This window comes from Alteromonas sp. ABH4_452, from assembly GCF_056311825.1.
On record NZ_CM149973.1, the window covers coordinates 173,015 to 230,685 of the forward strand.

Genomic DNA, 57,671 nt, shown 5'->3' on the forward strand with positions numbered 1-57,671 from the left:
AGACTGATGGCAAGCTTGATTTGTCCGTTGAGCTAAATCGCGGCAATAAAATAGTCAGGCCTTTCGCTGAACTTATTGATCAAGTGAAATCTCTCATCGAGCTTGCTTCTAACTTGACTGATGAAGTGGTAAAAGGGGCTTCAAATATGGAGTTAGCGGCTAATAACATGTTTGAAATTAGCAGAAATACTGACCAAGAACTTGCCATGGTGTCGGCATCGTCAGAAGAAATCGCACAAACCATGCAGCTTTCAACAGAGCAAACTACCCTTGCTAGTGATAAAGCGTCAGCAGCGCAAAGTGCCTCCCAGTCTACCCGCGACTCTATTTCTCAATCCAGTAAAACAATAGACTCGTTGCGCAACACGCTAAATGCTGCGGCGCAGACTAACTCGGCTCTTAACGAACAATGTTCCCACATTTCTGATGCCATGCGCTCGATTACTGCGGTAGCTGAACAAACTAATTTGCTTGCACTGAATGCAGCTATAGAATCGGCCCGCGCTGGCGAACACGGCCGCGGTTTCGCCGTGGTAGCCGACGAAGTGCGCACCCTGGCGATTCGCTCAAAAGAAAGTGCAGACCAAATTACTAGCATTACTGAACAGCTAGTAGCACAAACCGCCAGTTCGGTTGATCAAATGCAAACCTGTATACAACTGGTCGATGAAGCTGTTGTTTCAAGTGATAGTGCCACATCGGCCATGTCAGAAATCATGCAGCAAATCCGCGAAGCCAGCGAAAGTATGACTGAAATTGCCACCTCTGCTGTGGAACAAGAAACCGCGTCAGCTTCCATTGCGCAAAGCACCGCGCGATTGAGTGAACTTACTTCTGAAGAGCTTGCTACCGCTGAATCACTTGCAGGTGAAGTTGAAGTGTTGTCACAAATTTCTCAGCGTATGCGCAGCGCAATTGAACGCTTTAAGCTTTAAACACAAATCTTAAAGCACAGTCGAAAGCGTTTTATCTCATGCATAAAAAGGCGAGTTGGCTGCTACTTATATTATGGGCGATAGGGCTGCTTTGCGCCCTATTGGTATATGGCCAGCGTCAGCTATCAGACTTCGACCCTAACGGCGAATTGCTGCACCGCACGACTGCGCCAGACTTTGACGCCACCCTCGTTGCAATATTAGAAAAACAGGATATCCAACCAGGTTCTATCATTCATGTGGGAACTCAGTCCCGCTGCTATTGCGACACGCTAACAAAACCACACCAGTCTCAGTTGCTAGCAAAGCTCGGGGATGACTATCACCAAGTCAGGTTAAACGTGGAAGATGTACCTGAGCTAACAGCTATGCTAGAGGCCCTTCCGGCCCTTATCGTGCTAGATAAACACAAGCAACTTCGCTATCTTGGCCCTTACGCCACAGGCTATGGATGCTTTACCGGTAAAAACCTCGTCGAACAGGTGGTAAGCTACACCACGCTGCATCCCTATGCAGGTGCCGTTATTAACACTGATGCTACAGGTTGTTTCTGCTGAAACACTGGCATAAATTATGTACCCCTCTTTGTATCTCGTAATATCAATTTAGATAGCGGAAAAAATGGGCAAATATTGCACGCTCATAGCTATCTAGTGAAAGCTTTACAAGGAGTCCACTATGTCTAAGCACGCCACCCTCTATCGCATGGTCACTCCTGAGCATATTTGCCCTTTTGGACTCAAATCAAAAGACCTGCTCGAAAGAAAAGGCTATAAGGTCGATGATCACCATTTGTCTAATCGAAGTGAAACAGACGCTTTTAAAGAAAAGTACGGTGTTAAAACGACCCCGCAGACGTTCATAGACGATAAACGTATTGGCGGTTATGACGACTTGAGAGATTACTTCAATTTAAAACAAGAAAGTGAATTTGGATCGCGCTACACACCTATTATCGTAATTTTTTCCTTAGCGGCACTCATGGTGTTTGCCCTTATGCTAAAGGGTGGCCTACCAGCAGGATTAGAGCCTTTTATATTGAATTTTATTGGAGTGGCTATGGTCATACTTGCCCTCCAAAAGCTGCAAGACTTAGTGGCTTTCTCAAACCAGTTTATCACCTATGATTTATTGGCAATGAAGCACGTTAGATACGCGTATATTTATCCTTTCGCAGAGGCATTTGCAGGGCTTGGCATGTTAGCAGGGCTGCCAGCTTTATTGGTTTCACCGGTTTCCATTTTTATCGGCGCTATCGGTGCCGTTTCAGTTATCAAGGCAGTCTATATCGATAAGCGAGAGCTTAAATGTGCCTGTGTTGGCGGAAATTCAGATCTACCCCTTGGCTTTATTTCACTGACAGAAAACCTTGCTATGCTAGGTGCGGGTCTTTATATGCTTGCAAGATGGCTAGCCTAGTCTAAAAGATTGTTAAGGCTAGATAACCCGTCGTCCTATTGAGTGTCTTCGATAGGACGACTCATGCCTTTTAGGTGAGACACTACGCTGCGTCCCAAGGCACTTAGGTCATAGCCGCCTTCTAGCATACTTACGATACGACCTTCGCAACATGTATCGGCAACGGCGCGAAGCTGTTGGCTTACCCAGAAATAGTCATCTTCCACTAGGCGTAGATGAGCCATTGGGTCTTCAGCATGAGCATCAAAGCCTGCAGAGATAAAAATCAGTTCAGGCTGAAAGTTACGTAATGCATCGAACCAATACTGCACTTTTTCCCTAAAAACGCCTCCCGTAGCACCAGCCTCAAGCGGTACCGAGAGAATATTACTTGCTGAAACCGGCGAGCCACTGTGTGGGTAGAAGGGATGCTGAAAACTACTGCACAACATTATGCGCTGGTCGCCGGCGACAATTTGCTCGGTACCATTTCCGTGGTGCACATCAAAGTCGACAATGGCAACCCGTTTTAGCTCATAGTTTTGAAGCGCGTAGCGAGCAGCTATAACAATGTTATTAAAAATGCAAAACCCCATAGCACTATCGTATGTCGCGTGGTGCCCGGGTGGTCTAGTGGCACAGAAGGCTTGGCGGTCATTGCCTTCCATTACCCAATCGACAGCATTACACCCTGCTCCCGCCGACTCTAGCGCAGCATTTAAGCTGTGGCGCATCAAACCTGTGTCTTCATCTAACCAAGCCACATTGTCTTTGTTTTCTGAATACAGCGTTTTTTCGTGGTCGTTAAAGATAGATTGAGCTGCATGCTCGAACACACTCTTCACATAATATGGGTCGTGCGCTAGTTTCAGGTAGGCTTCAGCAATGGGAGTGGCGTCAGCATGCTCACACACCATATCTAATCCTGACGAAAGCAGTTGGTCATCAATAGCAAATAACCGGTCTGGCGATTCGGGATGGTCCTTGCCTAAATCGTGTTTGGTGCCGTGTTTGCCTCGAAATATTTTAATTGTCATGCAGTGATGCCACGTCTAGTACTAACTCTATATCACTGGGGTCGCCAGTAAATTTCCGTTTAAATTTAGCTTGTTCGAAGATAGTGATCATGGGGCTATTATCGCCACGCACATAGGCCATCATTTTCGCAATGCCTCTTATTTTTGCTACCGTGATAAGCTCGTTTAACAATCGGCTCGCCATGCCTTTTCCTTGCTGGGTTTCTCGAGTAACAAAAGCAGCTTCGCAGGTATTGTCGTTTGGGTTGTAGTAAAAACGCCCCACTGCGTGGATAGTAATGCGCGAGCCCTCTTGCCTCACAATACAGAGCGCCGCATCAGAGCTTTGATCTACCGACACCAAGTTACACGACTTTTCACGGGACATTTGTTTCGGGTCGTAGTTGTAGCGCAGCCTTAATGTTTCTTTTGTGTGGGAATAAAAGAATTCTTGCAGCCGTCTTTCGTCTGCCGGATTCAGAGGGCGCATGTAGAACGTCTCGCCTTGAATATTAAGCTTTTTAAGCTGAATAGCTCCCAGCTCCGGGATATCTGTGGGGTACTTTTCTTGATAATGGGGCACCCAATAATGCTGACGCACTTCTTCTAACAATGCTGCACGGAACTTAGGGTGGGCCACGCGAATAAGCTCTAGCGCACGCTCTCGAATACTCTTACCTTTAAGTGACGCTATACCGTACTCAGTCACCACATACTGCACATTACCGCGGGAGGTGACCACGCCTGCGCCTTCGCTTATACGCGGCGTAATGCGGGAGATAGTTTCATTTTTTGCCGTAGAAGGAAGCGCAATAATGGCTTTACCGCCTTTACTAATAGACGCGCCAGTGACGAAATCAACCTGCCCTCCTATGCCACTGTAAAAGTCATAGCCCAGTGAGTCGGCTACTACCTGCCCGGTTAAGTCCACTTCAAGGGCACTGTTTATGGCAACCATATTGTCGTTTTTAGCGATATTAGTCGGCTTGTTGACATAGCTGCTTGGGTAAAATTCAATATGCGGGTTACTGTCGATTAAATCGTATAGCTTGCGTGTACCAATGGCAAAACTGGTAACAATTTTACCGGGGTGGAAAGTTTTCTTTTTGTTCGTAATCGCGCCAGATTCCAATAGCTCGATAATACTATCGGTAAGCATTTCGCTGTGAATACCCAAATCTTTGTGATTACACAGATATTTCAGCGTGGCGCTGGGTATTTTTCCAATACCAAATTGGAGCGTAGCGCCATCATCCACCAGCATAGATACGTACTGGCCTATACGTTCTGCGACTGTATCTATTGGCGGCGGCGTCACTTCTACTAGTGGCTCTTCCGCTTCTATACACGCCGTTATCTCGCTGATATGAATATAAGAGTGCCCTGAGGTTCTTGGCACCTGAGGGTTAATTTGAGCAATGACTTTTTTGCTTTGCCTGATAGCCGACATTGCAATATCAACCGCTGGGCCTAGCGAGCAGTAGCCAAACTCATCGGGTGGACTTACGTTAACCAGCGCAGCATCAAGTGCCAGCGTGCCATCGCTAAACAAGCTTGAAATTTCAGAAAGGAATACGGGGGTATAGTCGGCTCGACCTTCATCAACTGCCTTTCGCATGGCTTCGCCGCCGATAAAGAAGGTATTGGCTTTAAAGAGGTTTTTATACTCGTCTTTTACCCATCGAGTATCGCCTAAGGCCAACATATGCACCAGTTCGATGTCGCTGAACCCTTCGCTGTTATCAATAAGGTGCTGAACCAACGCGTGCGGTACCGCCGCGTTTCCGCCAACAAAGACACGACAACCTGACTTTATCAACGACGACCATTGCGGCCCTTGAGGTAAGTTAAATGCCATTTCCACCTGCCCTGTTTTAAGCAATATCCCATCATGCCATAAATACAGGCAATTTCATGTATTAACCCGATGCAACGCTATAAGCGATTAGTCTTACCCTTACAAACTAATACGCAGATACAAAAAAGCCTACATCATCGATAGTTACCCAGGCGGTTATCGATAAGTAGGCTTCTAACAGCGTTTTTAGCTTTTAATTGCTAGGCGTTATTTTGCGTATTGCTTAGTGTAGTTTGCCGCTTTTGATTATTTAGCGTGGATCACTAACGAAGCACGGTAGCATAGCTTAAGAACACTAAAGCTCAGCAGCCGTTGCCATGATACTTAGCGCCCTAGTAGCGGAATTTCTCCAACCAATTTCTGAAGAAAGGTGAAATAACGGACTTACTGTTCGCAAGTCGATGCCCATCGTTTAGCAGCAACAGCTGCGCCTTTTGGTGGCGGGCATACTTAAGGCTGTTCTCAATTGGCACGATATCATCGTTCCAGCCGTGCACTAGACTAACATAGCCGTCGTACGGAAAACGTTGAACTTTATAGTTGGGTAAATAAAGCGCTGGCGCCATCAAAAATACGCCTCTGGCAGAAATTTGACTTGCGGCAGCAAGTGATACATACCCGCCCATACTCGAACCTACTAACACAACGTCATTACACTTTTCAGCGATAGTTTCCTTTAAGCGCTCTAAGCGGGCTTCGGGACAATCGAGATCTTGATAATCGATACTCTCAACACCAAAGCCCATATCGTTTGCTACATTCGAAAGCGTGGTTATCTTACTGCCCCATGGCCCGCTTTCTTTACCGTGAGAAAAAACAACCGTGGTCATTACCAATATCCCTATGTAAAAAATGAAAAATTTCTTCCCACTCTAGCGTACTTACTCGTTACTTGTCTTCCTTATGGAATAGTTTTTCTACCATAACGTAAAACATGGGAACGAAAAATATGGCTAAGAAGGTCGCAGCAAACATACCGCCCATTACTGCAATACCAATAGCATTTTGGCTTGCCGCTCCTGCACCACTGGCAAGTGCTAGAGGCGTAACCCCTAAAATAAATGCCATAGACGTCATCAATATTGGGCGGAAGCGCTGAGCAGCCGCATTAGATACAGCAGTCATCAGGTCTTCACCTTTTTCGTACTGCTCTTTAGCAAACTCTACGATAAGAATGGCGTTTTTCGCCGCTAAGCCTACCGTCGTTAAAAACGCTACCTGCAGATAAACGTCATTAGGTAAATTAAAGATAAAGGCTGCGGTAACCGAGCCCAATATTCCTAATGGCACCACTAGCATTACTGCAAACGGTACCGACCAGCTTTCGTATAGTGCAGCTAAGCAAAGGAATACGACTAAAATTGAAAGCGCATAAAGCATAGGCGCCTGAGAGCCAGCCTCTTGTTCTTCATAAGATAAGCCTGACCATTCAATGGCAAAACCAGCCGGCAACTGCTCAACCAGCTTTTGCATTTCAGCCATAGCTTCACCTGAAGAAATGCCTGGTGCTGCACTACCTTGTATGTTTACCGACGATATACCGTTAAAGCGTTCTAACTTGGGCGAGCCATATACCCACTCGGTTGTTGAGAAGGTGCTGAAAGCCACCATTTCTCCATCGCTGTTGCGCACGAACCATTTCTCAAGGTCTTCCGGCGTCATACGATGAGGAAGGTCCGCTTGCATGTACACCCGCTTAATTCGCCCTTTATCAATAAAGTCGTTCACATAGCTTGAACCCCAGGCAATTTGTAGCGCACTGTTAATATCACTGAGATTTAAGCCAAGCGCAGACGCCTTTTCACTATCAATATTGATTTTGAATTGGGGCACATCGCTTAAACCGTTAGGACGAACACCCGCCAGTTTCGGGTTTTGTGCCGCCATACCTAACAGCTGATTACGGGCATTCATAAGGGCTTCGTGGCCGTTCCCACCGCGGTCCACCAGCTGCATATCAAAGCCTGTTGCGTTACCTAATTCCATAATAGGTGGTGGCACAATAGGAAATGCTGAAGCATCTTGAATCTGGCCAAATGCGCCAAAAGCTCGGTTCATTACAGCAAAGGCCGAGTTACTCTCGTCACGTACACTCCAGTCGTTGAAGTTTAAGAATGCCATACCGGCATTTTGCGCTTGTCCTGCAAAGCTAAAGCCCACTACCGCAAACATACCGTTAACCGCTTCGCTCTCTTCCTCAAGAATGTAGTCTTCCACTTGCTTAATGGATTCGAGCGTACGACCTGCCGTAGCGCCTGGTGGCGTGCTTACCAACACCATCATTCGACCTTGGTCTTCATCTGGAAGGAAGGCACCAGGAAGCTGACTGAAGATAAACACCATTCCGCCCACAAGTAAGCCGTATACAACGAAGTAACGCTTAAAACGCTTCGCCATGTGGTTGGTTGTTTTCTGATAGCGGTCGCGCCCTTTGTTAAACGTGCGGTTAAACCACCCAAAGAAACCTTTATTTTTATCGTGATCCTCAGAATGCTGCTTCAATAACGTGGCGCATAAAGAAGGCGAGAGCACGATAGCCACCAGTACAGAGAACGCCATCGCTGAAACAATAGTTACTGAAAACTGACGATAAATAGCCCCGGCTGAACCGCTAAAGAACGCCATCGGGATAAATACCGTTGATAATACCGCGGCAATGCCCACAAGAGCGCCAGTGATCTGCGACATAGACTTCTTCGTCGCTTCAGCAGGCGGTAAGCCTTCTTCTTCCATAATACGCTCAACGTTTTCTACAACAACGATAGCGTCATCAACAAGAAGACCGATAGCCAGCACCATGGCAAACATGGTCAATACGTTGATACTAAAACCAAAGGCCAATAGCACCGAGAAAGTCCCGAGTAGTACAACAGGTACGGCAATGGTGGGAATAAGCGTAGCGCGCCAGTTTTGAAGAAATAGCAGCATTACTAAGAATACCAACACAACCGCTTCGATAAGTGTATGTACTACTGACTCTATAGACAGCTCGATGAAAGGCGAACTGTCTACGGGGTAAACCACTTTCACCGTATCAGGTAGATTTGAGCGTAGCTCTTCAACGCGAGCTTTCACTGCTTTGATAGTGTCTAGCGCGTTTGCGCCAGAAGCAAGGCTTATCGCCATACCAGACGCGGGTTTACGGTCATAGCGAACAATAACATCGTAACTTTGCGCACCCAGCTCTACTCGGGCCACATCACGGACACGCACCTGAGAACCGTCTGTGTTCACACGTAGCACGATATTTTCAAAATCTTCAACGGTTTGAAGGCGACTTTGTGCCTGAATAGTGGCGTTAATTTGCTGATTTTCGATAGCAGGTAACCCGCCCAACTGACCTGCTGAGACATCGGTATTTTGTACCTGAACTGCGGCCTGTACGTCATTTGGCGTTAGGTTGAAGCTGTACAGTTTATCTGGGTCTAGCCAAATGCGCATAGAGCGCTGCGCACCGAACACCCTTACGTTACCTACACCGTTTACTCGGGAAATAGGGTCTTGAAAGTTAGAGACGAGCATGTCACTCAGGTCATACTGCGTTATCGAATCGTCTTCAGAATAGAAGCCTACGGCTAATGCAAATGCACTATTTGCCTTGGTAACGGTAACCCCTTGCTGCTGAACCTGCGTTGGCAGTAAAGGTAACGCGCCCTGCACCTTATTCTGAGTCTGGACCTGGGCAATATCAGGGTCGGCACCTGGCTCAAACGTCAGGGTTATTGACATGCTGCTGTTAGAGCTACTTGCCGAAAAATAACGGAGATTATCGATACCCGTTAAGCTTTGCTCAATGACCTGCGTTACCGAGTTTTCAACGGTTTCTGCAGAAGCACCAGGATACGTTGCCGAGATAGTAACCGACGGTGGTGCTACCTTAGGGTATTGTTCAATGGGGAGTGAGGTTATCGCCAACACACCCGCCATCATTGTGATAATTGCCAGCACCCATGCAAACACGGGCCTGTCTATGAAAAAACGAGCCATATTACTTAAATCCCTTGTTTGCTATCGTGAGCCACGTGATGACGGTTGCCATTCAGACGGGTTAACTTTCGCCCCAGGCTTTACCTTCTGGTAGCCAGTTACAATGACTTTTTCGCCTTCGCTCACGCCATTTATTACAACGTACTGGTCGCGGTAGACCTTGCCGATTTCTAAGGTTCGGCCTTCTACCTCATTGTTCTGGTTCACTACGTAAACCGAAAGCGAACCGTCTGGCTGGCGAGTCGTCGCACGTTGAGGAACCAAAAGCGCATTTTCACGACCAGTAATAACATGGCCCTTTACAAATAAGCCGGGAAGCAACACACCATCAGGGTTTGGCATTTCGGCGCGAAGGGTAACTGAGCCCGTAGATTCATCCACGGTCACTTCAGAAAACTTCACACTACCTGTTTGTTCGTAGCGCTTGCCCGTGACTTCATCTACTGTTAGTTCAACATCCATTGAGCCTTGCTTACGCATAGACTGGCGTAGCGTGATGATAGACGCACCAGACTCCTGCATATCAATATAAACAGGGTCTAATTGAGTAATAGTGGCTAGCTGTTGTGCCTGGTTGGTAGTAACCAACGTGCCTTCGGTGACATATGAACGGCTAATTCGACCGCTTATAGGCGCGTATACCTTGGTGTAGCCCATGTTTACCTTTGCCACATCAACTGCCGCTTCGGCTACGCTGATAGCGGCTTGCGCTTGGTCTTTTTGCGCAATTACGTCGTCGTACTCCTGCTTACTTACTGCATTTTGTGCAACAAGGTCGTCGTAACGTCGCGCCTTAGCTTCCAAGGTCTTTAAATTTGCTTGAACGCTTTTCAGATCCGCTTTGGCACTGTTTAATTGGGCCAGGTAACGCGCTTCATCTATTTGATATAGCTGTTGCCCTTTTTCCACATATGCGCCTTCTTCAAACAAGCGCTCAGTGATAACACCATCCACCTGAGGGCGCACTTGCGATTGGCGCGATGGACTTATCCGCCCAGGCAGCACCATTTCATGTACTACAGGTTGCTGTTTCAGCGTAACTACCGACACCGATGGTGCAGGCATACCTTGCTGAGCACCTTGCTGTGCTTGCTCGCCTTCATTCGAACACCCAATAACACCTAATAGTGTTATTAGTGCTGCAGTAACATAAAAAATGCGACTCATAAATTTTCTATTTCCCAATAACTTTCACATAGAACGCGATTTGCGTTCTATACGGATAAATTAAACGTAAGTTTTGCTTCCAATGCGCCGATTCATCCTGCTCCTATAACTTGGACGTGAGGATAATCGAAAAAGACGTGGCATAGTTAAGCGATCATTGATACGAATCTACGCTCTTATAGGTCATATTGTGCGCATTTATCACATACAAGAAAAGTCAATGAAGCTGAAGTTACCGATGTTGTCGGTCAATTACCGAAGCCTGTATACATTATGCGAATAATACGAAGTTAAAGGCTCAGGCACGTTCTATTTAAACGAATAATAACGGGTAAGAATTTGATAGGCGTGTATGACCGCTTGAGCATCTTGCTGTGTTCCACCTTTATCAGGGTGTGCTGATTGCAGCGAGCGTTTGTAGACACGTTTTAACTGCAGCAGCGTGATAGGCTCGTTCAGGGAAAGACCAAGCAAAGCATGCGCTTTTTCAATATCACCTTGCGTATAGCTAACAGTATCTCCCTTCAACATTCTTTCCCAAAACGCGTTTAGTAGGTTATCGACCTTATCGCGATCAGCCTCTTCAAAATTCTCCCAATTTAGATAATACGCAGCAAGTGGGTCAGGGTTTTCCAGCGTCGTCACACCTAAACCATCATTGCTTTGCGTCAAATGACGCTCGTTAAACAGGTTTAACTTTATGCCAAGTGCGTGAATCTCTAACACACCTTCGTTCTGTTCTATCCAATACTGCCTCAACTGGTACAGTGCATGAAACAGAATAAAGTGCGTTTTAAAAAGCATGAGCGGGTCACGCAAAGCATCTTCATCGAAAAGCTGATAAGGCGGCTTTTTTAAATTTTCAATAAGCGCATATTCAGTAATGCCATTGATAAACTGGCTTTTTTGCGTCGATAAAATATCAACGAGGAGTTCAGCTTGCATTGCGTACGTGTGGCTGGTTTCTGGTTGTGTATACAAACTTGGTACCTATAAATTAACTTCGATAGAAGATTAGATCAGTGTACAAATATGTTACACGCGGGCCTAGTCGAATTTTTCTTTGTCGAAAGTAAACCAAATTACCGCTTTCGCTGTTAAAGTAGGTTGGTCAAACTAAAAAGAATAACTTTGGAGTTCCCTTGAAAGCACTCATTGCCCTTACCAGTATTGTTGGTTTTTTGATGGTGGTGTTACCCGGACCACTATATCAGTATGCTGGTGTCAGTTTAGGCACCGCATTTACGTCACTACGCTTTGGTGTATACGTAGGTGGTGCAGCGTTAATACTCATTATTTTACAAGTATTGATTAATCGTAAGAACGTAAGTTGGGGTAGTACGTTTGTATGTGCTGTTCTTGCTTTAGTAGCCGTTGGCATGCCCGTTAGCATGATGAGTAAAGCTAGCGCCGTACCGCCAATTCACGATATCACCACTGATGTTACAAACCCGCCTGAATTTGTTGCCATTGCACCGCTTAGAGAAGGTGCGCCAAATTCTATTGCCTATGAAGGCGGTGATGTGACGAAGCAACAGCTTGAAGCATACCCTGAAATTAAAACTCAGCTGCTTCCTCAACCTATAAACGAAGTTTATATGGCTGCTGAAAAAGCCATAGAAGCTCTGGGTTGGGAACGCGTAAATGAGGGCGCACTGCCAAACACACTAGAAGCCACAGATACAACGGCGTGGTTTGGGTTTAAGGACGATGTGGTTATTCGCTTAACAGTTAAAAGCGACGATACCCTTGTTGATATTCGCAGTAAGTCGCGCGTAGGTAAAAGTGACTTAGGCAAAAATGCTGAACGCATCGAAACCTTTATGGCCGAGTTAAGAAATCAACTGGGTTATCACTAAACCAACCTGAAAAGCTCAGCAGATATATAAGAGCCCGACAGTGAATCACTGTCGGGCTTTTTATTTTTATCAAACGGGCTAAACACAGCCATTAAAAACAGAGCTCGGTTTTGTAGTACTAGTGCGCGAGTTTGAGTACCACAACGCCGGCCACAATAAGCGCCACGCCAAAGTAACGCGCTAAGGACGACGGGTCGCCGTAAAACATTACGCCTACTAAAAACGTGCCCGCGGCACCTATCCCCGTCCATACAGCATACGCTGTACCTATGGGTATTTGCTTTTGTGCCATCCAAAGGCAAAAACCACTGGCAGCCATGAAACCTATGGCTAGCAGAATTCCCATAACACGGGTTTCTGCTTCTTGCGACATCTTAAGTCCTACGGGCCACCCAATTTCCAGTAAGCCCGCAACAATCAAATAAATCCAGCTCACTTATGTATCCTTAAAATTACTTGTTTTGGCTTATCGGTAGAATATACCTGCACGGCTATAGGATGATATTCAGTGCATCTTAGCATGTTGCTATTCAGCGTTTTTCTTACTAAAGGCTAGCCAACTGAATGCTGACCATACCTAATACTGCTGCGTTTAAACGATTGAACCAGCGCCAAAAGTTAGGACGCTGCATGTGGTGGGCAAAGCGCGCTGTCAGCGTACTTAAACCAATAAACCACACAATAGATGCCCCAATCGCACCACCCACAAACCACCATTTATTCTCCTGCCACTGGCTCGCCAGATTACCCATTAGCAGCAATGTATCTAAATAAAAGTGTGGATTTAGCCAAGTTACTGCTAACGCAATAAGTAGCGCTTTTTTAAACGACAGCTGCTTTTGTGCCATTTCTAATACAAGGGCATCATTAGCCAGCGAAGACTTTATTTTGTTAAACGCAATCCACAACAAAAAGGCTACGCCAGCCCACTTGGTTACCGTAACTAGCATTGGGTACTCTTGCAGCAATAAGCCAAAGCCCATGGCACCCAAACTAATAGAAATGGCATCGCTTAGAATAAATAGTAAGACAAATAGTGTGGTCCACTGTTTTTTCATGGACTGCTCAATCAGAAAGCTGTTTTGCGCACCTACTGCGATAATAAGGGTGCCGCCCATTACAAAACCACTCGTTGCTGCCGCTAACATGCCAAATGCCTCTTAAAATAATAAATTGAAAGTACGGTTCTATTGCTCGGTCTTTCGCTGCTTGGCTTTATGGTGCCTAACGTTAGGTGTAGCCGGCCAAACAAGAATTTGAAGTGGCGCTATTTTATACAGCTTGCGATACTTAATTAAATTAATGATACTTGTATTTAATTAGCAAAATTAATAGCTTTAACTTTCCTTTCACAGGTTCTATAAAATGCTCGATTACGATGCGCTTCGATGCTTTCATGAAGTACTGCGCTATGGTGGCTTTGAAAAAGGTGCTCAAGCGTTAAACCTTACGCAGTCTGCGGTGTCGCAAAAAATTAAACGTCTTGAACAAAGCGTGGGCGGCCCTGTTATGGTGCGAACAAAGCCCCTTCGTGCTACACCGTTAGGGCAAGAATTGCTAGCGCATATACAAAAAGTGAGTGTGCTAGAAGAAGCGCTGAATATACAGAGTGGTTTAGAAGCCTCGGCGGTACCTATCAGCGTGGCGGTGAATAACGACGTGCTTGCCACTTGGTTTTCGCAAGTTATGGCAGTATTTAGCGGTAAGCGGGCCAATCCTGTTCACATTGTTAACGCAGATCAAACACAAACTCGAGATATTCTTCAGCAAGGCCGCGTTATGGCGTGTATTAGTCAAACAGGTACACCGGTTACTGGCGGGCAATCGGTAAGATTGGGCACCATGCGCTATCAGCTTTATGCGTCACCACGGTTTGTTGAGCGATATCTTCACAAGGGCATAACGCCTGAAAACGTGATGAATACGCCAGGCCTTTTATATGATGAATACGATGTTACGTTACTTACTGACTATCAAAGGGAATGTTTAAATATTTCGCCTACTTTTACCACGTGTCACTGGTATCCCTCATCTCACGGATTTGTAAAAATGGCGCTGGACGGCGTGGTGTGGGCCCTACTCCCGACTCTTCAGGTGGCACAAGAAGTGAAAGAAGGCGAGCTTATTGCGCTTTTCCCAGACAAGGCGCTAGCGGTTCCTCTTTTTTGGCACTATGCAACGCTCGAGTCGGCTGCGCTTGCCGACCTTACTAAAGCTGTTAAGCAAGTCGCGAAGGCACAATTAAGATAACGCCACATCAAGAGCTAGTAGCATACTCGGCGTTCTTACGCTTTTCTTTGACGCTATACATCAATTTGTCGGCTTTGTTTAACAAGCTCGGCAAGTCTTTGTAGCGTTCTTTTGTGATGTAAGCGCCTACACTCGCCGTGGTGTTTATCACCACGTTTTCTGTTCTGATATCACGCTCGGATAAGCTTTCCTCAATGCGGGCGGCCAATCGCTCAGACTGACCTTCACTATAGCAGTGACTTAACACCACAAACTCATCGCCCCCTAAGCGCCCTACCGCGTCTTGCTCGCGACAGCGACTCATTAAAATTTTTGCAACCACCTGCAAGACCTTATCTCCTGCGTTATGTCCGTATTGGTCATTAATCTCTTTAAATTTATCAATATCAATGAAAAGAAGTGTTAAGTAGCCACCCTCTTTGTTGAAGTTATTCAGCAGCGACTGCGCCACACCTTCCCAACCGCTGCGGTTTAACACATTACATAATGAGTCTGTGGATGCGCGTTTAAATGCACTAAGCCTGTCGTCATTAAGCTTCTTCACTTTTCTTGACGTTGCTATGGCGAAAATAAAGGCTTCGATAGTTAAGCCTATAATTAAACCATACCGGTACATAAATGGTGAAAAATCCACGAAAACGAGGCGAAATAGCATAGAAAATACCATTAACGCAATTCCCAACAGTACTAAATTCGCGCAATGTACCTTGCGATAAGCGGCATAGACACAACTTGTTAGTGTACATGGCATCGCTATCAACGTGATAAGACTAAGCATTTGGTTTACTTTTGTTAAGTATACGTCAGGAAGAACAAGTTGGACGATAGAAACAGCTAGTGCCGCACAAGCCATTCCTAGAATAAATTGGCGCTGCCACGCCTTTAACAACGCCTTAAAATCTAACAACAAATCTAGGAACTTAAACGAAGCAAACATTGAGATACCTACAAGCAATAAGTGCAATTGCATGCTCGCTAGCTGCACCACCTGAGGAAAGACAATACTTAAAAGCCCTTCTTGTACTAAGAAGAATGCACCTGCGCTAAAAACGTAAAAACTGTAAGAATAAAAGCCATAGTTTCTCATGCTAGTTCCCAGCATGCCTACGTATAAGGTAAGCGCCAAACAAAAGCCAACAAATAAGCTCATTGTGAGGGTGTGAATAGAAGCAAACTTATGAAAATCACCAAGGGGCGTCACTTTAAACGACACGCGGCGTTCCACCTGTGCGTTAACATCCAGATAAAAGCGATTGCTTGAGCTGTCGATTATGTATGCTTCAAAGGCACTAGGTAGCCTTTCAACTTTGCGCATTTTGCTATCGTATAGCTGGTTGTAATTAATATAATTACGCGGAAAATACAGAACATGCTGCGCATCGACATTACAGCTTAGCGCAAGTCGCTGATCACCCGCTTTAAGAAGAAAGGTTGTTGAAGTGGGTGCATCAATTTCGTTTTCGAAGTTGCATTTAGCAAGCGAGTGGGCACTTGCTGCACATAAAAAAAGCCCGATAAATAAGCGAATAAAATTACGTGACACACGCCATGTCATAGATTTGCTTCCTACTGGTACCGCAGCCAAATCCATGTAGCAAAAATATCCCTGTACGGCTATTACACTAAGATAAGTTATGCTCGGTTATATTTAGGTATAAAAACCAACACATATTAAGCTTAGTTTATAAATTTAAGTTCGCTCGAAAAATTTTACTTTTATTTAACGCCGTTCAATGGCTGGTATTGCAAAATAAGCATCTAAGTCTGTTTCTTTTAATGCTTCGAGTTTGCGCTTTCTCTGTGCCCTTTCGTTAATGGTTTCTCCAAATACTTCCATGTGCAAATCGGCTATAAGGGCCTTACCTTCTTCTTTGCTGATTAAGCCCATTACTTCACCGGCGTGCATGAATCCTTGCACTCGATACTTTTCTGCCTCTACTTTTTTCCCCTCTTTACTTGCCTTGTAAAGGCTTACCAATTGCGCTTTACAGGCGTCTAAAAATAGTTGTTTTTCAGTCTCGTTTTGCATTTTCGCATCCCTTTTATTTGCTCGTATACCTTAGCGGTAAATCACAAATATAGATAGCAGCCAAGAAAAGGGGCCTTACGTTCATTCCTATGCCCTAACAATGACTACAACTAAAGTTCATTGGTGAAAATGAGGTATACCTCCTACGCTTAGCTAAGTGCTAGAGGTTTAATCTTCTAGGAAGTCACAAGTAAAAAAGCGAGCTCCTTTATGCGAATACCAACACTTCTAGGTATGGCCACTTTCTTGGTATTTACCCCCGCTGCTGAAGCTAAAGAGGCAGCACATGGAAATGCTCATCATTGGCAAACGTCCCCTCACCACTTGTCTGCTCTTGTGGGCACTACCTACACAAAAGAGTGTGGCAATGCATTTACCTTGGGCATCGATTACGAATATAGGCTTAGCGACTTTTTAGGGGTGGGTTTTGTTGCTGAATACGCGTTTGAAGATTTAGATGCCTACACTTATTTACTCGTCGCCGACCTTCACATCACCAACAATTTTATCGCTCAAATAGGCCCTGGCGTTGAGTTCCACGGCAGCCATAAAATGGAGGTGGCCCGAGTGGGCTTTTTGTATGAGTTTGAAATGTCGGGCTTTACCGTGTCGCCCCAGCTTCATTATGACTATCACCGAAACCACAAAAGCGCCGTTGTTGCTGGGTTAGCAATTGGTATGTCGTTCTAAACCACCTGCCCTGCTGCCCATCCGCTGCTCCATGCCCACTGGAAGTTAAAGCCGCCGAGCCAGCCGGTAACGTCGACCACTTCGCCTATGAAGTAAAGGCCTTCAACATTTTTTGCCATCATAGTTTTTGATGAAAGTTCGTTGGTGTCTACGCCACCTATGGTGACTTCCGCTGTTCGATAGCCTTCTGTGCCGTTTGGCTTTATTTGCCAATTTTCTAGCGTATCAGCAATAGCGTCGCACTCGCTATGAGTAAGCTGTTTTACCGGTACATTGCGCCAGTTATGATATTCGATAAAGCTTTGCACCATGCGTTTGGGGAATACTTTATTTAAGCAGGTAGCAAGCAGTGCATCTGGCGTTTCGGTGCGAGCAGTTTGTATAAGTGCAGCGGCATCGTCATTGGGCAGCGTATTAATGCTTAAGCTGTCACCTGCCTCCCAATAACTTGAAATTTGCAGCATAGCAGGGCCGCTCAAACCACGGTGGGTAAAGAGCATTGCCTCTTTAAACGTGGTGTCGTTACAGCTGGCGTACACGTCAACGGCTATACCGCTAAGTTCTGCCAGAGTCTCTTTGTCTTTATCGTGTAATGTAAAGGGCACGAGAGCCGCGCGTGTGGGTAATACGTTCATGCCGAATTGTTCGGCAATTTTGTAACCAAATGGCGTCGCCCCCAGCTTTGGCATACTTAAACCACCGGTTGCGATTACTAAAGACTCACAGCTATATTCGCCATTGGAAGTTGTTAGTAAGTACCCACTCTCAACTTTTTCTACGCTTGTGATTTCACAGCGGATAGTAATGGTAACGCCTGCTTTATTGCATTCGTTAAGCAACAAATCGACGATCTCTTTGGCGCTATCATCACAAAACAATTGGCCTAAGGTTTTTTCGTGATAGGCAATACCATGCTCGGCAACCAAGCCAATAAAGTCCCATTGGGTATAGCGACTTAGTGCCGACTTACAAAAGTGAGGGTTTTGCGATAAGAAATTGGCAGGTTCAGCATACATGTTGGTGAAATTACAACGACCACCACCTGACATAAGGATCTTACGGCCAACTTTTTTGGCATGATCGAGTACTTCTACGCTGCGACCTCGCGCGCCTGCCTGTGCCGCGCAGAAAAGCCCTGCTGCACCTGCTCCAATAACAATAACATCGCGCTTAATCACCCTGTATTCACCTTACATCAAGCTAAAAATACTTACGCACGTTCAAGCGTAGGTTGAGAGTTCGGGATTATACGTAATAAGCCTTGCTGCACAACGCAAAGCCCAATCTTACTGTAAATTTAATCTAGTTCTTTAGTAGAAAATTATGGGTTTTAATACTTTTTAACAATACTAAAGAAATTTTAATTCCTCTATAAATACGCTCCAAGATTGAGGTGCAACTCAATTTTAACGAACAAACGAACAAATCAAGCAGTAACTACTTCACAAATTACAGAGGATTGTATCCATGGAAGAGTTCTTAGCATCACTCGATATTAATGAGTATCTGCCTGCAGCATTAGCTTGGGCCACCAATATACTTCTAGCCCTAGCCATTCTAATTATTGGTCTTTGGGTAGCAAGCAAGGTGTATAACGCTATTGTCGCCATTGCGAATAGCCACCCTCAACTTGATGACACCCTTTTTAAGTTCTTTGGTAGTGTAGCGCGCTACACCATTCTTGCATTTGTGGGTATAGCAGTACTTAATCGCTTTGGCGTTCAAACAGCGTCTATTATTGCCCTCTTAGGTGCCGCAGGTTTGGCGATAGGCTTAGCACTTCAAGGCACACTATCTAACTTGGCTGCAGGTGTCATGCTACTTATCTTCCGCCCTTATAAAGTGAATGACTTTGTCGATGCTGCGGGTAAGTTCGGTAAAGTAACCGAAATAGACTTATTCACTACTATTTTGCAAACCTTCGATAATCAGCAAATTATCATTCCGAATAGCCAAATTTGGGGCGAGCAAATTGTAAACCACTCTCATCATGAAATTCGCGGTGTAGACATGACCTTTGGTATTGCCTACAACGAAAACATTGATGCCGCTCGTGCCGTTATCGATAAAGTGTTGGCAGACCACCCGAACGTACTTAAAGACCCAGCACCATTTGTTGAAGTGTCTACTCTTAACGATAGCTCAGTAGACTTTATTGTGCGTCCATTCTGTCACGGTGAACACTACTTCGACATACTATTCTCAGTGCCAGAACAGGTGAAGAAAGCGCTAGATGAAGCGAATATCGAGATTCCGTTCCCGCACCGCAAAGTGATTGTGGTAAACGAAAACGCATAGTGCGTAGGTAAAAAATAACGTCCTAGTAAGCAAAAGGGCAGCCGATTGGCTGCCCTTTTTATGTTCTGGTTTTAGTCAGTTATGAACCGACTTATGCTTTATCTTTTTTAGGAAACACGGCCAAGGGGTGCGTAGTAATTAACTGAACGAACGCTCGAGTATTTGGCTTAATGGCATTTTCGTGACTTACGCGCACTTTCAGTTCATCGCCGCTGTCTAGCATAACTGCATAAAGTCTGCTTTCGCCCTCATAGCGCACCCACTCTACCGTACAATTAGTTTCGCTGTGAGCTGCATCTAAACTTAAATCGTCAGGGCGTACGAGCAAATCTATATTGCCGTTAGCACCTTGAAGCGGCGTTCCTGGCACGTTTCCAATTTCAGTAACTACTGTCTTGTCTGTATTTGCAGCGCTACCGTCAAAGGTTGCACTTAAGAAACTTGCCTCACCCATAAAACGCGCCACAAAGCGGCTGGCTGGCGAAGAGTAGCAGGCTTCAGGTGTGTCTAGTTGCTCCAACACGCCTTTGTTTAATATGCCCACTCTATCGCCAACACTTAACGCTTCTTCCTGATCGTGGGTTACCCAAATTGCAGGCACGCCCGCCTTTTTAAGCGCATCGCGAATTTCCCAACGCAAGCTGTCTTTTAGTGCTGCATCTAGGTTTGAAAGGGGTTCGTCTAGCAGGACAAAAGAAGGTTCGTGCGCAAGGGTTCTTGCTAGCGCAACGCGCTGCTTTTGCCCACCGGAAAGACGTGCAGGTTTAGCATCGCGGAAATTATCTAGGCCTAATAATTTAAGCCAATGGTCGGCAAGCTTAGTGTCTTTTAATCGAAAGCATACGTTTTGCTGAACAGTAAGATGGGGAAACAGCGCGAAGTCTTGGAACACCATGCCCACGTTACGCTTTTCAGGCGGCACGTGTTTATTTGCTGTACTCTCCCAATTACCTAGGCTCATTGCGCCTTCTGAAATAGGGATAAGCCCTGCCAATGCTTGCAAAATAGTGGTTTTACCGCAGCCAGTTGGCCCCACCAACATCAGGATTTCGTCTTGCGCAAGCTCAAGATTTAACTTGTCGACAACGCGGGTAGACCCATAATTCACTGACAAATTACTTACACTAAGCATTACGAACGATCATCCTCGGTAACGGTAAACTGGGCTTTTCTTTCGCCCGACAGCATGAGAATTAATCCCACACCAGATAATAAAACAAGTAGAAGGCCAGGTACGGCAGCACGTCCAAAGTAACCCGCCTCGTAAACACGCCACATGTAAGTGGCTAAGGTTTCAAAACCTGTAGGCCCCAACATCAGCGTGGCAGGCAGCTCACGCATGGCTTCTAAAAATACTAAAGCAGCCCCTGCAATCATACCACGAAGGGTAAGCGGCAGCGTAACCCGTATAAAGGCTTCCCTTGGGCTAGCACCAAGTACGCGGGCAGCTTTAACCAACCCCGAATCTATATTCTCGGCGGTACTTCTTACGCTTCCCACCGCTAGAGGGATAAAACGCAGTACATAGGCCATAACCAATAAACTTAAGGTTTGATAAAGCGCTGGCAAGTACTTAAGGCCCACGTAAACCAGTGCCGTTCCCATAACAATGCCTGGAACACCAAAGCCAAAATAGGTAATGCGCTCCATAAATCGGCCCGCTTTACCCGCAATAGCCGCGTGAGCAACGGGGATAGCAAGCAACACGGCCACAATCGCCGCGATAAAAGAGGCATGGGCTGAATTCCATGCATAGCTTAATTCAAAGCCGCCTGTGCCCTCTCGCACTAACCACAAGGTGAAGATAGCTAGAGGAAGTACAATAGCCATAAAGACAACAGGCATGGTCGCAAGCAACATGAGGTTGCGCTGCCAGCGCGCAGGAAATAAGGATAAGTGCTTTCCTGGGCGTTCTTGCGCCCCACCTATACGGCTTTCTATAAACAGAATAAGCCCAACAATCACCATAAGCTGCAGACTTAGCATAGCCGCCTGGCTCAAACCAAAAGCGTTATATTCAACAAAGATAACGCGGGTAAAGGTGTCGAAGCCCATTATTGCGGGTGTGCCAAAATCAGATAACGCGTAAAGCGCAGCAAGAAGTGCCCCCGCAGCAACGCTGTTTACTACGCGCGGTAGCACCACACGCCATAAGCTAGCACCTAACGACAGACCTAGCGTACGCGCCGCGTTAACTAAGCTTGCATCTAAACTCAACAGGCTCGAGCGTGTTGTCATCATTACAAAGGGATAGGTGTATAGGCTCATGACCAACGCCGAGCCCCACAAGCCGCTAATAGGGGGTGTGCTAATTCCTAGAACGTTTTCAATCTCTCCGCCAATACCAAATGAGAAGTACATGGCGAATGCGCCAATATAGCTAGGCAACGCCAGTGGCGCAGCAAGTAGAATTAGCCAGAAGCGCTTGAACGGCATTTGCACATAGGCGGTTAAAAAGGCAAGGGGTACACCAATAAGCACCGAACCAATGATGGTAAGTACTACCAATGAAATAGTATTGCCTAGTACACGAAGGTTATGGGTATCGAAAAGCTGGGCACTATCTTGAGCTAAAGAAAACAAAACGCCGACGGGCAATAAAGCCATCAGCGCAATAAGTAGTGCCAGTGGATACGACTTTGGCCAGTTTGTCACAGTACGCCAACTTCCCTCATAAGGTTAAGTGTTGGGCGTAAATCAGCCAGTTTACGAAGATCCATTTCAGGTGGCGAAAGCGTGCTTAAATCCGCCAAGCCTTGTGGTGGTTCAACCCCTTGAACCAAAGGTATTTCATATGCCTCGCGAGCAAGGTAAGACTGTACTTCGTGCGACAGCAGATACCGGATAAAGTTAACCGGTAAGTCACCGTCGCTTAATGCCACAATGCCAGACGCATTAACCAAGCAACCTGCATCGCCTTTGCTGTAAGCAAGGGCCACATTTGCGTTTGGTTTACCCGATTTAAGGCGAAGAGTGTAGTAGTGATTGGCAAAGCCAATATCTACTTCGCCACGTTCAACGCCCATCACTACACCGAGTTCGCCAGCATACTTTTTTGCGTGCTTATTAATGCCTTTAAGCCATGATTTAGTGGCTTTATCGCCTTCCAAAATACGCATGGCGGTGACGAAAGACTGAAATGATGAATAAGCCGGCGCCCAGCCAATTTTTAAATCGCTATCGGCTAACGCCATTACGCTTTCTGGGATTTGTTCGGGCTTAACGCGCTCTGTGTTATACGGCAGTGTACGCACACGCCCAGTTACCGGTGACCAGCTAGGGTACTGAAAATCTTCGCGAAGCTGCGAACGCAAGTCATCAGGCAACGGCTTTGCAGCGCCTGCGTCAGTCACCACACCAATTGACCCTGTATCGACGGCCCAAAACAAATCAGCGCGTTTAACGCCCGCTTGTGTTTCAGCAACAATGGTATTTGCCAGTGCTGCTGAGCCGCCGCGTCTAACTTTTAGGTTCAGCTTCGGGTTGCGCTTTTCAATGGCTTTTAGAACATTTTCGTACAGACCGCCTTCACCACGCCCTAAATAAAGGGTGAGATCACCTTCTAATTTAGGCAAAGACTCTACTGACACACTGCCAGTTTGGGTCATAGCGTGGGCAAAACTAAACGGCAAGCCAGTTAATGCACCGGCTGCAGCTAAGCCTTGTAAGAATGTTCTACGTTGCATACCCCTTCCTTAAAATACGTCTTTACGACTTTTCTCTACTTCAACTAGCAGTGTACGAGCGCGATCAAGTTTAGCCTGCATAGATTCTACCACTTTACGCACCGCATCTACGCCCGTATCTTTCGAAATGGCTTGTGGAAGCGTTACGTTAAAATCTTTTTCTAGGTCTTCAACCAAGGCTGCGTCTTTCGCAATCAAGTCACCCTCTACACCTTCAAAACGTTGAAGGTAGGTGTCGTGCACTAGGGTTGTTGCCACCTCGTGAAGCTGTTCTGCGTACTTGGCAACAACACGATCAAGACGTGTTTTGATATCGTCGATAACTTCAGGCCCTGTAGTTGGTTCTTTTTCAGTAGTTTGAACTTTGCCTACCAGACCTTTCTTCTGATATTGAGACGCAAGTTTAACTGCGCCTAGCGCCTGCCACAAGGCATGATTTAGCTTCTCTTGCTCTACGCGCACGTCAGAAACTGGCTTACCTTCGTCAATAGCTACCTTTACACCATAAATACCTTGCCAAATAGAAGCATAGATAGGCACGTATTGGGTTTCGATAGCTGAGTGAAAGTCCACTTCTTCCCAGTACTCGATTAACGCGTCTGTTTTAAGCGATTTATCTTTTGCTTCATACGCATCAACAACACTGCCAAACTTACTTTCTAACCAATGTACTTCTTCGGTGTACTCACCAATATGTGCATGTAAATTGTTTACGTGATCACCAATGGCACCGTTTGCAAGCGCGTGTGAAGAAAACATCGAGAAAGTAACGGCCGAAGCCAGTACTAAGGCGCTTATTTTTTTCAGTGTTATTGTCATAATTTTTTCCTAAAACATTTGTCTTTTCGCGCAAATGATACTTATTATCATTAAGCAAGTAAAGGTAACTAAACGAGGCTACACGCTAAGTAACGCAGTGCATGAGCCTTACGCGAGCCTTTAGTTTCTCTACATTTTTAACCCACAATAATGCAGGTTAAATGATTAACCCTCGCTGAACACCTTGATATTCAACGCAATTAGCAAACTGCTAGATCATAGTTGGGTTACATTTTAATGAAAATAGCGACCAAGTATACGCATATATAAATTAATGAATATTCACAAAAAACTAAACGAAAAAAGCCCGCAACAATCGTTGCGGGCTTTGAGTATTTAACGCCTTTTGTAAAATTAAAGGCTATCTAACATGGTTTGGGCATCGCTTATATCGAAACGACCAGGGTCTTCAACGTTTAGCTTTTTAACTTCGCCATCTTCTACAAGCATAGAATAGCGTAGCGAACGCAAGCCACCGAAGTTACCTGTACTCATGTCTAAACCAATTTGCTTGGTAAAGAAACCATTGCCGTCGGCCAGCATGGTAATTTCTTCTGCATTGTTTGCTTTACCCCACGCATCCATAACGAATGCATCGTTCACACTCAGACAAATAATGCTATCAACACCTTTTGCCTTAAGCTTATCAGCAAGCGCAACATAGCCTGGCAAATGAGCTTGTGAGCAAGTAGGTGTAAAAGCGCCGGGTACAGCGAATAGTACAACGCGCTTTTCTGAAAACAATTCGTTTGTTCCTGGGTTAGTTATTTCGCCATTTTCCAAAAGGCTAAAATCTACTTCAGGCAAAGTGCCCCCAACTTGTATCATGCTACTCTCCTAGATTTTTTTGACACAAATACACATCAAATCTGTGTTTTTTGCTTTCAATAGCCATTGATGCTTTTATTCCTGCCAGCACGTTTGCACTGTTTGGGCGTTTAACCACTACCCGGTGCGTAGCTAGCTCTAGTGCTGGCGGTAACAGCGCATCTGCGTCTGGGTCATGACCAAGCAGTTGCTGAAACAGCCGCATTTCCTTTTTCACCAAGGCTGACTTCTTTTTGTGTGGGAACATGGGGTCTAAGTAAATAGCGTTCACATTCTCACCAGAGAAGTATTGCATTACCTCAGCACTATTTCCATGCTGAAGCGACATTTTAGCTGCAAGTTCTGGAAAACTAAGTGCTAATCTGCGAATACCATCTTCAAGCAAGGCAGCAACCACAGGCGATCGTTCTATCATAGTGACCTTGCAGCCAACGCTTACCAACACAAAAGCATCACGTCCTAGCCCAGGCGTTGCATCTACCACGTGCCACGCCTCATTGCCCTTTAGGCCTATAGCTTTAACTATAGGCTCTTTGCGACCACCACCATGCTGTTTCCGGTACAAACTAGCTGGCGAAGCAAAATCTACCTCTACTGGGTTCACTTTTTTCTCGCCAGCGTCAGCAAGACCCAGCACGCCGTTTTGTACCTGCAGATACAGGCCTTCGCTAGGTTTTTCACTGCTGCTAACAACAGGAAAGCCCCATTTTTCGCTAATCGCGTTAATTAGCCCCGCGTCATCGCTATTGGCGTTAGCGCTGTTGCTGTTATCACATACAACCAAAGGCACACTCTTAAGCATGACCGTACTGCTCCTTATGCCCTATCCATCTATTTATGATGGCTTGAGCGTGAGAGGGATATTTGTCCCACAGTGTATAGGCTATTTCCTGTACTTTTGGAATAAGAGCAGCGTCGCGTACTAGATCTGCTATTTTAAGCTCTGCCATTCCGGTTTGTTTGGTGCCCATAAATTCACCTGGGCCACGAATTTCTAAATCGCGCTGGGCAATATAAAACCCGTCGTTAGACTCGCGCAATACGCCAAGGCGCTGAGTAGCGGTTTTCGATAGTGGGCTCTGGTACATAAGTACACACTGACTTTCGACCGCCCCCCGACCAACTCGGCCACGTAACTGGTGAAGCTGCGCTAAACCCAATCGTTCAGGGTTTTCAATGATCATGATGCTGGCATTAGGTACGTCTACGCCTACTTCAATAACCGTAGTTGCTACCAATAAATCCAGCTTTCCGTCTTTAAAATCGGCCATAACCTGCGCTTTTTCTGCAGGCTTTAAACGCCCGTGTACCAAACCAACGTGTAAGTCTGGCAACGCTGTACGCAGGGTAACCGCGGCATCTTCAGCGGCCTGACACTCCAATACTTCCGACTCATCAATAAGCGTACAAACCCAATAGGCTTGGCGGCCATTGTCTTTACAGGCCTGACGTACGCGCTCAATTACATCAGCGCGGCGTGTATCCGGCAGCACCACGGTTTGCACCGGTGTTCTGCCTGGGGGCAGTTCGTCAATAACCGAGGTGTCTAAATCGGCATAGGCTGTCATGGCCAGCGTTCTTGGAATAGGCGTCGCCGTCATAATTAGCTGATGAGGGTAGCGACCTTGCTGTTCACCCTTATCACGAAGGGCCAAGCGCTGATGTACACCAAAGCGGTGCTGCTCATCCACAATAACCAGTGCTAGCTGCTGGTAGTTCACGCTTTCCTGAAAAATAGCGTGCGTACCCACCAGCATTTGAATGTCTCCGGCTTCTAAGCGAGCTAAAACTTCATTGCGGGCTTTACCCTTTAGCTTTCCAGCAAGCCAGCCTACTTCAATACCTAAAGGTTCTAGCCAGCCACGAAAGTTATTCGCGTGTTGTTCAGCCAATAGCTCAGTAGGTGCCATTAACGCTACCTGATGCCCTGCACCAATGGCTGATAGCGCTGCCAGTGCCGCCACTAAGGTTTTGCCCGACCCTACATCCCCTTGTACAAGGCGCATCATAGGCCGAGGGTGCTGCATATCTTTTTGAATGTCTTGTACTACTCTAGCCTGTGCACCCGTTGGTGAAAATGGCAGTTGAGCGAGCATTTTGTCGATAAGCGGCTGATTCACCTTAATAGGAATACCTGGCTGTGCGTCAGATAGCTTGCGCACTTTAAGCACACTTAAATGATGAGACAGAAGTTCTTCTAATATTAAACGATACTGAGCAGGATGAAGCCCTTCTTCCATTTCGTGTACGTCTACATCGGGTGGCGGGCGGTGCACTAAGTGAAGCGCTTCATTTAAGCTAATTTGATCGTCGTAAATACCCTCGGGCAGCAAATCAGCCAGCGCCCCTTTATCCAAAAGCTTCAAAGCTTGGTCAGTCAAATTGCGGAGGGTTAGCTGTTTTACACCGTCCGTGGTCGGGTAAACCGGCGTCAATGATTCTTCTGTGGGCGGTGCGTCTTCATCCACTAGCTTAAATTCGGGGTGCATCATTTCAATGCCCCACTTGCCAGTACGCACTTCGCCGAAACAACGCACCGTGTTGCCCGGTGTCATAATTGACCGCTGTACGGCGCCAAAGTGGAAAAAGCGTAGGGTTATAGTACCTGTGCCATCACTCAGCTTGACCACCAGCATGCGTTTTTTGCCGTACTGAATGTCGGCGCTCATCACCTCGCCCTGCACGCTTACATGGGTAAACGGGCGGCACTCAGCCACGCTGTAAATACGGGTTCTGTCTTCATAGCGATGAGGAAGGTGAAACAGTATATCTTGAAGGGTAAACAAGCCTATTTTATTAAGTTTTTCTGCCACCTTTGCGCCCACGCCTTTAAGCGCAGTTATGGGTGTAGTGGCCAGTGCTTGCATCAAGCGACATCCTTCTTTTGAAACATAAGTGACTTAACCTTAAAAAGGCACAAGCTGGTATTATTCAACATGTTATAGGAAAAGAAGTGTAAAGGATTGTTGAGGGGTTGGCGAGTACGCTTTAGGCCAGTTTTTTACGCTGGCCTATGCAAAAGTGATAGTAAAAGCAAAACTAGTTCGTTAGTTCTCAGTCGGCTTCTAGCGCGTTAGCCTCTGCTTTAGTAATTTGCATTTCTCGCCACCAGCTATCGTCAGCATCCACTTCACCGATAGCGTTAATCGCAGGCAATGGCAAGCCTTTGCGTTGGCATAGTTTATACAAACGCGGGTAACCATTTTGAAAGGCCAATGCTTGGCACTCTTCTTCGGGTAACTGCTGAGAGTTATACATGCCCGCTATGGTACGTTGGCGCTGTGCTTCATAAAGAACCAAAGCTGCAGCTACAGATACGTTCAACGACTGCACCATGCCCATCATGGGAATAACGATGTCTTGATCGGCAATGGCTTTCGCCTCATCAGAGGCACCATACTTTTCCTGACCAAACAAAATTGCGGTAGGTTTGGTGTAATCGACATCGCGAAAATCTACCGCGGTATCAGATAAATGAGTGACCAGCACCTGCATACCCTGGCCTTTTAGCTCAGCCATCGCGTCATTGATATTATCGTGGTTGGTTTGGCGCACCCACTGCTGACTGCCCATAGCCGTACCGCGACGAAACTGATATTTCTTTTCCCACACGGTGTGAACGCGATGAATGCCAACGGCATCACAGGTTCTCACTACAGCAGATACGTTATGCGGCTTGTGTACATTTTCAAGGCAAACCGTAAGATCAGTTTGCCTTCTTTCCAGCACTTGTCTTATGCGCTGGTAACGCTCAGGTGACATGGCTTACTCCGGCAGTTCCATTACACCATCAATTTCAATTTGTGCACCTTTAGGCAGTGCCGACACCTGAACGGCAGCACGCGCAGGATAAGGCTTAGTGAAATAACGGCTCATGATTTCATTAACCGTTGCAAAATGACCTAAGTCGATAAGGAAGATGTTCACTTTCACTAAATCGTTTGTAGTGCCGCCAGCAGCGTCACACACCGCTTTAATGTTTTCAAAAACTTGTACCGCTTGAGCTTCAAAGTCGTCAGAAACCATTTCCATGGTTTCGGCAACCAAAGGAATTTGGCCTGAAAGATAAACGGTAGTGCCTGCTTTAACTGCTTGGCTGTAAGTACCAATAGCAGCAGGTGCCTTATCGGTCTGAATAATAGACTTAGACATAGTAGTTCCTAAATAGTGTAGTAATTAGTGTCGTGATTGACTATGACGAGACACTTTCTGAACTTCTGGCATGGTGCGTATTTTCTTCATCACGCGGGCCAAGTGCACACGGTTGTGTGTAGTAAGTTCTAGGTCGATAAAGTAGATATTACTCTCTTTTTCTTCAGTTTGCAGGCCAATGATGTTGGAATCGCACCCTGAAATAGTGTTCGTTAAAGTTGCCAGTGTGCCCTGGTGGTTAAATAACTCAATGCGTAGCGACGCTTTGAATTCACCCTGCGGATTGTCGTCCCATTGCATGGGCAGCACGCGCTGAGGCTCTTCACGGGTAAGCTTGCGAATATTGTTACAGCCAGTTTGGTGAATGGTCATACCGCGACCTGGGCTTAATACCGCTACAATCTCATCATCAGGTATAGGGTGACAACAGCGAGAGTAGTGAACAAGCAGGCCTTCTGTACCACGAATAGCCACATTGCCTTTCTTGTCAGACAGATCAGTCGTGCTCTCGCCTAACAAACGGCGAGCCACGATAGCGCTTAGTTCGTTACCTAAGCCGATATCTACCAATAGGTCGTCAAAATTAGCGTGCTTGGTTTCTGCCACCACACGTTCAATGTCTTCATTAGGAATATCATCTAACTTCACTGCACCTAATGCATGACGAAGTAGACGGTTACCCATGTTCACGGCTTCTTGAGAGTGCTGTTTACGAAGGTACTGACGAATGCGGGTACGCGCGCGGGCGCTCACTACAAAGTTCAGCCAATTCGCATTAGGCTTCGCTTTTGGCGAGGTAATAATTTCTACGGTTTGGCCGTTTTCAAGAGGCTTACTTAAGCTGAAGTTTCTACGCTCTACGCGCACGCCCACGCAGGTATTGCCCACATCAGAGTGCACGGCATAGGCAAAATCGACAGCGGTTGCGCCCATTGGCAATTCGATAATTCGCCCATCTGGCGTAAACACGTAAATTTCATCAGGGAACAGGTCAGTCTTAACCGATTCGATGAATTCAAACGATGAACTGGCTGACTGCTGAAGTTCAAGTAAGCTTTGCATCCACTTGCGAGCGCGAAGCTGAGCGGTGGTGCCATTATCACCTGGCTCTTTGTAAAGCCAGTGGGCCGCTACCCCTTTATCCGCCATTTGGTCCATTTCCTGGGTACGAATTTGAATTTCAACAGGAATACCATGAGGACCAATTAATGACGTGTGCAACGACTGATAACCGTTGGTGCGCGGAATAGCAATATAGTCTTTAAAGCGGTTTTCAATTGGCTTGTATAAACCGTGCATAGCACCAAGCGCGCGATAGCAGTTATCTACTGATTTAACCACGATACGAAACGCATAAATATCCATTACCTCGTTGAACATCAGTTCTTTGTTTTTCATTTTTCGGTAAATGGAATACAGGTGCTTCTCGCGGCCTAATACATCAGACTCAATCTCGTAGGCATCAAGGCGCGTCTTAAGCTCTTCGCGAATGTTTTCAATGATTTCTTTTCGGTTGCCTCGGGCCTGACGAACAGCAGATTTTAATGCGCGATGGCGCATGGGGTACATGGCCTGAAAACCTAAGTCTTCAAGCTCATTTTTAATATCGTGAATACCCAAACGGTGGGCAATAGGCGCATATATTTCTAGCGTTTCGCGTGCGATACGACGGCGCTTATCTGGGCGAAGCGAGCCCAGCGTGCGCATATTGTGGGTACGGTCGGCAAGCTTGATAAGAATAACCCTGATGTCTTGCACCATGGCCATCATCATTTTACGGAAGTTTTCCGCCTGCGCTTCTTGTTTCGTGCTAAAGGCAAGTTTATCAAGCTTACTAACGCCTTCTACCAATTCTGCAACTGTATCACCAAACGCTTCAGCTAAATCTTCTTTGCTGTAATGGGTATCTTCAATAACGTCGTGAAGAAGTGCCGCCATGATCGTTTCGTGATCAAGGTGCATGTCGGCCAGTATGCCGGCAACAGCTACAGGGTGAGTAATATAGGGGTCGCCACTTGAGCGCATTTGTCCATCGTGCGCTTCTTGGGCTAGCACAAAAGATTCCTGAACCTGCTGTACGCGTTCAGCTGGCAAATACTCTAAAACTTTCTGCTTTAAACCTTCAAACAAATACACAGTGGAGCGTGACCCTTATCTAACGTTACAACCCTAAGAATACGTTTAAATGCGCAATAAGCCAATACACCAAAAGCAAAGCGCCAGTGCTTTTTTCAAAGCACTGGCGCCAAAATACCGATAAAACCGTTAAAAAGAGGTCTTACTGATCAGATAGGATGTTTGCTACTGATGCAAATTCAGCATGTTCTTGCTGTTCTTGAGCTTGAAGTTCTGCTTGTTCAAGCGTTGCAGCAGTTACAAAACCTTCTTCAATTTCACGAAGTGCTGTAACAGTTGGCTTGTCGTTTTGAACGTCAACCATAGGATCTTTGCCTTCAGTGGCAATTTGACGTGCACGGCGTGCAGCAACAAGCACTAGGTCAAAGCGGTTACCAATTTTATCTACGGCATCTTCTACAGTTACGCGAGCCATGTATTTCTCCGAAAATTAGGTTGAGCAAGTTATTCAAAAAACGGCCGCGTAGTATACACAGATACGTAGCGCGATCCTAGCATTTTGTTTGAATTTGAAGCAGTCAGATCGCGCAGATAGGGCAGCGATCGCCTGATGTTAAAATAAAACACCCATAACAGGGTTAAGCTTACGCGCTACCGAGCAGTTCGTCCAATAGCACTTGATGACGCATCTGCTGTTTTACTGTTCGTAAACGCTGTGCTGTCACAATGGCTTCTAAGTCGCTCAATGCCGTCGCAAAGTCATCGTTGATGATCACGCTATCGAACTCACTAAAGTGAGACATCTCTGCTACTGCTTGTGCCATGCGCCCTGCAATCACTTCTTCACTGTCTTGGCCGCGGTTGTTTAAGCGCTGCTCTAATACATCGAGTGACGGAGGAAGAATGAAAATACCACATGTGTCTGGCATAAGCTTTTTGACTTGGCGAGCGCCCTGCCAGTCAATATCCAAAAATACATCAATACCGCGATGTAGCGTCTGCTCGATAGTCACTCGGGATGTGCCATAATAATTGCCAAACACTTCTGCGTACTCAAAAAATACGCCTTGTTCGATAAGTGCTTCAAACTGCTCTCGGCTTACAAAATGATAATGTACTCCGTCTACTTCACCCGGACGCGGTTGACGTGTGGTATGAGACACAGACACCTGCATAGGCGTGGCTGCATTGCCTTCATACTTTTCCATTAGTGCCTTGATAAGGCTTGATTTTCCTGCTCCTGAAGGGGCAGCAAGAATGAATAAATTACCGAGTAGTGAAGCCATAGGATATTAAAATTCTATCAAAATGTGGTGATTTCAAGTGGCAATGATAGCATATGAAGCCATTGCGCCGTAACTGCGATTATCTGGTTTATCCATTGATGGTACATACTCTTTAGTCGCAGACCGGTGTTAGTAAAATAAATAACAATAATAATTTTCCAAGAGTTATGGGGTCAGAGTCGTGACTCTGACCCCACCATTCTTGGGAAGACAGAGATTGCCCGTGAGAAAGGATAACCATTGGTGATAAAGCAACAACAAAACTAGGAAATAAAGAATGACTCAGCAACTTCTGCCGTGCGTAGAGATAAACCCATCCACTACGCCTGATGCCTGCGTTATCTGGCTACATGGTTTAGGCGATTCCGGCCACGGGTTTGCGCCTATCGTGCCTGAACTTAAACTTCCCGAATCTATGGCGGTCAAATTTCTCTTTCCCCATGCACCTGAGCGCCCCGTCACCATTAACGGTGGAATGCGTATGCGAGCATGGTACGACATCAAATCATTAGATTTTGAAAGTCGTGCCGATTTAGAAGGCGTGAAAGAGTCTGCTGCGCATGTAGAAGCACTTATTGAAGCGCAAATTGAAAGCGGCATTCCTAGTGAACGCATAGTGCTTGCTGGATTTTCTCAAGGCGGTGTTATTGCGCTTCACTTAGCGCCTAGGTATGCCCGTAAGTTTGCTGGCGTTATCGCGCTATCAACCTACATGTGTGAGCCATCGCTACTTGCAAGTGAGGCAACAGACACCAACCGTGAAACGCCTATTATGATGGCCCACGGTGACCAGGACGAAGTGGTACCGGTATTTATGGGCAACGCGGCATTTAAAACGATAAATGAGAGCGGTTTTAACGCTACTTGGCAGACGTATACAATGCAGCATAATGTCTGCATGCAAGAACTAAACGATATCAGCGCTTGGCTTCAGAAGGTTTTAAACTAACTTTTACGATGCCTTACCCAGTGTGATAACGAGCAACAATAAAGCCAATTATCACACTGTGTCGAGCAGCTTTTCGGCGATTACCATTAGATTTACTCGTCTCCGCTATACTTGGCATTAAGACAAGAAGCAGAAACTCTCAAACATAGCGCTATTCGGCGACGCGGTTTCTGCCCCCATTTTTGGCTTTGTACAGGTTGTCGTCGGCTTGTTTTAGGCTAGCGTGCAGTTTGTCGTCGGTAAGCGCGGTTGCCACGCCAAAGCTGGCGGTAATCTCGTGATTAATATCCCCTTCCACAAATGGACTTTCTTCAACAACCTGTCTCATTTTTTCCGCAAGTTTTACGCCTTGGCTCAACGGGGCCAAGGGAAAGAGTACTAAAAACTCTTCTCCGCCGGTACGCGCAACAATGTCAGATGCTCTAACAGCACCTTTGATAATGCTAGTGAAGTGGATTAGCACCTCATCACCAATATCATGCCCATAGGTGTCGTTAATCTTCTTGAAGTGGTCAATATCAACAACCACTGCGGTTAGGGGAAAATAGGCGCCAGGGTCTTTCATGGCCCGTTCAAAAAAGACCGCTTCCAGAAAGCGTCTATTTGGGAGTTTGGTTAGCGGGTCTGTGTTCGCCTGTTTCATCCGCTCTAAGTTTTCACGCAGCATTTCTTTTCGGCTTTTATGCCAAAAATTTTCGCCAATAAAGGCAACGCAAATGAAACAGAATGTGGCAATTAAAAATCGTGAAACATGCTCAGCAGGATATTTTGCAACAATAACGTCTTGGTTATAGAGCATGTAAATAGACAGCCCTATGGTGACAGCAACATAGAGCATAGCGGGCTTAAATCGCACTACTATTATCTGAATAAAAAGCAATGGAAAGATGAAGTACAGTCCAGTGTTATTCAGCCCGCCTGTATAAACCAACGCATTGATAGTGAATACAACGATGAGCCCCGCGACGTAATAAAATACGTCACTTTTGGGGAAAATATGTGAAAGCGCAACGTTAAGGTAAATAACGGTGGCAGATGTAGCTAATACACTAACCAACAATGGGTTATTGGTACCAAAATTAAGCCACGCCATAAATGCGATTATGGTGCCACCAACATAGGAAATAAAATACAACGTCAGTTTGCGTCTTTTTACTTCAGCTTCGTCTTGCTGTGCGTTTCTTAGTAATTGTCCAATTGGCGTGTTGTCCATCTAACAACTCTACTCCCCGTATTTATAAGCAGACACTTTGTCCAACTACAGCATAGACGTATATTTGCACAAAAACCAAATAGAAAACTGCACCTAATTTCAAACATTAACCTAGAAAATGCGTATACTACGAAGTATCTCGTATAGCGTTGTGTTACAGCGTTTAAGTTTCTTTTTTTACAGAGTTTGGAATAGCCATGAGTCACCTCAACACTACCCGCACCGTTCGAATTGCTACTAGAAAAAGCGCGCTAGCGCTTTGGCAAGCAGAGTATGTGAAGGCAAAATTAATGGAGCATTATCCATCAATGACCGTTGAGCTTGTGCCTATGAGTACCCAGGGCGATAAAATTTTAGACACGCCATTGGCGAAAATCGGTGGTAAAGGATTGTTCATCAAAGAACTTGAAATAGCTATGCTGGAAGGCCGTGCTGATATCGCGGTTCACTCAATGAAAGACGTTCCAGTAGAGTTTCCTGACGGTTTTGGTTTGCATGCTATTTGTGAACGCGAAAATCCGTTTGACGCTTTTGTTTCTAACAATCACGATAGCCTAGATGCGTTACCACATGGCGCAGTAGTGGGCACATCTAGTCTTCGTAGACAGTGCCAAATTCGCAAATATCGTCCGGATCTCGTCATTAAAGACCTGCGCGGTAACGTCAACACCCGCCTAGCCAAGCTCGACGCTGGTGAGTACGACGCTATTATCTTGGCTTCCGCTGGTCTTATTCGCCTTGAAATGGAATCTCGTATTCGCATGGCATTACCTGCCGACATTTCGCTGCCGGCTGTAGGCCAAGGCGCTGTAGGAATTGAATGCCGTAATGACGACGAAGAGCTAATTAACTTGCTACAAGCGTTAAATCATAACGATACCAACACCCGTGTTACCGCAGAGCGCGCCATGAATGAGAGATTGGAAGGCGGCTGCCAAGTACCTATTGGTAGTTTTGCTACCCTAGACGGCGACGTACTAACCTTAACGGGTATGGTTGGGAAACCAGATGGCTCTGAGCTGCTGTTTGCATCGGCTACCGCGTCATGCGAAAAAGCCGCAGACATAGGTATTGAAGTGGCGGAAGCGCTTTTAGAGCAAGGTGCTGGGGAAATTCTTAAAGCACTTTATAACTAAGTTATATTTAGTAGAAGCGCGCATTTCTGCGCACATAGGAATGCGCAGCAGACTTAAAAGGATGAGAGTTAAATAAAATGCTTCTGTTCACGCGCCCACTGCCAAAATTAAAAGCGAGTGCTTCGGCTTTCGAACAAGCGGGCATTAATGCGGTCGGGATCGCCACTTCTGACATTATTAACATCTCTTCTGAACAAAAAGCCGCGGCAGAGTATTTAGCCCTAAATACAGTAAACGCAATTATTGTTACCAGCGTATACGCTGTGAATAGTGTTATTTCGGGGCTGCGTGACACAGCCCCCCCACTCCCTTTGATTATTGCCGTTGGCGATGCCACTGCGCGCAAACTGCAGGCTGGCCTTGAAACGTTTTCTTCGGCGAATGTTGTTACTCCAAAGGTCCATACATCCGAAGGTATACTGGCAATGCATCAGCTTAATGAGGCAAACTGTAAGCATGTCGTTATTATTAAAGGTGAAGGTGGACGAGAAGCCATAGCAAAAGGATTAGACGAAAAAGGTATTTTAGTAAATAGCTTTTGCGTTTATAAAAGGGAGCAACTTACACGCCCAGTTTACACAAAACGTTGGAAAATGGGCGAAGTTAGCGGCATTATCGCTACAAGCGAAGCAATGGCACTGCAACTGATAGAACAATTTGGGAACGCTTTGTTAGCCTTTAAATGGCTAACAGTGAGTGACCGAGTCGCCCAAACCCTTAACAGCAAAGGCGTTAAAGAGGTAGCGGTTTGTCAGCGAGCCACCGATCAGGCACTCATCGCCTGGGTAAAGGATAACTGGGAGTATTGAATGGCCAACAATAATGAAAATAGCCCACAAAAAGAGGAACTCGTAAAAGTGGAAGCTGAAAAAGAAGTAATTGAGTCTTCTGCCACGCAGAGTGAATCGACTGAATCTGGCACTAAGAAAAAGAAATCATCAGGCAATGGCCTGCTATGGTTCGTTGTAATCATTTTGTTCTTAGCCGTAATAGGCATGGCTGGCGCAGGCTACTGGTATTACATGCAGCAGCAGTCTGCTAGCGCAGATTCTACCAACGCACAGCAAAGCAACACGGCAAAGTTAAACAATATCGAACGCGAGCGTAGCGACATTTTAGCGACGCTAGAAGACGTGTCGCGAACGAATAAAGCCTTACAAGATACGGTAGATGAACTTAAGTCTGAGAACGAGAAACTTAGCTTACAGGCCGAGTCTACCCTTCAACAGCTTAATAATATGGAAGGTCGCCGCCCTGCCGACTGGCTAATTGCAGAAGCTGACTATTTAGTTCGTATGGCGGGCAGAAAGCTTTGGCTGGAAAACGATGTTCGAACAGCAATTTTGTTGTTGGTTAATGCAGATAAGCGTTTAAAGTCTTTGGCCGACCCGTCGGTGCTACCCGTTCGCGCTAGCCTAGCTGAAGATATTCAAACGCTGCAGCAACTAAACCCGGTGTCGCAAAGCTCAGTAGCACTTGCCCTTACTGGCATGATTGCGCAAATCGATAAGCTGCCATTGGATACTTTCGAAAAACCTGAAGATGCTAACGCAGAAGACACCACCTTGTCTGAGTCGGCTGACGACTGGCAGGACAACCTTGCAAAGGTGTGGCGTTCGTTGGTAAATGATTTTCTTACCGTTAAAACTATTGAAGGCCCGGTTGAGCCAGTACTTTCATTAGAAGCGCAGTTCTTGGCAAAAGAGCAGCTTCGTCTGCAGCTTATGCACGCACAAACCGCCGCACTTCAAGGCGATGCTGGCCTTTACAGCCAATCACTTCAATATGCACAAACGCTGCTTACAGAAAAATACGATACTGAAAAAAGCCAAGTAACCGGCTTTGTGGATGCACTTCAAAACCTAATGGCTACCGATGTATCGCGTCCAATTCCAACAGAGCTGGCATCACAGAAACCGCTAGAGCGTTTATTGGATAGCCGTGTTAAGCAGGTGTTCGGACAAGGAGCAAGCGCACTATGAAATGGTTAGCTATTGCCCTTGCGGTATTAGCCGCATTCGTTGTTGCGCTTATTGTTGGACCAATGATACTTGGTGACAAAGGTTATGTGCTTATTTCTCTTGGCAGCACAGCCATTGAGATGACCGTGATCAGCTTTTGTATTTTGGTCATTGGCGCCGTTATAGCCTGGTACGTGTTATCCCGTTTTGTTTTGTGGGCGTTAAGCTTAATTACAGGCTCACATAAATGGTTCGGCACCTTAGGTGAACGTAAGCGCAAGCGCGCGTTTTACGATGGCTTGCACGCCATGGCCGCAGGTGATTTTGATTCGGCACAAAAAGCGTTAGGCAAAACCACCAATGGTGATTTTGAAGGCGTAAACTATTTAGCCTCAGCGCAAATTGCCTTTGCCAACGACGACCTAGCCAAAGCTCGTTACTTTCTGGTTCAAGCCACCGACTTTCCGAAAGCGAAAGTAGCTGCAACGGTAATGCATGCACGCATTGATGTAGCTGAAGAAAAGTTTGAGGCTGCACTCGAAAAGCTTAACGAACTAGACGAGCAAGATCGTGACAACAAGCAGGTTGTGCAGTTAAAAGCGCAAATTCTTGCCAAGCTAGGTAAGTGGCAGGTGCTTCAAGAGAATTTATCGGGCTGGCGTAAAGCCTTGCCTAAAGCTGACTACACCGCGTGGAGCCAGCGTATTGCTAAAGGTAAGTTTGCAGAAATTGCCAGTAAGCAAGGTGCCGTTGAGCTTAAATCGTATTGGGACACACTGCCTCGTAAATTACGTCACGACGACGCTTATCGCGCCGCTTACATTCAACAGCTTCTTGACCAAGGTATGCATGCCGACGCTCAAAATTTGTTAGTTGAATGGCAAAAACGTGGCCCGAATGGCGCCCTATTCCCGCTGTTCACGCATCTTAATATTCCTGATGCATCTCCATCATTACGTTTACTTGAAAGCTGGATAAAGCAAGACGAAGAAAACGTTGAGCTTTATTCCACGCTAGGTCAAGTGGCATTCAACTCGGGCGATGACGTGTTAGCTGAAAAAGCCTTGCTTAAAGCCACAAAAATGCATTCGCGCAAAGAGGACTTATTGCTGCTATCTGCCATTAGTGAACGCAAGCATGACACAGCCACTGCACTTCAGCTTTACAAGGAAGGACAGCAACTAGCTAGCTAAATGAATATTCGTTTAGCTTTCTGGTAGTACTTGTATTTCAACTAAAGTTGAAGATATAGTAAAAAGGAATTCTCAATTCGGGTTGTTTCAACCACAACCCTAATTGACTTAAACAACTTGTCGGAGTGCTTCACTGGTAACCCAGTAAGCTGAGACCGCGAAAGCGGGATCCGTAGAACCTGATCAGGCTAGTACCTGCGAAGGGAACAAGAAAATACAATGTGTGCAATGTAAAACTGTGGTTTGGCGTTGTGAAGCGAAATTATTTTGCTGTTGATGTACAGGCACACCCATTACGGTGTTTCTAGCTACTCAAGGTAAACTGCTAAAGTTTATCACCAAGTGAATATCAACGGTGTAAAGGGCTGAAATCACCAGTACCTTCACCAACAATCTCGCTAAAGTAACGGGCTTATCCCCTTCTACACTTACACACTGTATTCTCCTTCACTCCTGACAAGCATTTTTAGAACCTAAGTTTACAAGGTAAAATGCTATGTCGAACAGACGCGAACAACGCCAACAAGCTCAGCAATTCATAAATGAACTAGCGGGCGAAGCTTACCCTAATTCAACGCGCCACTACGAGTGTGGCAGCCGCGACGATATTCGCGTGGCCATGCGCCTTATTCACCAGCACGACAGCTTAGTCGGTGGCACCGAAGAAAACCCCACTTTAGAGCCAAACCCGCCAATTCCGGTTTACGACACCTCTGGCCCTTATGGCGACCCGCAAGAAAACATAGATGTACACAAAGGTTTAGCACCGCTTCGACAAAAGTGGATTGAAGAACGCAGTGATACGTTCGAGCTAGAAGGCGTATCATCAAGCTTTGCAAAAGAACGTGAAAACGACATTTTTACTGAAGATTTCCGCTTTATTCGCAGCCGCAAACCTCTAAAAGCAAAAGCAGGAAAAAACGTCACTCAGCTTCACTACGCAAGACAGGGCATTATTACCCCTGAAATGGAATACATTGCCATTCGTGAAAACATGGGCCGTCAAGCTATTAAAGATGCGGAGCTAACGCAGCAGCACAAAGGCGAGCACTTTGGCGCGAATTTGCCCGATACCATCACGCCTGAATTTGTTCGCCAGGAAGTTGCCGCTGGTCGTGCCATCATTCCCTGTAACATCAATCATCCCGAATTAGAGCCAATGATTATTGGCCGTAACTTTTTGGTGAAAATTAACGCCAACATTGGGAATTCGGCAGTAACTTCATCTATTGAGGAAGAGGTAGAAAAGCTGGTGTGGTCAACGCGCTGGGGCGCCGATACCATCATGGACTTATCTACCGGCAGAAATATTCACGAAACCCGCGAGTGGCTGCTGCGAAATAGCCCGGTACCTCTTGGCACCGTACCTATTTACCAAGCGCTGGAAAAAGTGAATGGCGTAGCCGAAGACTTAACCTGGGAGATGTTTAAAGACACCCTAATTGAGCAGGCCGAGCAAGGGGTAGACTACTTCACTATTCACGCTGGCGTATTGCTAGAGTACGTGCACCTTACCGCAAAGCGGGTTACTGGAATTGTATCTCGCGGCGGTTCAATCATGGCGAAGTGGTGCTTAAGCCACCACCAGCAAAGCTTTTTGTACGAACACTTTCACGATATTTGCGAAATTTGCGCGAAATACGATGTCGCGCTATCGCTAGGTGACGGTTTGCGCCCCGGCAGCGTGGCCGATGCCAACGACGATGCGCAGTTCTCTGAGTTACGTACCCTCGGTGAGCTGACTAAAATTGCATGGGAATACGATGTGCAGGTAATGATTGAAGGCCCAGGGCATGTACCAATGCACATGATTAAAGAGAATATGGAAGAGCAGCTTAAGCACTGTCACGAAGCGCCGTTTTATACTCTTGGCCCGCTTACCACAGACATTGCACCTGGCTACGATCACTTCACCTCAGGTATTGGCGCTGCCATGATTGGTTGGTACGGCTGCGCGATGCTTTGCTACGTAACGCCTAAAGAGCATTTGGGTTTACCTAACAAAGAAGACGTTAAGCAAGGGCTTATTACCTACAAAATAGCGGCCCATGCTGCCGATTTAGCCAAAGGACACCCCGGCGCACAAATTCGTGACAATGCTATGTCGAAAGCGCGCTTTGAATTCAGATGGGAAGACCAGTTTAACTTAGCACTTGACCCTCACACTGCCCGTGCCTATCACGATGAAACCTTGCCGCAGGCTTCTGGCAAAGTTGCGCATTTCTGCTCTATGTGCGGCCCAAAATTCTGCAGCATGAAAATTTCTCAGGAAGTACGTGATGTCGCTAAACAAGCAGAAGCCCAAGAGTTCGAGAAAGAAAAAGGCATGAAAGACATGGCTGATGCGTTTAATCAATCGGGCGCTCAGCTTTATCACACTGCAGATAGCAAGGTAGAGTTGCCATGACAAACAGCCACCTAACCACACCCATACTAGAGCCACCTAGCGCAAGGCTGCCGGTGGTATGGTGTATAGGCGGCGTTGATTCAAGCGGTGGCGCGGGTATAACCCGCGACGCCATCACGCTTGCCGATTTAAGCGTTCATGCCTGTGTGCTCACCACACAACTTACTATGCAATCAAACCAGCATCTGCTTAGTACAGAAAGCATGAGTGCATCTGCGTTAAACCAGCAGTGGCAAGTGCTTTACGAAGATACGCCGCCACGCGCTATTAAAATTGGCGCTATCGCAAACGATGAGCAAGCACTTTTACTTTGCGCACGTATTCAGTCGTTAATAAAGCCTCGCCCGTTTGTGATATGGGACCCTGTGCAGGCTTCTTCATCTGGCGGTATGTTAAGCGACTTAAGCGAAAGCGTTGTTGACGAGTTGCTGAACACGGTTGATTTGCTTACCCCAAATATCGACGAGCTCGCTTGGCTGTCTAATTTGCCGGTAAACGACGATACCAGCCTAGCGTCAGCAATAAACCGGCTTATTGGAAAAGGGGCAAAGAGTGTTTACGTTAAAGGCGGCCACGCCGAGTGGCAAACTCAGGTATATGACACCTTTGTTTGTGCCTCGCACACCCTTAACTTTAGTCAGCCGATAATCAATAACGGTAAACTTCGGGGTACTGGCTGCATGTTAGCAAGTGCCATTGCAGCTTTTATTGTTAACGACTATTGCATTGAAGATGCGCTCACCCTAGCTAATGCTTATGTGTGTGAAGTAAGGCGAAAGACCCTTTGCGAGTCTGATACGGACAGCACTAAGGCGCATAATAATGGGGCTAATTTGCCCACGTACTTCCCGCGAACTAACGGTTTCCCCGCCCACGCCGTAAGTTTTCCAAAGGTAAATTTTCACCAAGGTAGCGCTGTTTTTTACAACAAAGATTTGTGCCTAGAGAATTTTTCGAACAGCGACCTCCCCTCAGAAAGTGTGCTAGGTAATGTAGCCCGTTTCCCTACACTCACTCATACGAACCTAGGCATATACCCCGTAGTAGACAGCGTTCAGTGGATAGCTCGGCTATGGCCAACGGGCGTAAAAATAATTCAACTGAGGGTAAAGGAAGGGTCAGAACAAGACATTCGCCAACAGATAAAAGATGCCATTGAGTTAGTGGAACACACCTACTGTCAGTTATTTATTAACGACTATTGGGAGCTAGCTATAGAGCTTGGGGCTTACGGTGTGCATTTGGGCCAAGAAGATCTTGATACTGCAGATTTAAACGCTATTCGAAGCGCCGGGCTAAGGCTGGGCATTTCAACTCATGGGTTCGCTGAGATTCAGCGGGTTCGCGCTTTAAACCCGTCTTACATTGCCCTTGGTCATATATTTCCAACCAATACCAAAGACATGCCCTCTAAACCCCAAGGTGTAGAGCGCTTGGCAAAATATGTGAAGCTGTGTGAAGGCATACCCACCGTCGCCATTGGCGGTATTAACTTATCGCGTATAAGTGACGTGGCTAAAACCGGCGTTGACGGTATTGCCGTGGTTAGTGCTATTACACATGCGGAGCATCCGCTTAAAGCCTATCAAGCATTGACTCAGGAGGCAGGTTTTGCTTAGTCAATCACCACCTCATGCCGCTAATGGTTCACTTAATAGCGCTAATGGCCCAATCAATAAAGCTAATGGCTTAAGCCCCCAACTTACGCACCAAGATATACAGCGTTACAGCAGGCAGCTCTTACTCGACTGTATCGACCACGACGGCCAGCTTAATTTAGCAAACGCACACGCCGTTGTTATTGGGCTGGGCGGACTAGGAAGCTTAACCGCCCGCTATCTAGCTGGCGCTGGTGTTGGCAATATCACATTGATAGATGGAGACACTGTCGATATCAGTAACTTGCAGCGCCAGGTTAGCTACAACGAAATGCACCTAGGCGAACTTAAAGCCAAATCTCTATATAACGAGCTTCGAAAAGTTAATTCTCACTTAAACATACAGTTTAAAAGCAAGTTTGTTGATAGTAATAACTTACCAACTTTAATTTCATCAGCCACCTGTGTGCTGGATTGCACCGACAATATTAGGGTAAGACGCCAGATTAATGCTGCGACCTACTGCGCCTCTATTCCGCTTTTTATCGCAGCCGCCAGCGGCCTTACCTGGCAAGCACTGAACTTGCCACAAAACTCTACTTCCTGTGGTTGTTACGAGTGCCTTGTGGACAAGGTTTCCGTACGTGAAGACTGCGTAAGTAAAGGCGTACTTGGCCCTGTTGTTGGTATGGCTGCTTGTCATCAGGCAACCCAGGCTTTGTTGTTTTTAGCAAAAGGATTCGATTCTGACATCAAGTGGGGCCACTACCTAACTGGGAATGCAGGCCTTGGTTCGCTTCAAAGCTTTGCGTTACCCCCCTCTTCTACTTGCGAGGTGTGCAATGACGCAAATTAAAGTGAACGTAAACAATCAACCTATGAACGTGATCTCGCCCATCTCACTTAGCGAGTTAATCGCCCTGAAACAACTGAATGACGACGGTACCGCCATTGCTAGAAATGCCGCCATAGTGAGTAAAAAAGAATGGTCGATCACTTACCTTAAAGACAACGACACCGTTGATATCTTCACCCTAGTTGCAGGAGGCTAGTATGCTAACGCTTGCAAACCACACCTTTTCATCACGTCTTTTAACCGGTACAGGAAAGTTCAGCAACGCCGCCACTATGAAAGACGCGGTGGCCGCTGCACAGAGTAACATTGTTACCCTGGCAATGAAGCGCATGTCGACTAATAGCAAGCAGGACGAAACGCTAACGGCCCTTCGAGAGTTAGGAGTTACCCTGCTGCCTAACACATCGGGGGCTAAAAATGCCCAAGAAGCGATATTTGCCGCAGAGCTTTCTTATGAAGCGCTAGGTAGCCCATGGATAAAGTTGGAAATTCACCCCGACCAGCGCTACCTGCTGCCCGACCCAATCGAAACTCTTCAGGCCGCCGAAGCTTTGGTAAAAAAAGGGTTTAACGTACTGCCTTACTGCGGGGCAGATCCCGTTTTGTGTAAACGCCTAGAAGAAGTAGGCTGCGCTGCTGTTATGCCGTTAGGCGCCCCCATTGGTAGCAACCAAGGCTTACAAACTAAGCCTTTCTTACAAATTATTGTTGAACAAGCCTCTATTCCGGTCATTGTAGATGCAGGTATTGGCAAGCCCAGTGAAGCCATGGCGGCTATGGAAATGGGCGTAGACGCGGTGTTGGTGAATACGGCTATTGCCACTGCCCAAAACCCTGTTGCCATGGCAGAGGCCTTTGCAAGCGCTGTAGAAACAGGGCGAAAAGCGTTTGAAGCAGGACTAGGGACTACAAGCAATTTTGCACAGGCCTCTAGCCCACTAACTGCCTTTTTGGAGCCAGCGGTATGAAGGTAGCACAGGCGCTAATGCAGCAAGACTTATCTCATCTAGCTATGTCAATTAACAGTAAAACCGCGAGTGACGTAGAGCGCGCATTAGGTAAAGAATCACTCTCACTCGATGACTTTATGGCGCTGATCTCACCTGCCGGCTCACATTATCTGGAAGCTATGGCAAGTCGCGCGCAGGCACTCACCCGCCACCGGTTTGGCAATACCATGCAGCTATTCGTGCCTTTGTATCTGTCGAACCTGTGTGCCAATGAATGTACCTATTGCGGCTTTACCATGAGCAACAAGATAAAGCGTAAAACCCTATCTATAAGTGAAGTGCTTACCGAGATTGAAGCTATTAAAGATATGGGCTTTTCTCAGGTGTTGCTGGTAACTGGCGAACACGAAACCAAAGTAGGCATGAAGTATTTTGAGCAAACCCTTAGCGCCATTCGCGACAAGGTAAGCTACCTTATGATGGAGGTGCAGCCGCTAAAAAGGGAGCAATACGAAACACTGAAACACCAAGGGTTAGATGCTGTTTTGGTATATCAAGAAACCTATTCGCCCCTGCAATACGCCAGCTATCATACCCGAGGTAAGAAACAGGACTTTTTATGGAGACTGGAAGCCAGCGACCGTATTGGGAAAGCGGGGATCGATAAAATAGGAATAGGTGCGTTACTTGGTTTAGGTGACTGGAGAGTTGATAGTGCCATGACCGCCCTTCACGGCAAATTAATACAGCAGCACTATTGGCAAAGTCGTGTATCTATTGCTTTTCCGCGCCTTAGAAGCTGTGAAGGTAATAGCAGTGGCGGAAACGCTCTTACCAATAACAAACTACCTAACGAAAGAGATCTGCTGCAGCTAATTTGCGCCCACCGCTTGTTCAACCCGCAAGCGGAATTATCCCTATCTACCCGCGAGTCGGCTGTGTTTAGAGACGGCGTAATGCCGCTTGGGATAACATCAATGAGTGCTGCATCTCAAACTCAACCGGGTGGCTATAGCGAGCCTTCACGGGCTTTAAATCAGTTTGATATTGATGACAGCCGCTCGGTGCCAGAAGTGGTAAATGCAATTGCTAGGAAAGGCCTAGAGCCTGTTTGGAAGGATTGGATGCCATTTGAAGCACGAGCATAAATGTTTCCGTTGAGGCGGCAGTTAAACACTGCTTTATCAAGCATTAAAAGATTAGTTTTTTTAAGGCAAAACAAATAAAAAATTTGTTTTGCTTTCATGTAAAACCCTCCGTAGAATCCGCCCAAATTTTAGCCAGACGCTATTTTTAAGCGTCTGGCTTTTTCGTCTTATTTATCCCATATTACATTTATCAGAAGTTAAGGAATTGGCGTTGGATACTTTTGAATTTATTCAAATTCGAAAATTTATTGTGAAGCTTGGAAAAATGCTTCACAAATACGGTACGCCTGCATTTCGGCTAGAGGCCTACCTTGGCGACGTGGCTGAGTATTTAGGCGTACATGCCTCTTTTATCTCTACTCCAACCTCGCTTACTTTTGTTATCTGGAGCGACCGTCACGAAGACGAATACAACCACTCGGCGCGATTACAGCCAGGCGATTTAGATATGAACGCGCTGTCGCTAACCGACGAATTAGCCAGCGAGCTACTATCGGGAAACCTTTCGCTAGCTGAAGCCGATAAGCGCCTAAATGAAATAGATGCGATGGGCAGCCCCTACGGTAAATTATCTACCGGTACGGCATTTGCCATGGCCACCGGTGCATTCGCTATGCTAATGGGTGCAAGCTGGAGCGAAATAGGTTGGTCTGCTGCGCTGGGAATTGTGGCCTATTTGTGGACGTTATGGGCAGAGCGCTCGAAGCGCGTAAACCTAATGCTAGAGCCTGTTACCGCATTTGTAGGCGGTATTTTAACCTGTGCCATAAGCCAGTATGTGAGCCCAGGAATTAACATTCCCTTGGTTGTGCTTTCATCAGTGATTGTATTTGTACCTGGGCTTGCGCTGACAATGGGCTTAGCCGAACTATCTTCCCGTAACATGGTGTCGGGTACCGCCCGTACAATGGACGCCATTATGCAGCTATTTAAACTGTATTTCGGTGCGTTTTTGGGTGTTTCGGTAGGGTTCAGTGTATTTGGTGAAAACGTGTATACCCCTGCAGAATCGCTGCCTTACTGGGCAACCTGGCTTGCTGTGTTTTTACTTTGTATTGCGCTAGTTGCCATATTTAGAACCCGTATTAAGCACATACCTTGGGCACTGGCAGCTGCGTTTATTGCTTATAGCGCTACCGCGTGGAGCTCTGATTACATGAGCCCTGGGCTTGGTGCATTCGTAGGCGCATTTGCGCTAGGCATTTTTGCTAATGCGTTCACCCGCATTGCCGATCAGCCTGCCACCATTGTTGCAATGCACGGGCTTATTGTTCTGGTACCGGGTTCTAAAACCTATATTGGCTTGAACTCGTTTATGACCGGCCAAGACTTTGTAAAGGCCGACCATTTGGGCCAAGAAGTGTTTCTGATCTTTATGTCGCTAGTGGCTGGGCTTATCTTTGCTAACGTGGTTATGCCCACCAAAAAGGCGCTATAACGTTAATGCAGTAACCTGAGGGTTTCGCGTTAGAGCGCGACTGGTATTAGGCTGCGCCCACTTGCAAGCGCAGCCTAACAAGTGGGCGAGACGTGCTATTTAAGCAACTTGATTAACGCTCGCCCTAAACGGGCGTTAAGCGCGCCTGCGGCAATGGCTTCAGCCGAGTTTTCCATAAACTTGGCCGACAAGCTGCCGCCAATTTGATTGGCTACTTCGTCGGTGGCTAGGTCGAATACGCCCTGCGCGGCAATGTTTTGCGCCAGTACTTTTAATAACTTCCAGTTTCCCGCAGTGCTTGGCCTTAACCCGTACACTCGGGCCATACGGCGAATAGTGCGAAAGCTAATCCAAACCACGGCAAAGGTTTGGATAAGGTTATTCGGGCTGATAAATGCCAGGCTTCCGGCGGTCACCGACTCTTTATTTAACACCTTATGCGCTTTTTCTTGGATGGGTTTTAGCACCGTATCTTCGTAAAGACCAAGGCGTTCTAGCCCCGTCATATCGTCTTGACGCTGCTGCTTGTAACGGTCGAAGCAATGGGCCGCGTAAGACCCTCTAGAAAAGCGTTTGCCGTGCTGACTTAACACGCGGTCTATTTGTTGCGGCGATGTTTCACTTCCTTTATTAGCCAGTAGTTCCCGGATAACACCAGCATCTTCCATCGCTGTATTTACTTGCTTATAGCCACGCCACTCTTTAAAACTTAAAAAGCTGAAGCAGCTAACAAACCCCACTAGCAGCGCACCCAAAACACCTGTACCTATGGGGTGCTCAGAAAGGTTCGCAGCAAGGGTGGTATAGGCTTCAAAAACAAAAAAGCCAATTAGCGACACAACACCAAACCCTAGGGTTGCGGCACCTAACGAAAAACCGTCTTTCTTAGCTTCAACTTCCCACACATCTTCACCAACCTGCTGCGGAAGCTTGGTTTCAGGCTGCGCAATATCTAAGGTTTGTGTTTTAACCTTGGTTTTATACTGCGGTTTGTTTACCGCACTACTATTTTGTTCGCCCTGAGAGGCAGTTTGAAATTGCCTATCTGCATTACCTTGCTGGTCACTATTCTCGCCATAAAGCGCGTCGCTTCTAGAAATGGGCGAACTGGGCGAATTACTAATATCGGACGAGCTAGACGGCTCTGGGCTTTCATCAAATGTATAAGGTTTATCGCTCATTCTTGTTCTCCTTTGCCCAGTAAAAACTGAAGCAATCTGTCTACGCCCTTACCTGCTAAAATACGCGCTTTAAAATCGCTGGGCACACTCACATTAGGTACTGGGAAATGACTGCCCTCTTCCATATCTTTTAGTGTGCTGGGTATGGGTTCAAACGTAGATTCTACATAGCGGCCTTCGCTGTCTTTATAGCGAATAGCGTCATCATTGCTGCCGTCGTCGGTGACTTGCATGCTAGACACTAAGAAATGTTCAAACTGAATAGGTTTACCGTCGAACCGAGCTCGTGCCCCTTCAGTAATTTGGGTGAGCAAATTAAGTAAGTTACCGCGCTGACTTACCGGCACTAAATCAGACTTCGTGGCCACAAACGCCACCTTGCCTATTTGTTCTTTTTTCAGCACATTGCGCGAAAACCAATTACTTTGCCCGTACACGAAAGTATCGGCCAAATGGCTTAGGGTTTCCTTTAGCTGATACAAATGCTGTCTGCTATGGTTAAGCCCTTCAAACAAATCTACCAAAATAATTTGCTTATCGGTTTCTTTGAAAATGGACTGTTTTAACGGCGTTAGCCACGCACTTTGAAACTTCGAAAAGTGCTTATCAAAGATTTTAAACCAAGGGTGCGACACATCGCTGGTAATGCTAGAAGGCAGAGGCGTAAAGCCAAAGGCCTGCCAATCAAAGTCGCTCGACTCTAATAAAAAACTACCCGGCTGCAGCAAAGATATACCGTTCGCTTTAGCTTCAACCAAATAATCTCGGTAGGCATTAACTAACAGCTGAATGCGCTGTTCTGTGGGCTCTTGTTCAAAGTCGAACTGATTAACAAACGCTTTCCACTGACTGGCAAAATATTGTTGCGGCCCGCTGCTAAGCTGCGCCCACGCAGAGTCTGACCAGTGAGCATAGGTTTTACTTAACATAGGAATGTCAGTAACCCACTCGCCTGGGTAGTCGATAAACTCAAACACCACTTCGCTATGGGGCAGAACATGGCGCTTGAATGATGTTGTTTCTTTTAAACGTACCACTAGCTTAAAACCGAATGCTTCTTCAGTCGCTTTAGGCCACTGACCGTGTTCAAGATCAGCAATATTCTGCAAATGCGGGAATGGTTTATAGCCTTCAATGGGCTCAATGCGCATATCGAGCACGTGGGAAGGCGGTAAATATCGCAACAAAGGCAAACATGCATAACCCTCTTCACTACGGCTTTTCAGCATGGTGATAAGGCTGGTAAATAACATGGACTTACCGCTTCGACTCAGCCCAGTAATAGTGAATCGGTGCGTTTCTTTGTTAAACGCACTACTTAGTTTGTCGCCGGTTAGCGACGCTAATTCCCGAGTTTTGTCAAAAAGCGTAGCGATATTTTTCTGCATTATTGTTTTATATTCTGCCTTTGCAGCTCCTATACCTTTGAGCCTATCTCAACAAACATAACGTGCCGAGAGGGGCTGCACTTACTTTAATATAAAGTTCGCGATATAAGAGTAATGAGGTTTTGTACGTTTAAAAGCAAGGGCAGTGCCATTTAAACACGCCACTTAGCAGGCAAAGCCAGGTTACCCTTAGCCTGCAAGTTAATGCTCGCGAGTTTGATTGAAGAGCTTTTTCTTTATACGACTTTTGCTGGAGTGCCAGTGGTTCTTAGGTTTGCGAGGTGCATTCTCGATAACATGCTCAAAATCAATATCCGACTTTTTCGTTGGCGGTACATGTGCACAAAAGAATGTATCAATTTGTGACTGCGCCAGCTTTTTTAAGCTTTCACGATATTGATTAGGGTGACATAGCGGATACGGTGGTACTAGCTCACCTTTCACCTGCACTAAAACATCGGCAATATAAGCCTGCTGCGTAGGAATGTGCTGAAGCGTTAAATCGTGATCGGTGTGGCCTGGCGTGTACATTACCTGCCAATCTGGAAAGCCCGGTAGCGTTTGATTGTCTTTTAGCGTGATATCTGGTGCTAATATCGGGTTATACCAAATAGGCATTCTAGGCTTGCCAATACGGTTTGCCACCCACCAGGTTAGCAGCAAATCAATACCGTGAGCGGTACGCCCGGCAAAGCCCGCATACCACTTAATCGCTTTGGGGTGTGATGCTACCTGTGCCCCTGTGCGCTTTCGTAATTTGATGGCTCCACCGGCGTGATCGGGGTGCATGTGGGTAACCACAACAAGCTTTAAGTCGGTTAACGGGCGGCCCAGGGTTTGGGTAATGTATTTGCACACTTTGTCTACATCGGCCCGGCTACAGCCATCAAGCAATAGTATGCCGTTGCTGTCTTCAACAAGATAAATGTGCTGTATATAGCCTGCTAATGTGTGAATTTTCATTACCGCTTCCTTTTCACCCGAACCTGCAACGCTTGCTAAAAGTACTGCCTAACAAGTTTAAGCACTTACTTCTACTTATCTATATATACCGTCGCGCTTTTTACCGTGAAACTCGCTTGGCATTACAAAGCGTAAAATACTGTGCTAGTACCTGTATGCTATTAGCGATGATTGGAATGAATCCTATCAGAACCTATCTGGTATGACCAGATTCAGCGAACAAGTGTAACATTAAATCCCTAAGCCACATTAGCCCTGGTTCGCCTTCTTGCTGGCTATGCCAGTAAAGGTGTGTTTCCAAAGCCGGAAGTTGATACGGCAATTTAGTACTTATTAAATTGTCATCGCTTACCGCATCGGCCACTGAACCGGGCAAGGTTAATAGCGCATCTGTATTAGCCACCACATCAGCAGCCGCACGATAATTTTGGCAGCGCCACAAGGAAGGCCGACTTACGCCCAACTGTTGAAGCGCAATTTCCTCTACCGACGCGCCTTTAGCACGATTAGACACGGTTATATGACGGGCCGCCACATACTTTTTCCTATCTAAACTCTGTGCCAATGGGTTTTGCTTATTCATAAGCACTTTGTAGGTATCGCGACGTAATAACGAGTGTGAAATAGGCGCAGCAACTGCACGGCCAATATCAATGACCAAATGAAGGTTTCGGTTGGTTAAGTCAGCTAGCATAGTGTCTCGGTGTAAGCGAGTGCTTACTATTTCAATATTAGGCGCTTGTTTCTCCAAGGTTGAAAGCAGTACAGGCAAAACCCCTAACTCTAACGACTCCTGCATGGCAACAACAAAACGTTGATGGCTGTATAAAGGGTCGAAATCGGTAAACTCCCCTAACGCCTTTCGAATATCGCTCAAGGCTTTTAAGATGGCTGGCGCTAATCTTTCGCAGGCAGCGGTAGGCAACATACTTTGCTTTTCTTTTACAAAAAGCGGGTCGCCTAAAATATCCCGGAATCGGCGCATGGCATGGCTAACTGCAGACGGTGTAATATGCAGCGCTTCAGCCACACGGGTCATGTTTCTATGCTGCCATAGCGCTTCGAAAACCTTGAGTAGGTTCAAATCTAGCTTTTCAAATTGCCTGTTTTCTAACACACGCACCACCATGAATGAAATTCACACCATCTAAGGATTATATTTCATTTCATTCACTGAGCAAGTTTCTCTAGTATGAAGATAACGAAGCACTTTCACACACCTTAGGCGATATCTAAGGCATATGAATTTAGTGTGCACTTAACAAGCAGGCTAGTCATGTGATGCAAAGCCTAAATACGCTGCTTGCAAGCATTACAAACTAAAGCGAACAATTTAAAAATAAAGGTACCCTATGGATTTTTCACATAACGACAAAACCAAAGCCTTATTAGAAAAGCTGGATAACTTCATTGCTGAGCATATTGCGCCAATTGAAAATGAGGTTTACGACTTTCATCATAAAGAGAATAACCACGGCGACTGGAAAAACTGGAAGCTACACCCTGGCACCGAGGCACTAAAAGCCAAGGCACGTGAAGCAGGCTTAGCGAACTTATTCTTGCCCGATGCTGAACTAGGTGAAGGCCTTACCACACTGGAATACGCGCCAATGGCAGAGCGCATGGGTAAATACTTATTTGCCCCCGAAATCTTCAACTGTAATGCGCCAGATACCGGTAACATGGAAGTGCTTTATCATTTCGGCAACGATGCACAAAAAGAAAAGTGGCTCACACCCTTACTGGCTGGAGAGATCCGCTCGGTGTTTGGCATGACCGAACCTGATGTTGCTTCGTCTGACGCTACCAACATGGCCGCCACCATCATTGAAGATGGTGCCGACGTCGTTATTAACGGCAAAAAGTGGTGGTCGACAGGCTTAGGGCACCCTAACGCGGCATTCACTATATTCATGGGTTTATCGAACCCCGACAACGACAAGCACAGCCGCCACAGCATGGTGATAGTGCCGCTAGACACACCCGGAATTACCATTAAGCGCATGCTAGATGCCTATGGCGATTATGATGCGCCTTACGGCCATGGCGAAATGCACTTCGACAATGTACGCGTAAGCAAAGACAACATTATCATGGGTTTAGGCAAAGGGTTTGCTATAGCACAAGGTCGCTTAGGCCCTGGCCGTATTCACCACTGTATGCGCGCTATCGGCATGGCAGAAAAAGCATTAGAGCTTGCGCTTAAACGCGGACACGAACGGGTTGCCTTTGGTAAGCCTATCATCCGTTTAGGTGGCAACTTAGAACGCGTAGCCGATGCTCGTATGGCAATAGAGCAAGCGCGTTTGCTTACCCTTCACGCGGCGTGGAAGATAGATAACCTTGGCGTGAAACACGCTATGACAGAGATCTCAGCCATCAAAGTGGTAGTGCCAAACATGTTGCAAAGCGTAGTGGATATGGCACTACAAATTCACGGTGGCGCAGGCATGTGTAGCGACTTCCCATTAGCGCGATTTGCCGCAGGCGCAAGAGCCCTTCGTTTGGCAGATGGCCCTGACGAAGTGCACAAGGGTATGGTGTCTAGGTTAGAACTTAAAAAATATCAATAAGCTTTCTACAAGGGCGTTTGAAAACAAAGCAAGCTTGATAGAAGCCTACTTATAAGGCGCCCAATTTAGGGCCAGAAACAAAAATGCCGTTTCAATGAAACGGCATTTTTTATTGCTTTAAGGCTTAGTAAGTATAACGTGCCTGCACGTACCACATACCACCATTGAAACCAAACGGACTAGCTTCTGAGTAAAGCTGACCTAAGCTTCCTGCGCTTGGGTTTTCTTCTGGGTATTCGTCGAACAGGTTGTTCACACCAATAACAAGATCAAGGTTTTCGCTATAAGAGTACTTGGCTTCTACGTCTATCAAAATAGCCGCATCAATGCCGTCTACACCATTGCCTGTGTCGTCCCAACCACCGTAGTAGTTAGCGCGAACTAGAGTGCGAAGTGCCCCTTGCGTGTGCGTCCAAGAAATATTACCGCGAAGGTTTGGCAGTAAGTCTTCAATTGCAGCAACACGGCCTTCACCAATAGGGTTAAGCGTACCTACATCGTCTACTTCGGTTTCGTTGTAGTTTGCCGCTAGCGTAATACGTGAATTGCCTTCCCATAAATCGAAGCTGTAGTTACCTACAATGTCGATACCGCGTGTAGTGGTGTCGAAGCTGTTCGAGAAGAAGCGGAACTGCGATAGGTCATCTAGACCGATAAAGTCTGAGCGGTCGATAATACCCGACGCATCAAGCTCAGTAAGCGCTTCAGATACGGTTGCGTAGTCTGTACCGCCACCAGCGAAATTAAGCGCATCTAGGAAGTTTACGTTGGCACCTAGTGCTACACGATTTTCCATTTCAATGTTGTAGAAGTCGATGGTCCAGCTCATATCTGCCACATCAATTGATGCACCGAATGAGAAGTTAACCGCTTCCTCTGGCCCTAGCTCTGGACGACCGTTGCCTTGACTTTCAATGAAATCAGCCGCTAGCTGACCTGCCGCCGATGATAATGGCAGTGTACCTTGGTCAATTAGCACACCATTCACGTTTTGCGTGGTAACGTTAGTAATGCTTGCCTGGCCCGCTGTTGGCGCGTGGAAACCGGTTGAGTATGCACCGCGTAAACGGAAGTCGTCCGTTACGTGGAAAATACCGGCCAGTTTAAAGTCGGTAGTATCACCAAATTCACTGAAGTCTTCACGACGCAGCGCTGCTTGCAAGGTTAGTTGGTCTGTTACGTCAGCTTCCAAGTCAATATAGACCGCGTTACTGTCTTGTGACGAGCTAGTATCACGAGGAAAACCACCAAAACCGTTCGAGCTAGATGAGAAGCCTTGGCTTGCTAGCGGACCAAGCGCATAAGACGCTTCATCCCCGGCAAATAAGTCAAACTCTTCTTTACGGTATTCAGCACCAAACGCAACGTTTAAGTCAGACGCTAAACCTACATCAACACCGTACACAAAGTTAAGGTTAACTAGGGTTTCGGTTTGCTCTTGGCCACCAGGTACAAAGTCGCGAGGCGTATCTGGGCCTAACGAGGCATTAATGGTGTTTTTAATGAAGAAGTCAGTACGGTTAGAGCCACGCTGTGCACTGAAGTCGTAGCCTAATCCGTTACCAATTTCTAAGTCACCACGTACACCTACAGTAAACGCCATGTCTTCGTTATCGCCACCAAAGCGAGGTACAAAACCTGTTGGAATAGTTTCGATGAACGAGAAGCAGTTATCGTCTGCCTGTACTTGCGCTAGGAACGTTGGGTCTGGAAATACATTACCATTACCGCCAATAGGAATACCGTCTATACAGCTTCCACCTACGCCAACGCCATCAAGGTCGCCTACAAGTACTGAGTGTACGCCGTCTGGGTCGGCTAAACCTGTTAGTGGGTCAACCAATGGACCTGCGTATACACCGCCGCGCTGGCTACCTTCCGTTACCGGGTTACGGTAGAAGAAACCACCGGTAACCGTACGTTTACCGTAGTTACCAAATAGGTAAAGCTCGGCTTTGTCGTTTAGCTCATACGCTGAGTTAATAAAAACTTTATAGTCGTCTTCTACGTCTGGCTGGCCCCAATACTGTGGTACTTCATTGGTATAGGTATTGATAGTAGAAAAGTCAGACTGGCTTAAGTAACCCGCATCAACCATACCTTGTACGTCGTCGCGCACTACTGAACGTACGGTACCTTCAACATCGCGAATTTCACCCGTAATGTTCACAAAGCCGTCTGCACCTAGTGAGAAACCAGCGTTAGCAGAAATAGTGTAGTTATCGCCATCGCCTTCATAAGTAGAACCATAGTTTGCGCGGAACTCAAAACCTTCATCATCATCGCGAAGCAAGAAGTTAAGCACCCCTGCAATAGCGTCTGAACCGTACTGAGACGATGCACCGTCACGCAGTACTTCAACTTGCTTTAGCGCAAGCGAAGGGATTGCTGAAATATCCACACCCTGCGCACCGTCAGAAATACCACCACCTAGGAAAGAGATAATAGAGCCGCGGTGACGACGCTTACCGTTTACCAACACCAACACGTTATCTGGTGATAGGCCGCGCATGTTAGCCGGGCGCACAATGGTAGCCGCGTCACTAATTGGCTGGGTGTTTACATCAAACGACGGTACGTTAGTACGCAGCATATCTTGCACGTCGCTAGACGAGTTTTGACGGAATTCATCACCGGTAATTACGTCTACTGGCACTGGCGAGTCGGCTGCAGAGCGGTTGCTCATACGCGTACCGGTTACAATGATATTTTCAACATCTTCTGCTTTTTCTTCTGCTTCTTGTGCAAAAGTAGGCGCTGACATTGCCGCAAAAAACGGCAGTGAACTAGCAATAATGGCTGAGGTTATTCGATTAAGTTTTTTCCCCTTAGGGAAGTTACCTTGATCCACTGTGTTTCTCCTTCAAGACTTGTTGTTTTTTATATGGTTTTAATATTTTTATTATTGGCGTGGGTAATATTTATAGGTAGCTGCAGTAAAAGTGTGTGACAGCCAAACTAATAAATACTGAATAATTAGAACAGAATAACTAAAAAATCTTACTGAAAGAGACAATTATCACTCACAAGGCGCAATTTATATTAGCCTTTAGGATAATGCTGCTTTAACGAATTTACAGAAGGATAGAATTAGCGGTGCTTTCGACGGTAGGCAGCGCGAGGCAAAAAGGATTAACGATACTTTAGGTTTTTAATGGCCGCACTTTTGCGCGTAAAACTAGCGCATAGCCTTGCTAGCAGGTAATGCGAGGGAATTAAAATTAAGAAACAAAAATGCCCACTGTGTTTTGCTAGGTATGCACTTACACTGCGGGCATGGTATCCAATTAAAAGCGAAGCAGTAGCTAACCCTAAAAGATTAGCTACCATCACTTAAATATAGCGCTTTAATTAAAAGCTATACGAAGCACTTAGCTGGGCGTTAATGCCTGCGCCGTAGTAACCCACAGTGTGCAGGCTGTTAATGTACTTCTTATCGAAGATGTTATTAATGTTCATGCGAACGGTTAGGTTTTCAGTAAACGCTTGCGATGCGTACACATTACCCAAGAAATACGCACCTTGCTCAACGTTGTAATCAACATTGCTTATCTCAGACTGCCAACGACCACCAAAGCCTACTTCTACCTCTGGTGCTTGCGGTACTGTGTACGCTAGTTGGAATGTCACTACGTCGCGCGGTGCCCATAGATTAGCATCGTTACCTTGCTCGTCTTCTACGTCGATAGCGGTATAAGACGCGTTAACACGCAGTGCATCGGTTACCTGGCCGGCTACTTCAATTTCAAAACCATCAGACTCTACCGATACGCCCTCATAGTAATACTGTAGCGTTTCTGGGTTGGTGCCTGCATAGGCCGCCAAGTTATCTTGCTCTGCAGTAAAGTAAGCGAACGTTGTTAATAAACGGTCGTCGAACCATTGGGCTTTCACGCCCGCTTCAAAGTTTTGACCTTTAGTTGGGTCTAGGTACTGGCCGTTAATGTCGTACTGTTCTTGCGGCTGGTACACGTCTGAATAACTTACGTACGCGTTCACATCTTCAGTTACCGCGTAAGTGGCACCAACGTAAGGGCTGGCTTCGCTTTCTGAGTTATCGATAACCGCGCCAGCATTTTGCCCTGTACGCTCAAAATCAATCGCATTAAAGCCAGCAATAACATGCATTGCATCGGTAACGCTAAAACGCGCAGACCCGAAGTAACGGGTTAGGTTTTGCTCAATATTTGAATACTCTGCAGCAGCTAGCCAATCTGGCTCGGCAATCGCGTCAAGCGCATAAGGGAACGCAGGCGTTGGGCCATAGGCAGAAGTTGCAGCGTAATCAAATGCGTGAACAAAAGACACATCGTCGCTGGTAGCGTGGCTTACCCCAAAGTTCACTTCGTGATTGCGGCCAAATAGCTCGAAATCACCAAATAC

General features: G+C 46.3%; 50 protein-coding genes and 1 riboswitch (2 of these 51 running past the window's edge). Of the genes, 20 read left to right on the top strand and 30 right to left on the bottom strand.

Annotation, left to right across the window (positions count from 1 at the left end; all coding sequences use genetic code 11):
• From ACYX4N_RS00715 to ACYX4N_RS00725, 3 genes are all read left to right on the top strand, one after another.
• Positions 1-935, top strand: the 3' portion of a protein-coding gene (locus tag ACYX4N_RS00715; RefSeq protein ID WP_476055277.1) for a methyl-accepting chemotaxis protein. Its footprint begins 547 nt before the window's first position; only the last 935 of its 1,482 coding nucleotides appear in the window; its start codon lies beyond the left edge, outside the window; its stop codon occupies positions 933-935.
• A gap of 38 nt (positions 936-973) precedes the next feature.
• Positions 974-1,492: a DUF6436 domain-containing protein gene (locus ACYX4N_RS00720; protein ID WP_476055278.1), complete on the top strand. Its 519-nt coding sequence runs from the start codon at positions 974-976 to the stop codon at positions 1,490-1,492.
• Between the two features lie 121 nt (positions 1,493-1,613).
• Positions 1,614-2,354, top strand: coding sequence for a MauE/DoxX family redox-associated membrane protein (locus tag ACYX4N_RS00725; RefSeq protein WP_476055279.1), 741 nt, complete (start codon positions 1,614-1,616; stop codon positions 2,352-2,354).
• 35 nt (positions 2,355-2,389) lie between these two features.
• Here ACYX4N_RS00725 and ACYX4N_RS00730 read toward each other — a convergent pair whose 3' ends face one another.
• The 6 genes from ACYX4N_RS00730 to ACYX4N_RS00755 all read right to left on the bottom strand — a co-directional run bounded on the left by ACYX4N_RS00730 (position 2,390) and on the right by ACYX4N_RS00755 (position 11,342).
• Positions 2,390-3,370 carry a histone deacetylase family protein gene (locus ACYX4N_RS00730; RefSeq protein ID WP_476055280.1) on the bottom strand — a complete coding sequence of 327 codons (981 nt, stop codon included), beginning with the start codon at positions 3,368-3,370 and terminating at the stop codon, positions 2,390-2,392.
• Entirely contained in the window at positions 3,360-5,207 is a 1,848-nt protein-coding gene (locus ACYX4N_RS00735) for a GNAT family N-acetyltransferase (RefSeq protein ID WP_476055281.1), read from the bottom strand. The genes ACYX4N_RS00730 and ACYX4N_RS00735 overlap by 11 nt, the downstream gene beginning before the upstream one ends.
• Before the next feature lie 332 nt (positions 5,208-5,539).
• Positions 5,540-6,037 (bottom strand): alpha/beta hydrolase, encoded by a 498-nt coding sequence (locus tag ACYX4N_RS00740; protein ID WP_118490741.1) that lies wholly within the window; start codon positions 6,035-6,037, stop codon positions 5,540-5,542.
• Between the two features lie 58 nt (positions 6,038-6,095).
• A complete protein-coding gene (locus tag ACYX4N_RS00745; protein ID WP_476055282.1) occupies positions 6,096-9,194 on the bottom strand; it encodes an efflux RND transporter permease subunit in 3,099 nt (1,032 codons plus the stop codon).
• 21 nt (positions 9,195-9,215) lie between these two features.
• Positions 9,216-10,361, bottom strand: coding sequence for an efflux RND transporter periplasmic adaptor subunit (locus ACYX4N_RS00750; RefSeq protein ID WP_474802939.1), 1,146 nt, complete (start codon positions 10,359-10,361; stop codon positions 9,216-9,218).
• Between the two features lie 309 nt (positions 10,362-10,670).
• Entirely contained in the window at positions 10,671-11,342 is a 672-nt protein-coding gene (locus ACYX4N_RS00755; protein ID WP_476055283.1) for a DNA-J related domain-containing protein, read from the bottom strand.
• Between the two features lie 161 nt (positions 11,343-11,503).
• On the opposite strand from ACYX4N_RS00755, the gene ACYX4N_RS00760 reads away from it, so the two are divergent.
• Positions 11,504-12,220, top strand: coding sequence for a DUF1499 domain-containing protein (locus ACYX4N_RS00760; RefSeq protein ID WP_476055284.1), 717 nt, complete (start codon positions 11,504-11,506; stop codon positions 12,218-12,220).
• A 118-nt stretch (positions 12,221-12,338) separates the two neighbouring features.
• Here ACYX4N_RS00760 and ACYX4N_RS00765 read toward each other — a convergent pair whose 3' ends face one another.
• Both ACYX4N_RS00765 and ACYX4N_RS00770 read right to left on the bottom strand, forming a co-directional pair.
• The gene (locus ACYX4N_RS00765) at positions 12,339-12,656 is read right to left on the bottom strand and encodes a DMT family transporter (protein WP_334058715.1); all 318 of its coding nucleotides are present in this window, start codon (positions 12,654-12,656) and stop codon (positions 12,339-12,341) included.
• 109 nt (positions 12,657-12,765) lie between these two features.
• Positions 12,766-13,368: a LysE/ArgO family amino acid transporter gene (locus tag ACYX4N_RS00770; protein WP_179981984.1), complete on the bottom strand. Its 603-nt coding sequence runs from the start codon at positions 13,366-13,368 to the stop codon at positions 12,766-12,768.
• 217 nt (positions 13,369-13,585) lie between these two features.
• Between ACYX4N_RS00770 and ACYX4N_RS00775 the strand changes: the two genes are divergently transcribed.
• Positions 13,586-14,470: an ArgP/LysG family DNA-binding transcriptional regulator gene (locus tag ACYX4N_RS00775; RefSeq protein ID WP_476055285.1), complete on the top strand. Its 885-nt coding sequence runs from the start codon at positions 13,586-13,588 to the stop codon at positions 14,468-14,470.
• 7 nt (positions 14,471-14,477) lie between these two features.
• On the opposite strand, the gene ACYX4N_RS00780 is transcribed toward ACYX4N_RS00775, so the two are convergent.
• Positions 14,478-16,061: a GGDEF domain-containing protein gene (locus ACYX4N_RS00780; RefSeq protein WP_476055286.1), complete on the bottom strand. Its 1,584-nt coding sequence runs from the start codon at positions 16,059-16,061 to the stop codon at positions 14,478-14,480.
• A 129-nt stretch (positions 16,062-16,190) separates the two neighbouring features.
• Entirely contained in the window at positions 16,191-16,499 is a 309-nt protein-coding gene (locus ACYX4N_RS00785) for a hypothetical protein (RefSeq protein ID WP_476055287.1), read from the bottom strand.
• A gap of 210 nt (positions 16,500-16,709) precedes the next feature.
• Here ACYX4N_RS00785 and ACYX4N_RS00790 point away from each other — a divergent pair, with 210 nt between their 5' ends.
• Complete coding sequence (locus ACYX4N_RS00790) at positions 16,710-17,189, top strand: hypothetical protein (RefSeq protein WP_476055288.1); 480 nt, start codon at positions 16,710-16,712, stop codon at positions 17,187-17,189.
• Here ACYX4N_RS00790 and ACYX4N_RS00795 read toward each other — a convergent pair.
• On the bottom strand, positions 17,186-18,367 hold the full coding sequence (locus ACYX4N_RS00795) for a BaiN/RdsA family NAD(P)/FAD-dependent oxidoreductase (RefSeq protein WP_476055289.1): 1,182 nt from the start codon (positions 18,365-18,367) through the stop codon (positions 17,186-17,188). The genes ACYX4N_RS00790 and ACYX4N_RS00795 overlap by 4 nt on opposite strands.
• Positions 18,368-18,656: 289 nt before the next feature.
• On the opposite strand from ACYX4N_RS00795, the gene ACYX4N_RS00800 reads away from it, so the two are divergent.
• Complete coding sequence (locus ACYX4N_RS00800) at positions 18,657-19,487, top strand: mechanosensitive ion channel family protein (RefSeq protein WP_476055290.1); 831 nt, start codon at positions 18,657-18,659, stop codon at positions 19,485-19,487.
• A 91-nt stretch (positions 19,488-19,578) separates the two neighbouring features.
• On the opposite strand, the gene ACYX4N_RS00805 is transcribed toward ACYX4N_RS00800, so the two are convergent.
• The 12 genes from ACYX4N_RS00805 to gmk all read right to left on the bottom strand — a co-directional run bounded on the left by ACYX4N_RS00805 (position 19,579) and on the right by gmk (position 32,334).
• Positions 19,579-20,619, bottom strand: a complete 1,041-nt coding sequence (locus tag ACYX4N_RS00805; RefSeq protein WP_476055291.1) for an ABC transporter ATP-binding protein — start codon at positions 20,617-20,619, stop codon at positions 19,579-19,581.
• Positions 20,619-22,142, bottom strand: a complete 1,524-nt coding sequence (locus ACYX4N_RS00810) for an ABC transporter permease (RefSeq protein ID WP_474802961.1) — start codon at positions 22,140-22,142, stop codon at positions 20,619-20,621. The genes ACYX4N_RS00805 and ACYX4N_RS00810 overlap by 1 nt, the downstream gene beginning before the upstream one ends.
• A complete protein-coding gene (locus tag ACYX4N_RS00815) occupies positions 22,139-23,173 on the bottom strand; it encodes an extracellular solute-binding protein (RefSeq protein ID WP_476055292.1) in 1,035 nt (344 codons plus the stop codon). Before ACYX4N_RS00815 ends, ACYX4N_RS00810 begins: the two co-directional genes overlap by 4 nt.
• 9 nt (positions 23,174-23,182) lie before the next feature.
• A complete protein-coding gene (locus ACYX4N_RS00820) occupies positions 23,183-23,992 on the bottom strand; it encodes a hypothetical protein (protein WP_476055293.1) in 810 nt (269 codons plus the stop codon).
• Between the two features lie 354 nt (positions 23,993-24,346).
• The gene (locus ACYX4N_RS00825; RefSeq protein ID WP_476055294.1) at positions 24,347-24,820 is read right to left on the bottom strand and encodes a redoxin family protein; all 474 of its coding nucleotides are present in this window, start codon (positions 24,818-24,820) and stop codon (positions 24,347-24,349) included.
• A 1-nt stretch (position 24,821) separates the two neighbouring features.
• A complete protein-coding gene (locus ACYX4N_RS00830) occupies positions 24,822-25,622 on the bottom strand; it encodes a class I SAM-dependent methyltransferase (protein WP_476055295.1) in 801 nt (266 codons plus the stop codon).
• Entirely contained in the window at positions 25,615-27,687 is a 2,073-nt protein-coding gene (recG, locus tag ACYX4N_RS00835; protein ID WP_476056404.1) for an ATP-dependent DNA helicase RecG, read from the bottom strand. The genes ACYX4N_RS00830 and recG overlap by 8 nt, the downstream gene beginning before the upstream one ends.
• Positions 27,688-27,874: 187 nt before the next feature.
• Positions 27,875-28,582 (bottom strand): tRNA (guanosine(18)-2'-O)-methyltransferase TrmH, encoded by a 708-nt coding sequence (gene trmH, locus ACYX4N_RS00840; protein ID WP_476055296.1) that lies wholly within the window; start codon positions 28,580-28,582, stop codon positions 27,875-27,877.
• Positions 28,583-28,585: 3 nt separating this feature from the next.
• Complete coding sequence (locus ACYX4N_RS00845; protein ID WP_014975316.1) at positions 28,586-28,972, bottom strand: RidA family protein; 387 nt, start codon at positions 28,970-28,972, stop codon at positions 28,586-28,588.
• 24 nt (positions 28,973-28,996) lie between these two features.
• Complete coding sequence (spoT, locus tag ACYX4N_RS00850) at positions 28,997-31,108, bottom strand: bifunctional GTP diphosphokinase/guanosine-3',5'-bis pyrophosphate 3'-pyrophosphohydrolase (RefSeq protein WP_474828607.1); 2,112 nt, start codon at positions 31,106-31,108, stop codon at positions 28,997-28,999.
• 142 nt (positions 31,109-31,250) lie between these two features.
• The gene (gene rpoZ / locus ACYX4N_RS00855; RefSeq protein WP_015065914.1) at positions 31,251-31,523 is read right to left on the bottom strand and encodes a DNA-directed RNA polymerase subunit omega; all 273 of its coding nucleotides are present in this window, start codon (positions 31,521-31,523) and stop codon (positions 31,251-31,253) included.
• A gap of 169 nt (positions 31,524-31,692) precedes the next feature.
• Positions 31,693-32,334 (bottom strand): guanylate kinase, encoded by a 642-nt coding sequence (gene gmk, locus ACYX4N_RS00860; protein WP_179981966.1) that lies wholly within the window; start codon positions 32,332-32,334, stop codon positions 31,693-31,695.
• 277 nt (positions 32,335-32,611) lie between these two features.
• Here gmk and ACYX4N_RS00865 point away from each other — a divergent pair, with 277 nt between their 5' ends.
• Positions 32,612-33,283 (top strand): alpha/beta hydrolase, encoded by a 672-nt coding sequence (locus ACYX4N_RS00865; protein ID WP_476055297.1) that lies wholly within the window; start codon positions 32,612-32,614, stop codon positions 33,281-33,283.
• Positions 33,284-33,434: 151 nt separating this feature from the next.
• On the opposite strand, the gene ACYX4N_RS00870 is transcribed toward ACYX4N_RS00865, so the two are convergent.
• Entirely contained in the window at positions 33,435-34,496 is a 1,062-nt protein-coding gene (locus ACYX4N_RS00870) for a GGDEF domain-containing protein (RefSeq protein WP_476055298.1), read from the bottom strand.
• 197 nt (positions 34,497-34,693) lie between these two features.
• Between ACYX4N_RS00870 and hemC the strand changes: the two genes are divergently transcribed.
• From hemC to ACYX4N_RS00925, 11 genes are all read left to right on the top strand, one after another.
• Complete coding sequence (gene hemC, locus ACYX4N_RS00875; RefSeq protein ID WP_476055299.1) at positions 34,694-35,632, top strand: hydroxymethylbilane synthase; 939 nt, start codon at positions 34,694-34,696, stop codon at positions 35,630-35,632.
• Positions 35,633-35,709: 77 nt separating this feature from the next.
• Positions 35,710-36,441 (top strand): uroporphyrinogen-III synthase, encoded by a 732-nt coding sequence (locus tag ACYX4N_RS00880; RefSeq protein ID WP_476055300.1) that lies wholly within the window; start codon positions 35,710-35,712, stop codon positions 36,439-36,441.
• Entirely contained in the window at positions 36,442-37,614 is a 1,173-nt protein-coding gene (locus ACYX4N_RS00885; RefSeq protein ID WP_476055301.1) for a uroporphyrinogen-III C-methyltransferase, read from the top strand.
• Positions 37,611-38,786 (top strand): heme biosynthesis HemY N-terminal domain-containing protein, encoded by a 1,176-nt coding sequence (locus tag ACYX4N_RS00890; RefSeq protein WP_476055302.1) that lies wholly within the window; start codon positions 37,611-37,613, stop codon positions 38,784-38,786. The genes ACYX4N_RS00885 and ACYX4N_RS00890 overlap by 4 nt, the downstream gene beginning before the upstream one ends.
• Positions 38,787-38,897: 111 nt before the next feature.
• A riboswitch (TPP riboswitch) is annotated at positions 38,898-39,009 on the top strand.
• Between the two features lie 273 nt (positions 39,010-39,282).
• Positions 39,283-41,193 (top strand): phosphomethylpyrimidine synthase ThiC, encoded by a 1,911-nt coding sequence (thiC, locus tag ACYX4N_RS00895; RefSeq protein WP_476055303.1) that lies wholly within the window; start codon positions 39,283-39,285, stop codon positions 41,191-41,193.
• Positions 41,190-42,812, top strand: coding sequence for a thiamine phosphate synthase (gene thiE, locus ACYX4N_RS00900; protein ID WP_476055305.1), 1,623 nt, complete (start codon positions 41,190-41,192; stop codon positions 42,810-42,812). Before thiC ends, thiE begins: the two co-directional genes overlap by 4 nt.
• A gap of 52 nt (positions 42,813-42,864) precedes the next feature.
• Positions 42,865-43,647: a HesA/MoeB/ThiF family protein gene (locus ACYX4N_RS00905; protein ID WP_476056405.1), complete on the top strand. Its 783-nt coding sequence runs from the start codon at positions 42,865-42,867 to the stop codon at positions 43,645-43,647.
• Positions 43,634-43,843, top strand: coding sequence for a sulfur carrier protein ThiS (thiS, locus tag ACYX4N_RS00910; protein WP_476055306.1), 210 nt, complete (start codon positions 43,634-43,636; stop codon positions 43,841-43,843). Before ACYX4N_RS00905 ends, thiS begins: the two co-directional genes overlap by 14 nt.
• A 1-nt stretch (position 43,844) precedes the next feature.
• Positions 43,845-44,615, top strand: coding sequence for a thiazole synthase (locus ACYX4N_RS00915; protein ID WP_476055307.1), 771 nt, complete (start codon positions 43,845-43,847; stop codon positions 44,613-44,615).
• Entirely contained in the window at positions 44,612-45,745 is a 1,134-nt protein-coding gene (thiH, locus tag ACYX4N_RS00920) for a 2-iminoacetate synthase ThiH (protein WP_476055308.1), read from the top strand. The genes ACYX4N_RS00915 and thiH overlap by 4 nt, the downstream gene beginning before the upstream one ends.
• A gap of 211 nt (positions 45,746-45,956) precedes the next feature.
• A complete protein-coding gene (locus tag ACYX4N_RS00925; protein ID WP_476055309.1) occupies positions 45,957-47,183 on the top strand; it encodes a threonine/serine exporter family protein in 1,227 nt (408 codons plus the stop codon).
• A 95-nt stretch (positions 47,184-47,278) separates the two neighbouring features.
• On the opposite strand, the gene ACYX4N_RS00930 is transcribed toward ACYX4N_RS00925, so the two are convergent.
• The 4 genes from ACYX4N_RS00930 to ACYX4N_RS00945 all read right to left on the bottom strand — a co-directional run bounded on the left by ACYX4N_RS00930 (position 47,279) and on the right by ACYX4N_RS00945 (position 51,844).
• A complete protein-coding gene (locus tag ACYX4N_RS00930; protein WP_476055310.1) occupies positions 47,279-48,364 on the bottom strand; it encodes a DUF697 domain-containing protein in 1,086 nt (361 codons plus the stop codon).
• Positions 48,361-49,752: a YcjX family protein gene (locus ACYX4N_RS00935; protein WP_476055311.1), complete on the bottom strand. Its 1,392-nt coding sequence runs from the start codon at positions 49,750-49,752 to the stop codon at positions 48,361-48,363. The genes ACYX4N_RS00930 and ACYX4N_RS00935 overlap by 4 nt, the downstream gene beginning before the upstream one ends.
• A gap of 201 nt (positions 49,753-49,953) precedes the next feature.
• Positions 49,954-50,715: an MBL fold metallo-hydrolase gene (locus ACYX4N_RS00940; RefSeq protein WP_476055312.1), complete on the bottom strand. Its 762-nt coding sequence runs from the start codon at positions 50,713-50,715 to the stop codon at positions 49,954-49,956.
• 193 nt (positions 50,716-50,908) lie between these two features.
• A complete protein-coding gene (locus ACYX4N_RS00945) occupies positions 50,909-51,844 on the bottom strand; it encodes a LysR family transcriptional regulator (protein WP_476055313.1) in 936 nt (311 codons plus the stop codon).
• Positions 51,845-52,067: 223 nt separating this feature from the next.
• Between ACYX4N_RS00945 and ACYX4N_RS00950 the strand changes: the two genes are divergently transcribed.
• Entirely contained in the window at positions 52,068-53,288 is a 1,221-nt protein-coding gene (locus tag ACYX4N_RS00950) for an acyl-CoA dehydrogenase family protein (RefSeq protein WP_476055314.1), read from the top strand.
• A 124-nt stretch (positions 53,289-53,412) separates the two neighbouring features.
• On the opposite strand, the gene ACYX4N_RS00955 is transcribed toward ACYX4N_RS00950, so the two are convergent.
• Positions 53,413-56,139, bottom strand: a complete 2,727-nt coding sequence (locus ACYX4N_RS00955) for a TonB-dependent receptor plug domain-containing protein (protein ID WP_476055315.1) — start codon at positions 56,137-56,139, stop codon at positions 53,413-53,415.
• Between the two features lie 500 nt (positions 56,140-56,639).
• Positions 56,640-57,671 carry the 3' end of a TonB-dependent siderophore receptor gene (locus ACYX4N_RS00960; RefSeq protein ID WP_476055316.1) on the bottom strand. The gene runs 1,062 nt beyond the window's last position, so 1,032 of the gene's 2,094 nt are visible here — the last part of the coding sequence; its start codon lies off the right edge, out of view — the gene reads right to left on this strand; its stop codon occupies positions 56,640-56,642.

What these genes read in the sequence shown, in the direction of transcription:
- ACYX4N_RS00720 (WP_476055278.1), top strand. Translation starts at nt 974, where the DNA reads ATGCATAAAAAGGCGAGTTGGCTGCTACTTATATTATGGGCGATAGGG.
- ACYX4N_RS00725 (WP_476055279.1), top strand. Translation starts at nt 1,614, where the DNA reads ATGTCTAAGCACGCCACCCTCTATCGCATGGTCACTCCTGAGCATATT.
- ACYX4N_RS00730 (WP_476055280.1), bottom strand. Translation starts at nt 3,370, where the DNA reads ATGACAATTAAAATATTTCGAGGCAAACACGGCACCAAACACGATTTA.
- ACYX4N_RS00735 (WP_476055281.1), bottom strand. Translation starts at nt 5,207, where the DNA reads ATGGCATTTAACTTACCTCAAGGGCCGCAATGGTCGTCGTTGATAAAG.
- ACYX4N_RS00740 (WP_118490741.1), bottom strand. Translation starts at nt 6,037, where the DNA reads ATGACCACGGTTGTTTTTTCTCACGGTAAAGAAAGCGGGCCATGGGGC.
- ACYX4N_RS00745 (WP_476055282.1), bottom strand. Translation starts at nt 9,194, where the DNA reads ATGGCTCGTTTTTTCATAGACAGGCCCGTGTTTGCATGGGTGCTGGCA.
- ACYX4N_RS00750 (WP_474802939.1), bottom strand. Translation starts at nt 10,361, where the DNA reads ATGAGTCGCATTTTTTATGTTACTGCAGCACTAATAACACTATTAGGT.
- ACYX4N_RS00770 (WP_179981984.1), bottom strand. Translation starts at nt 13,368, where the DNA reads ATGTTAGCGGCAGCAACGAGTGGTTTTGTAATGGGCGGCACCCTTATT.
- ACYX4N_RS00775 (WP_476055285.1), top strand. Translation starts at nt 13,586, where the DNA reads ATGCTCGATTACGATGCGCTTCGATGCTTTCATGAAGTACTGCGCTAT.
- ACYX4N_RS00780 (WP_476055286.1), bottom strand. Translation starts at nt 16,061, where the DNA reads ATGGATTTGGCTGCGGTACCAGTAGGAAGCAAATCTATGACATGGCGT.
- ACYX4N_RS00785 (WP_476055287.1), bottom strand. Translation starts at nt 16,499, where the DNA reads ATGCAAAACGAGACTGAAAAACAACTATTTTTAGACGCCTGTAAAGCG.
- ACYX4N_RS00790 (WP_476055288.1), top strand. Translation starts at nt 16,710, where the DNA reads ATGCGAATACCAACACTTCTAGGTATGGCCACTTTCTTGGTATTTACC.
- ACYX4N_RS00800 (WP_476055290.1), top strand. Translation starts at nt 18,657, where the DNA reads ATGGAAGAGTTCTTAGCATCACTCGATATTAATGAGTATCTGCCTGCA.
- ACYX4N_RS00805 (WP_476055291.1), bottom strand. Translation starts at nt 20,619, where the DNA reads ATGCTTAGTGTAAGTAATTTGTCAGTGAATTATGGGTCTACCCGCGTT.
- ACYX4N_RS00815 (WP_476055292.1), bottom strand. Translation starts at nt 23,173, where the DNA reads ATGCAACGTAGAACATTCTTACAAGGCTTAGCTGCAGCCGGTGCATTA.
- ACYX4N_RS00820 (WP_476055293.1), bottom strand. Translation starts at nt 23,992, where the DNA reads ATGACAATAACACTGAAAAAAATAAGCGCCTTAGTACTGGCTTCGGCC.
- ACYX4N_RS00825 (WP_476055294.1), bottom strand. Translation starts at nt 24,820, where the DNA reads ATGATACAAGTTGGGGGCACTTTGCCTGAAGTAGATTTTAGCCTTTTG.
- ACYX4N_RS00830 (WP_476055295.1), bottom strand. Translation starts at nt 25,622, where the DNA reads ATGCTTAAGAGTGTGCCTTTGGTTGTATGTGATAACAGCAACAGCGCT.
- recG (WP_476056404.1), bottom strand. Translation starts at nt 27,687, where the DNA reads ATGCAAGCACTGGCCACTACACCCATAACTGCGCTTAAAGGCGTGGGC.
- trmH (WP_476055296.1), bottom strand. Translation starts at nt 28,582, where the DNA reads ATGTCACCTGAGCGTTACCAGCGCATAAGACAAGTGCTGGAAAGAAGG.
- ACYX4N_RS00845 (WP_014975316.1), bottom strand. Translation starts at nt 28,972, where the DNA reads ATGTCTAAGTCTATTATTCAGACCGATAAGGCACCTGCTGCTATTGGT.
- rpoZ (WP_015065914.1), bottom strand. Translation starts at nt 31,523, where the DNA reads ATGGCTCGCGTAACTGTAGAAGATGCCGTAGATAAAATTGGTAACCGC.
- gmk (WP_179981966.1), bottom strand. Translation starts at nt 32,334, where the DNA reads ATGGCTTCACTACTCGGTAATTTATTCATTCTTGCTGCCCCTTCAGGA.
- ACYX4N_RS00865 (WP_476055297.1), top strand. Translation starts at nt 32,612, where the DNA reads ATGACTCAGCAACTTCTGCCGTGCGTAGAGATAAACCCATCCACTACG.
- ACYX4N_RS00870 (WP_476055298.1), bottom strand. Translation starts at nt 34,496, where the DNA reads ATGGACAACACGCCAATTGGACAATTACTAAGAAACGCACAGCAAGAC.
- hemC (WP_476055299.1), top strand. Translation starts at nt 34,694, where the DNA reads ATGAGTCACCTCAACACTACCCGCACCGTTCGAATTGCTACTAGAAAA.
- ACYX4N_RS00880 (WP_476055300.1), top strand. Translation starts at nt 35,710, where the DNA reads ATGCTTCTGTTCACGCGCCCACTGCCAAAATTAAAAGCGAGTGCTTCG.
- ACYX4N_RS00885 (WP_476055301.1), top strand. Translation starts at nt 36,442, where the DNA reads ATGGCCAACAATAATGAAAATAGCCCACAAAAAGAGGAACTCGTAAAA.
- ACYX4N_RS00890 (WP_476055302.1), top strand. Translation starts at nt 37,611, where the DNA reads ATGAAATGGTTAGCTATTGCCCTTGCGGTATTAGCCGCATTCGTTGTT.
- thiC (WP_476055303.1), top strand. Translation starts at nt 39,283, where the DNA reads ATGTCGAACAGACGCGAACAACGCCAACAAGCTCAGCAATTCATAAAT.
- thiE (WP_476055305.1), top strand. Translation starts at nt 41,190, where the DNA reads ATGACAAACAGCCACCTAACCACACCCATACTAGAGCCACCTAGCGCA.
- thiS (WP_476055306.1), top strand. Translation starts at nt 43,634, where the DNA reads ATGACGCAAATTAAAGTGAACGTAAACAATCAACCTATGAACGTGATC.
- ACYX4N_RS00915 (WP_476055307.1), top strand. Translation starts at nt 43,845, where the DNA reads ATGCTAACGCTTGCAAACCACACCTTTTCATCACGTCTTTTAACCGGT.
- thiH (WP_476055308.1), top strand. Translation starts at nt 44,612, where the DNA reads ATGAAGGTAGCACAGGCGCTAATGCAGCAAGACTTATCTCATCTAGCT.
- ACYX4N_RS00930 (WP_476055310.1), bottom strand. Translation starts at nt 48,364, where the DNA reads ATGAGCGATAAACCTTATACATTTGATGAAAGCCCAGAGCCGTCTAGC.
- ACYX4N_RS00935 (WP_476055311.1), bottom strand. Translation starts at nt 49,752, where the DNA reads ATGCAGAAAAATATCGCTACGCTTTTTGACAAAACTCGGGAATTAGCG.
- ACYX4N_RS00940 (WP_476055312.1), bottom strand. Translation starts at nt 50,715, where the DNA reads ATGAAAATTCACACATTAGCAGGCTATATACAGCACATTTATCTTGTT.
- ACYX4N_RS00945 (WP_476055313.1), bottom strand. Translation starts at nt 51,844, where the DNA reads ATGGTGGTGCGTGTGTTAGAAAACAGGCAATTTGAAAAGCTAGATTTG.
- ACYX4N_RS00950 (WP_476055314.1), top strand. Translation starts at nt 52,068, where the DNA reads ATGGATTTTTCACATAACGACAAAACCAAAGCCTTATTAGAAAAGCTG.